54 protein-coding genes and 1 riboswitch (2 of these 55 only partly in view) are annotated in these 54872 nt (G+C 72.9%); of the genes, 21 read left to right on the top strand and 33 right to left on the bottom strand.

The annotated features are described in order from the left end of the window. On the bottom strand, positions 1–299 hold the 5' portion of the coding sequence (locus ACQP00_RS16445) for a hypothetical protein (RefSeq protein WP_433219882.1). 790 nt of this gene lie to the left of the window's left edge; 299 of the gene's 1089 nt are visible here — the first part of the coding sequence; its start codon is at positions 297–299; its stop codon lies beyond the left edge, outside the window. Positions 300–397: 98 nt separating this feature from the next. On the opposite strand from ACQP00_RS16445, the gene ACQP00_RS16440 reads away from it, so the two are divergent. Continuing rightward, positions 398–1225, top strand: coding sequence for a universal stress protein (locus ACQP00_RS16440; RefSeq protein WP_433219880.1), 828 nt, complete (start codon positions 398–400; stop codon positions 1223–1225). 57 nt (positions 1226–1282) lie between these two features. Here ACQP00_RS16440 and ACQP00_RS16435 read toward each other — a convergent pair whose 3' ends face one another. From ACQP00_RS16435 to ACQP00_RS16420, 4 genes are all read right to left on the bottom strand, one after another. Then, positions 1283–2245, bottom strand: coding sequence for an Acg family FMN-binding oxidoreductase (locus ACQP00_RS16435; protein ID WP_433219878.1), 963 nt, complete (start codon positions 2243–2245; stop codon positions 1283–1285). Beyond that, positions 2242–4611, bottom strand: a complete 2370-nt coding sequence (locus tag ACQP00_RS16430) for a phosphoketolase family protein (protein WP_433219876.1) — start codon at positions 4609–4611, stop codon at positions 2242–2244. Before ACQP00_RS16430 ends, ACQP00_RS16435 begins: the two co-directional genes overlap by 4 nt. Positions 4612–4741: 130 nt before the next feature. After that, positions 4742–7672: an AfsR/SARP family transcriptional regulator gene (locus ACQP00_RS16425; protein WP_433219874.1), complete on the bottom strand. Its 2931-nt coding sequence runs from the start codon at positions 7670–7672 to the stop codon at positions 4742–4744. Between the two features lie 148 nt (positions 7673–7820). After that, positions 7821–8339: a MauE/DoxX family redox-associated membrane protein gene (locus ACQP00_RS16420; RefSeq protein ID WP_433219872.1), complete on the bottom strand. Its 519-nt coding sequence runs from the start codon at positions 8337–8339 to the stop codon at positions 7821–7823. 55 nt (positions 8340–8394) lie between these two features. Here ACQP00_RS16420 and ACQP00_RS16415 point away from each other — a divergent pair, with 55 nt between their 5' ends. From ACQP00_RS16415 to ACQP00_RS16405, 3 genes are all read left to right on the top strand, one after another. Next, complete coding sequence (locus tag ACQP00_RS16415; protein ID WP_433219871.1) at positions 8395–9195, top strand: alpha/beta fold hydrolase; 801 nt, start codon at positions 8395–8397, stop codon at positions 9193–9195. A 160-nt stretch (positions 9196–9355) separates the two neighbouring features. Further along, the gene (locus ACQP00_RS16410; protein ID WP_433219869.1) at positions 9356–9865 is read left to right on the top strand and encodes a SigE family RNA polymerase sigma factor; all 510 of its coding nucleotides are present in this window, start codon (positions 9356–9358) and stop codon (positions 9863–9865) included. Position 9866: 1 nt separating this feature from the next. After that, positions 9867–10997, top strand: a complete 1131-nt coding sequence (locus ACQP00_RS16405) for a hypothetical protein (RefSeq protein ID WP_433219867.1) — start codon at positions 9867–9869, stop codon at positions 10995–10997. 13 nt (positions 10998–11010) lie between these two features. Here the strand turns inward: ACQP00_RS16405 and ACQP00_RS16400 are convergent, their stop codons facing one another. From ACQP00_RS16400 to ACQP00_RS16380, 5 genes are all read right to left on the bottom strand, one after another. After that, the gene (locus ACQP00_RS16400; RefSeq protein ID WP_433219865.1) at positions 11011–11409 is read right to left on the bottom strand and encodes an ester cyclase; all 399 of its coding nucleotides are present in this window, start codon (positions 11407–11409) and stop codon (positions 11011–11013) included. 43 nt (positions 11410–11452) lie between these two features. Continuing rightward, the gene (locus ACQP00_RS16395) at positions 11453–12472 is read right to left on the bottom strand and encodes a medium chain dehydrogenase/reductase family protein (RefSeq protein ID WP_433219863.1); all 1020 of its coding nucleotides are present in this window, start codon (positions 12470–12472) and stop codon (positions 11453–11455) included. Positions 12473–12541: 69 nt separating this feature from the next. Then, positions 12542–12994, bottom strand: coding sequence for a TetR/AcrR family transcriptional regulator (locus ACQP00_RS16390; protein WP_433219861.1), 453 nt, complete (start codon positions 12992–12994; stop codon positions 12542–12544). 119 nt (positions 12995–13113) lie between these two features. Then, entirely contained in the window at positions 13114–13569 is a 456-nt protein-coding gene (locus ACQP00_RS16385) for a pyridoxamine 5'-phosphate oxidase family protein (RefSeq protein ID WP_433219859.1), read from the bottom strand. After that, positions 13569–14387, bottom strand: coding sequence for a helix-turn-helix transcriptional regulator (locus ACQP00_RS16380; protein ID WP_433219857.1), 819 nt, complete (start codon positions 14385–14387; stop codon positions 13569–13571). Before ACQP00_RS16380 ends, ACQP00_RS16385 begins: the two co-directional genes overlap by 1 nt. A gap of 88 nt (positions 14388–14475) precedes the next feature. On the opposite strand from ACQP00_RS16380, the gene ACQP00_RS16375 reads away from it, so the two are divergent. Then, a complete protein-coding gene (locus tag ACQP00_RS16375; protein WP_433219855.1) occupies positions 14476–15252 on the top strand; it encodes an SDR family NAD(P)-dependent oxidoreductase in 777 nt (258 codons plus the stop codon). Between the two features lie 6 nt (positions 15253–15258). Here the strand turns inward: ACQP00_RS16375 and ACQP00_RS16370 are convergent, their stop codons facing one another. The 3 genes from ACQP00_RS16370 to ACQP00_RS16360 are packed head-to-tail and all read right to left on the bottom strand — an operon-like array spanning position 15259 to position 17953. After that, entirely contained in the window at positions 15259–16110 is an 852-nt protein-coding gene (locus ACQP00_RS16370; protein WP_433219853.1) for a hypothetical protein, read from the bottom strand. Continuing rightward, entirely contained in the window at positions 16107–17603 is a 1497-nt protein-coding gene (locus ACQP00_RS16365; protein WP_433223877.1) for an MFS transporter, read from the bottom strand. The genes ACQP00_RS16370 and ACQP00_RS16365 overlap by 4 nt, the downstream gene beginning before the upstream one ends. Then, entirely contained in the window at positions 17492–17953 is a 462-nt protein-coding gene (locus ACQP00_RS16360; protein WP_433219851.1) for a PPOX class F420-dependent oxidoreductase, read from the bottom strand. The genes ACQP00_RS16365 and ACQP00_RS16360 overlap by 112 nt, the downstream gene beginning before the upstream one ends. 172 nt (positions 17954–18125) lie before the next feature. Here ACQP00_RS16360 and ACQP00_RS16355 point away from each other — a divergent pair, with 172 nt between their 5' ends. Together ACQP00_RS16355 and ACQP00_RS16350 are read left to right on the top strand one after the other, a co-directional pair. Beyond that, entirely contained in the window at positions 18126–19094 is a 969-nt protein-coding gene (locus ACQP00_RS16355; RefSeq protein WP_433219849.1) for a sensor histidine kinase, read from the top strand. After that, the gene (locus tag ACQP00_RS16350; protein WP_433219847.1) at positions 19091–19741 is read left to right on the top strand and encodes a response regulator; all 651 of its coding nucleotides are present in this window, start codon (positions 19091–19093) and stop codon (positions 19739–19741) included. The genes ACQP00_RS16355 and ACQP00_RS16350 overlap by 4 nt, the downstream gene beginning before the upstream one ends. Here ACQP00_RS16350 and ACQP00_RS16345 read toward each other — a convergent pair. Next, positions 19738–20256 carry an RICIN domain-containing protein gene (locus tag ACQP00_RS16345; protein WP_433219845.1) on the bottom strand — a complete coding sequence of 173 codons (519 nt, stop codon included), beginning with the start codon at positions 20254–20256 and terminating at the stop codon, positions 19738–19740. The two genes, ACQP00_RS16350 and ACQP00_RS16345, sit on opposite strands and share 4 nt — an antisense overlap. A gap of 101 nt (positions 20257–20357) precedes the next feature. On the opposite strand from ACQP00_RS16345, the gene ACQP00_RS16340 reads away from it, so the two are divergent. Continuing rightward, a complete protein-coding gene (locus tag ACQP00_RS16340; RefSeq protein WP_433219843.1) occupies positions 20358–21527 on the top strand; it encodes a hypothetical protein in 1170 nt (389 codons plus the stop codon). A gap of 46 nt (positions 21528–21573) precedes the next feature. Here ACQP00_RS16340 and ACQP00_RS16335 read toward each other — a convergent pair whose 3' ends face one another. After that, positions 21574–22461 (bottom strand): ADP-ribosylglycohydrolase family protein, encoded by an 888-nt coding sequence (locus ACQP00_RS16335; RefSeq protein WP_433219841.1) that lies wholly within the window; start codon positions 22459–22461, stop codon positions 21574–21576. A gap of 38 nt (positions 22462–22499) precedes the next feature. Between ACQP00_RS16335 and ACQP00_RS16330 the strand changes: the two genes are divergently transcribed. Together ACQP00_RS16330 and ACQP00_RS16325 are read left to right on the top strand one after the other, a co-directional pair. Next, positions 22500–23810 carry an SWIM zinc finger family protein gene (locus ACQP00_RS16330; RefSeq protein WP_433219839.1) on the top strand — a complete coding sequence of 437 codons (1311 nt, stop codon included), beginning with the start codon at positions 22500–22502 and terminating at the stop codon, positions 23808–23810. Next, the gene (locus tag ACQP00_RS16325; protein ID WP_433219837.1) at positions 23807–26494 is read left to right on the top strand and encodes a hypothetical protein; all 2688 of its coding nucleotides are present in this window, start codon (positions 23807–23809) and stop codon (positions 26492–26494) included. The genes ACQP00_RS16330 and ACQP00_RS16325 overlap by 4 nt, the downstream gene beginning before the upstream one ends. Here the strand turns inward: ACQP00_RS16325 and ACQP00_RS16320 are convergent. From ACQP00_RS16320 to ACQP00_RS16300, 5 genes are all read right to left on the bottom strand, one after another. Then, positions 26449–27426: a ribonucleotide-diphosphate reductase subunit beta gene (locus ACQP00_RS16320; protein WP_433223875.1), complete on the bottom strand. Its 978-nt coding sequence runs from the start codon at positions 27424–27426 to the stop codon at positions 26449–26451. The genes ACQP00_RS16325 and ACQP00_RS16320 overlap by 46 nt on opposite strands. A 17-nt stretch (positions 27427–27443) precedes the next feature. Next, the gene (locus tag ACQP00_RS16315) at positions 27444–29822 is read right to left on the bottom strand and encodes a ribonucleoside-diphosphate reductase subunit alpha (RefSeq protein WP_433219835.1); all 2379 of its coding nucleotides are present in this window, start codon (positions 29820–29822) and stop codon (positions 27444–27446) included. A 144-nt stretch (positions 29823–29966) separates the two neighbouring features. Continuing rightward, positions 29967–30174: riboswitch (cobalamin riboswitch) on the bottom strand. Positions 30175–30240: 66 nt separating this feature from the next. Further along, positions 30241–31125, bottom strand: a complete 885-nt coding sequence (locus ACQP00_RS16310) for an ABC transporter substrate-binding protein (RefSeq protein ID WP_433219833.1) — start codon at positions 31123–31125, stop codon at positions 30241–30243. Positions 31126–31134: 9 nt separating this feature from the next. Further along, positions 31135–31779, bottom strand: a complete 645-nt coding sequence (locus ACQP00_RS16305) for a maleylpyruvate isomerase family mycothiol-dependent enzyme (RefSeq protein WP_433219832.1) — start codon at positions 31777–31779, stop codon at positions 31135–31137. After that, complete coding sequence (locus tag ACQP00_RS16300; RefSeq protein ID WP_433219830.1) at positions 31776–32336, bottom strand: TetR/AcrR family transcriptional regulator; 561 nt, start codon at positions 32334–32336, stop codon at positions 31776–31778. The genes ACQP00_RS16305 and ACQP00_RS16300 overlap by 4 nt, the downstream gene beginning before the upstream one ends. A gap of 72 nt (positions 32337–32408) precedes the next feature. On the opposite strand from ACQP00_RS16300, the gene ACQP00_RS16295 reads away from it, so the two are divergent. Beyond that, complete coding sequence (locus ACQP00_RS16295; RefSeq protein WP_433219828.1) at positions 32409–34358, top strand: Hsp70 family protein; 1950 nt, start codon at positions 32409–32411, stop codon at positions 34356–34358. Positions 34359–34421: 63 nt separating this feature from the next. On the opposite strand, the gene ACQP00_RS16290 is transcribed toward ACQP00_RS16295, so the two are convergent. Continuing rightward, the gene (locus ACQP00_RS16290; protein WP_433219826.1) at positions 34422–34850 is read right to left on the bottom strand and encodes a hypothetical protein; all 429 of its coding nucleotides are present in this window, start codon (positions 34848–34850) and stop codon (positions 34422–34424) included. Positions 34851–34986: 136 nt separating this feature from the next. Between ACQP00_RS16290 and ACQP00_RS16285 the strand changes: the two genes are divergently transcribed. The 3 genes from ACQP00_RS16285 to ACQP00_RS16275 are packed head-to-tail and all read left to right on the top strand — an operon-like array spanning position 34987 to position 37821. Next, positions 34987–35547, top strand: a complete 561-nt coding sequence (locus ACQP00_RS16285) for an RNA polymerase sigma factor (RefSeq protein WP_433219824.1) — start codon at positions 34987–34989, stop codon at positions 35545–35547. After that, a complete protein-coding gene (locus ACQP00_RS16280; protein ID WP_433219822.1) occupies positions 35547–36527 on the top strand; it encodes a CU044_5270 family protein in 981 nt (326 codons plus the stop codon). Before ACQP00_RS16285 ends, ACQP00_RS16280 begins: the two co-directional genes overlap by 1 nt. Before the next feature lie 49 nt (positions 36528–36576). Further along, positions 36577–37821: a serine hydrolase domain-containing protein gene (locus tag ACQP00_RS16275; protein ID WP_433219820.1), complete on the top strand. Its 1245-nt coding sequence runs from the start codon at positions 36577–36579 to the stop codon at positions 37819–37821. A 3-nt stretch (positions 37822–37824) separates the two neighbouring features. Here the strand turns inward: ACQP00_RS16275 and ACQP00_RS16270 are convergent, their stop codons facing one another. Genes ACQP00_RS16270 through ACQP00_RS16260 form a run of 3 tightly spaced genes read right to left on the bottom strand, consistent with a single transcriptional unit; the run spans position 37825 to position 39811 of the window. Further along, positions 37825–38883 carry a hypothetical protein gene (locus ACQP00_RS16270; RefSeq protein WP_433219818.1) on the bottom strand — a complete coding sequence of 353 codons (1059 nt, stop codon included), beginning with the start codon at positions 38881–38883 and terminating at the stop codon, positions 37825–37827. Continuing rightward, positions 38880–39218 carry a PadR family transcriptional regulator gene (locus ACQP00_RS16265; protein WP_433219816.1) on the bottom strand — a complete coding sequence of 113 codons (339 nt, stop codon included), beginning with the start codon at positions 39216–39218 and terminating at the stop codon, positions 38880–38882. The genes ACQP00_RS16270 and ACQP00_RS16265 overlap by 4 nt, the downstream gene beginning before the upstream one ends. A 32-nt stretch (positions 39219–39250) precedes the next feature. Then, the gene (locus tag ACQP00_RS16260; RefSeq protein WP_433219814.1) at positions 39251–39811 is read right to left on the bottom strand and encodes a dihydrofolate reductase family protein; all 561 of its coding nucleotides are present in this window, start codon (positions 39809–39811) and stop codon (positions 39251–39253) included. Positions 39812–39866: 55 nt separating this feature from the next. Here ACQP00_RS16260 and ACQP00_RS16255 point away from each other — a divergent pair, with 55 nt between their 5' ends. Continuing rightward, positions 39867–40346 (top strand): hypothetical protein, encoded by a 480-nt coding sequence (locus tag ACQP00_RS16255; RefSeq protein WP_433219812.1) that lies wholly within the window; start codon positions 39867–39869, stop codon positions 40344–40346. 1 nt (position 40347) lies between these two features. On the opposite strand, the gene ACQP00_RS16250 is transcribed toward ACQP00_RS16255, so the two are convergent. Continuing rightward, the gene (locus ACQP00_RS16250; protein WP_433219810.1) at positions 40348–40986 is read right to left on the bottom strand and encodes an SRPBCC family protein; all 639 of its coding nucleotides are present in this window, start codon (positions 40984–40986) and stop codon (positions 40348–40350) included. Next, complete coding sequence (locus tag ACQP00_RS16245) at positions 40983–41318, bottom strand: ArsR/SmtB family transcription factor (RefSeq protein WP_433219808.1); 336 nt, start codon at positions 41316–41318, stop codon at positions 40983–40985. The genes ACQP00_RS16250 and ACQP00_RS16245 overlap by 4 nt, the downstream gene beginning before the upstream one ends. A gap of 70 nt (positions 41319–41388) precedes the next feature. Here ACQP00_RS16245 and ACQP00_RS16240 point away from each other — a divergent pair, with 70 nt between their 5' ends. Further along, positions 41389–41697 carry a ribosomal protein L7/L12 gene (locus tag ACQP00_RS16240; protein WP_433219806.1) on the top strand — a complete coding sequence of 103 codons (309 nt, stop codon included), beginning with the start codon at positions 41389–41391 and terminating at the stop codon, positions 41695–41697. Positions 41698–41701: 4 nt separating this feature from the next. Then, positions 41702–42430 (top strand): hypothetical protein, encoded by a 729-nt coding sequence (locus tag ACQP00_RS16235; RefSeq protein ID WP_433219804.1) that lies wholly within the window; start codon positions 41702–41704, stop codon positions 42428–42430. Here the strand turns inward: ACQP00_RS16235 and ACQP00_RS16230 are convergent. Genes ACQP00_RS16230 through ACQP00_RS16220 form a run of 3 tightly spaced genes read right to left on the bottom strand, consistent with a single transcriptional unit; the run spans position 42393 to position 45231 of the window. After that, complete coding sequence (locus ACQP00_RS16230; RefSeq protein WP_433219802.1) at positions 42393–43025, bottom strand: hypothetical protein; 633 nt, start codon at positions 43023–43025, stop codon at positions 42393–42395. The genes ACQP00_RS16235 and ACQP00_RS16230 overlap by 38 nt on opposite strands. Next, a complete protein-coding gene (locus ACQP00_RS16225; protein WP_433219801.1) occupies positions 43016–43228 on the bottom strand; it encodes a hypothetical protein in 213 nt (70 codons plus the stop codon). Before ACQP00_RS16225 ends, ACQP00_RS16230 begins: the two co-directional genes overlap by 10 nt. Continuing rightward, positions 43225–45231, bottom strand: coding sequence for an MMPL family transporter (locus ACQP00_RS16220; protein WP_433219799.1), 2007 nt, complete (start codon positions 45229–45231; stop codon positions 43225–43227). The genes ACQP00_RS16225 and ACQP00_RS16220 overlap by 4 nt, the downstream gene beginning before the upstream one ends. An 84-nt stretch (positions 45232–45315) precedes the next feature. On the opposite strand from ACQP00_RS16220, the gene ACQP00_RS16215 reads away from it, so the two are divergent. The 3 genes from ACQP00_RS16215 (at position 45316) to ACQP00_RS16205 (ending at position 48674) form a co-directional block, all read left to right on the top strand. After that, positions 45316–46734: a hypothetical protein gene (locus ACQP00_RS16215; protein WP_433219797.1), complete on the top strand. Its 1419-nt coding sequence runs from the start codon at positions 45316–45318 to the stop codon at positions 46732–46734. A 78-nt stretch (positions 46735–46812) separates the two neighbouring features. Further along, a complete protein-coding gene (locus ACQP00_RS16210) occupies positions 46813–47025 on the top strand; it encodes a DUF3311 domain-containing protein (RefSeq protein WP_433061251.1) in 213 nt (70 codons plus the stop codon). A gap of 35 nt (positions 47026–47060) precedes the next feature. Continuing rightward, a complete protein-coding gene (locus ACQP00_RS16205; protein WP_433223873.1) occupies positions 47061–48674 on the top strand; it encodes a sodium:solute symporter family protein in 1614 nt (537 codons plus the stop codon). Here ACQP00_RS16205 and ACQP00_RS16200 read toward each other — a convergent pair. From ACQP00_RS16200 to ACQP00_RS16185, 4 genes are all read right to left on the bottom strand, one after another. Then, positions 48653–50575, bottom strand: coding sequence for a family 43 glycosylhydrolase (locus tag ACQP00_RS16200; RefSeq protein ID WP_433219796.1), 1923 nt, complete (start codon positions 50573–50575; stop codon positions 48653–48655). The genes ACQP00_RS16205 and ACQP00_RS16200 overlap by 22 nt on opposite strands. A 187-nt stretch (positions 50576–50762) precedes the next feature. Continuing rightward, positions 50763–51344: a hypothetical protein gene (locus tag ACQP00_RS16195; RefSeq protein ID WP_433219794.1), complete on the bottom strand. Its 582-nt coding sequence runs from the start codon at positions 51342–51344 to the stop codon at positions 50763–50765. A 42-nt stretch (positions 51345–51386) separates the two neighbouring features. Further along, positions 51387–53180, bottom strand: a complete 1794-nt coding sequence (locus ACQP00_RS16190) for an extracellular solute-binding protein (protein WP_433219792.1) — start codon at positions 53178–53180, stop codon at positions 51387–51389. Next, positions 53177–54493 carry an MFS transporter gene (locus ACQP00_RS16185; RefSeq protein ID WP_433219790.1) on the bottom strand — a complete coding sequence of 439 codons (1317 nt, stop codon included), beginning with the start codon at positions 54491–54493 and terminating at the stop codon, positions 53177–53179. Before ACQP00_RS16185 ends, ACQP00_RS16190 begins: the two co-directional genes overlap by 4 nt. A 120-nt stretch (positions 54494–54613) precedes the next feature. On the opposite strand from ACQP00_RS16185, the gene ACQP00_RS16180 reads away from it, so the two are divergent. Continuing rightward, positions 54614–54872 carry the 5' end (the start) of a TetR/AcrR family transcriptional regulator gene (locus ACQP00_RS16180; protein WP_433219788.1) on the top strand. The gene runs 350 nt beyond the window's last position, so only the first 259 of its 609 coding nucleotides appear in the window; it begins with the start codon at positions 54614–54616; its stop codon lies off the right edge, out of view.

Here is a 54872-nt window from a genome sequence, read left to right as displayed (position 1 = left end):
TCGCGGACGGTGTCGCCGGTGCGCAGCAGCACCCGCTGGGCCGTGCCGTCCGGGGTCGGGGCGACGCCGATCGAGGTGGTCGCGTCGAGGTACAGGCCGGGCTGGTACTTCGTCCCGTCGGCCAGCCGCGCCGGCGCGTCGGCGATCGTGGCGGCCGGGAAGGCCAGGCGCAGCGGGCGCTGGGCCGGCGCGGAGACGGCCGGGGTCGACGGGCCGGACGGATCGGTGCCCACCAGCACCCCGCCGATCAGCAGAGCGACGCCGAGGGCGATCGGGCGGATGAGCCGCGCGGAGGCCACCCCGGCACCCTACCCGCCCGGCTGGGCCGTTCGGCCCTGCCCGCGAGCGCCCGGCCGCGTCACGCTGGCAGGAGGGGAACCAGCGTGAGGAGGACCCGATGAGCACACACGCGGACCCGTACGGGATCGTGGTCGGCTACGACGGCTCGCCGGAGGCCCGGCGCGCGGTCGAGTGGGCCGCGGCCGAGGCCGGTCGGTCCGGCAGCCGGCTGCAGATCGTCACCACCTACGAGATCACCTGGCCCGGCGCCTACTACGCGGCCGTGGCCGAGCAGGTCGACGCGGCCCGGGAGGCGGCCGAGGCGATCCTGGCCGACATCACGGCCGAGGTGCGCGGGCGCTCGGCCGTGGACGTGTACGGGGTCTGCGCGGCCTCCTCGGCGGCGGCGACGCTGCTCGACCTCGGCGACGCCGGCGCGCACATGCTGGTCGTGGGCAACCGCGGTGCCGGCGGGCTGGCCAACCTGCTGCTGGGCTCGGTCAGCCAGCAGGTCGCCACGCACGCCAAGGTCCCGGTGGCGGTCGTGCGCGGCCGGCCCGACCCGTCCTTCGGCCCCGTCGTGGTCGGCGTGGACGGCTCCGCGTCCGGCGACTCCGCGCTGGGGCTCGCGTTCGAGGCGGCCCGGGAGCGCGGCCGGGCCCTGGTCGCGGTGCGGGCGTACCCGGCGGACCACACCGACGAGGCGGCCGAGCGGGCGGCCCTCGACGACGCCCTGGCCAACTGGTCCGGCAAGTTCCCCGACGTGCCGGTGGCCCAGCTGGTCGCCGCCGGTCGCCCCGCCGCCGTCCTGGTCGACGCCTCGCGGACCGCCACCCTCGTGGTCGTCGGCAGCCGCGGCCACGGCGGCTTCACCGGCCTCCTGCTGGGTTCCGTGGGCCTGCAGCTGATGCACCACGCGGACTGCCCCGTACTGATCGTTCACTAGGACCAGCCCGGGAGCCGGGCGCCGAGGACCGCGGTGCCCTCGGGGCCCGGCAACGTCCTAGCCGCGGACCTCGATGACGTCGGCGGCGGTCAGGCGTGGGGTGTGCGGCGGACCGGCGTGTTCCGGGTCGGCCACGCCGAGGCGCAGCACCAGGTACGGCCAGCCCACGTCGCCCAGCATCCGGCGCAGCGCGACCCGGGTGAAGTCCAGCTCGATCGGGCTGCTGAGCGGGAGGACCGCCGTGCCCCGGCCGGTTGCCGTGAGCCAGAGCTCGCCCAGTGCCTCGCCGGCCGCGAGCCAGTCGGGGCGTTCGTCGCCCTCGCCGTACAAGATGGCGTAGTGGGCGGCGTTGTCGTGGCCGTCGCCGGCGGGCAGGGTGCCGGGCACGCCGAAGTCGCGCTCGGCCACCGTGGTGCGCGGGTTCTGCGCCGGCAGGGCGCTGTCCGGGATGCCGCTGCCGGCCGCCCGGTCGCCGCCGACCCAGGCCTTCGTCTCGTCGCGCATCCGCTCGTCGTGGCGCTCGGCCTCGCCGGCGTGCTCGATCATCACGGCGAGCTGGAGGACCTGGTCGCGGTTGAGCACGTGCAGGCGGGCCCCGCCGCGGCGGGCGCCGGCGGCGAGGGCGTCCAGGGCCTCGGGGGCGACCCGTTCGTCGGTGACGGCCCGCCGGTCCGTGCGCCGGACCTGCAGCAGTTGCAGCCGGTGCATGTCATGGGGGTCGGGCGCGCTGTGCGAGACCGCGCGGACGATGGCGAGGGGCTCCCCGGCCGGGCGGTCCACCTCGATCTTCCAGCCCGCGGCGGCCAGGGCGACGAGCGCGTGGTGCAGGGCGGCGCCACAGCTCAGTACCATCAAACGCCCTTGTGGGTCTTGCTCTTGCAGTTGCCGGGCGGGCACGGCGAAGAGCTCCAGCCGGTCGCCGTCGACCACCCAGCGCCACGGCTGGGTGTTGTGCACGGAGGGGGCCAGCCGGGCGGCGTCCGCCGCCGCGGCCAGTGCCCCGGTCGCTGTCGTGGTCATGACAGGCTCCAGTCCCGTACGTCGGGCATGTCCTCGAGGTGCTCCACGACGTACGTCTCGTGCTCGGCCAGCTTCCGCTCGCACCACGCCTTGAGCTCGGTGGCGCCGGGCGGGAGCCGCTTGGCGTTGTTGATCGCGTCCATGACCAGGTGGTACCGCGACACGCGGTTGCGCACGGTCATGTCGAACGGGGTCGTGGTGGTGCCCTCCTCCACGAACCCGCGCACCCGGAACCGGTCGGCGTCGGGCCGGCCGTGCACCAGCTGGTGGATGGCGCCCGGGTACCCGTGGAAGGCGAAGACCACGTCCACCTTGTCGGTGAACAGCTCGGTGAACTGGGTCGCGCTCATCCCGTGCGGGTGGTCCTTACTGCGCGGCAGGGTCATCAGGTCGACCACGTTGACCACGCGGACCCGCAGCTTCGGCAGCCGCTCACGCAGGATCTGGGCGGCCGCGACGGTCTCCATGGTGACCACGTCGCCCGCGCAGGCCAGCACGATGTCGGGGTCGGCGGTGCCGTCGTCGGTGCCGGCCCACTCCCAGACGCCGGCGCCGCGCGTGCAGTGCTCGATCGCGTCCTCCATCGACAGCCACTGCAGCTGCGGCTGCTTGTCGATGACGATGAGGTTGATGTAGGAGCGCGACCGCAGGCAGTGGTCGGCCACGGAGAGCAGGCAGTTCGCGTCCGGCGGCAGGTAGACCCGGGCGATGTCGCCGCGCTGGGTCAGCACCACCTGGATCAGGCCGGGGCCCTGGTGGCTGAAGCCGTTGTGGTCGTTGCGCCAGGCGGTCGACGTCAGCAGCACGTTCAGGCTGGGCACCTTGGCCCGCCACGGCAGCCGCTTGGCCTCCTGGAGCCATTTTCCATGTTGTACCGTCTGCGACGCCGACACCATCGCGAACGCCTCGTAGGTCGCGAACATGCCGTGCCGCCCGGTCAGGTTGTAGCCCTCCAGCCAGCCGTGGCAGTTGTGCTCGGAGAGCACCTCCATGACCCGCCCGTCCCGGCCGATCGCCGTGTCGGCGTCGCTGACCCGCTCCATGAAGGCCCGGTCGGACACCTCGAACACGGCGCCGAGCCGGTTGCTGTTGGTCTCGTCGGGGCAGAAGAGCCGGAACCGGTCGCCGTTGGCGCTGTAGACGTCGCGCAGCAGCTCGCCGAGGCGCCGGGTGCTCTCCGCGTGGTCCCGGCCGGGCAGGTTCACGTCGATCGCGTACTTGCGGAAGTCGGGAAGGTCGAGGTCCCTGGTGAGCAGGCCGCCGTTGGCGTGCGGGCTCGCGCTCATGCGCAGGTCCCCGTCGGGCGCGAGGGCCCGGACCGCCTCGACCGGCGCGCCGCTTGCGTCGAAGAGCTCCTCCGGCTTGTACGACCTGAGCCACTCCTCCAGCAGCCGCAGGTGCTCCGGGTTCTCCTTGACGCCCGCGAGCGGGACCTGGTGCGCCCGCCAGGTGCCGGTGACCTGGACGCCGTCGACCTGCTCGGGCCCGGTCCAGCCCTTCGGCGAGCGGAACACGATCAGCGGCCAGCGGGGCCGGGAGCCGTCCCAGTCGCCGCCGCGCGCGGACTCCTGGATCGACGTGATCTTGTCGTACGCCTCGGCCAGCACGGCGGCGAAGCGGTGGTGCATGCCGGGCAGGTCGGCGCCCTCGATCTCCAGCACGTCGTAGCCGTGGCCTTCGAGCAGGGACCGTACCTCGGCGGGGTCCTTGCGCCCGAGCACCGTCGGGCCGGCGATCTTCGCCCCGTTGAGGTGCAGGATCGGCAGCACCGCCCCGTCGCGGGCCGGGTTGATGAAGGAGATGCCCTTCCAGGAGCCTTCCAGGGGGCCGGTCTCGGCCTCGCCGTCGCCGACGACGGCCACGGTGAGCAGGTCGGGGTTGTCCATGACGGAGCCGAAGGCGTGCACGAGCACGTAGCCGAGCTCGCCACCCTCGTGGATGGAGCCGGGGGTGGTGACGGAGACGTGGCTGGGGATGCCGCCCGGCGCGGAGAACTGCCGGAACAGCTTGAGCAGGCCGGGCTCGTCCAGGGTCACCTTCGGGTAGATCTCGGTGTAGGTGCCCTCGAGGTAGCCGGCGGCGACGAGCGCGGGCCCGCCGTGGCCGGGGCCGGCCAGGTAGATGGCCTGCTGCCCGGTCTGCTTGATGAGCCGGGACAGGTGGGCGTAGATGAATGACAGGCCGGGGCTGGTGCCCCAGTGCCCGAGCAGCCGCGGCTTGATGTCGTCCGCCTCCAGCGGGCGCCGCAGCAGCGGGTTGGCTTGCAGGTAGATCTGCCCGATGGTGAGGTAGTTGTTGGCTCGCCACCACGCATCCAGCTGTGCGACCTCGACATCGTCGAGCTCGGCCCGCAGGCGCTGTGTCATGATCTCTCCCGGTTCCTCGGCCTCCACGTCCAGACTGACCGTAACGGCGCACCGCCGTCAGGGCCGGAGGTCCCGACAAACCCGGGACCAAGGCGGGCCGAACACCCGGTGACGGCGAACGGGACGGCCGTCACGCCCGGCCGAGGCCGGCCAGGGCCAGCGCCGCGTGCTCGCACCAGTGCGTGTGGCCGAGCTCGGCGAAGCGGTCGTGGGCGGCCCGCAGCAGGGTCCGGGCCTCCTCGACGCGGCCCTCGGTCGCGCACAGCCGGCCCAGCTCCAGCCGGGCCCGGGCCGCGCCGGTCTCGTCGCCGTGCCGGGTGAACAGGGTGAGCGCCTCGGTGAAGTGCTCGGCGGCGGCCGGGCCTCGCCCGCCGGCGGCGTCGAGCCGGCCGAGGTCCAGGCTCAGGTACGCCACCCCGGTCTCGTCCCGCAGCTCCTGGGCGTCGCGCAGGCTGCCGCTGAAGCAGGCCAGGGCCTCGTCGTGGCGGGCGTGGGCCTCGTACCACATGCCGAGGCGCCGCTCCATCATCGCGGCCTGGCGGATCGCGCCCATGCCGCGCAGCCGGTCCCGGCAGTCGCGGTAGGCGTCGGCCACGGCCGGGGCGTCGGGATCGTCCTCGTGGTCCCAGCGCACCAACTTGGCCTCGGCGTTGACCGCCATGTACTCGTCGCCGGCCTCCCGGGCGGCCGCGATCGCGCGCCGGAAGTAGTGCCGCACGTCCTCGCCGTCGTGCCGCCACTCGGCGATCTCGGCCATCGCGAACAGCGCCACCGAGCGGCCGACGGCGTGCCCCTCGGCGTCGAAGATCTTGTACGCGGCGACGGCGTCCCGGTCGTCGACGCAGCCGCCCTCCGAGGCCACCCGCTGGGCCAGGGAGACGAGCATGCAGGCCTCGCCGACCCGGTCGCCGCTGCGCCGGGCCGCCTCGAGCCCGGCCCGGGTCGTCTCGTCCCACAGCTGCCAGCGGCCGCGGGCCTCCAGGTAGTTGCGCAGCACCCAGGCCAGCCGCCAGCACAGCTCGTCGAGGCCGAGCTCGTGGGCCTGGTGCACGGCCGCCGCGACCGAGTCGACCTCGGCGTCGAGCCAGGCCAGCGGGTCGGCCGAGACCGACCAGTCGGAGATCTCGGCGAACTCGGTGACCCCCCAGGCCTGGGCCGGCCGGTCGCCGCTGAAGCGCTCGACGGCGGCGAGGGCGGCGGCGAGCCAGCCGCCGAGGATCCGCTCGGCCGCGGCGCGTACCGACGCCGGGTCCTCCTCCTCCGCGCAGCGCTCCGCGGCGAAGATCCGCACCAGGTCGTGCAGGTGGTAGCGGGCCGCACCGACGCTCTGCACCAGCTGGGCGTCGGCGAGCTCGTCGACGACCAGGTCGGCGTCGAGCGGCTCGTCGGCGGCCTCGGGACCGTTCGGACCCGGGCTGACTCCCGGAGTGATCGGACCCGGAGTGAGCGGGCCGGGGCCGAGGGCGCAGGCGACGGTCCAGGCCGGGAACGGGCGGGTCGCGAGGGCGCCGAGGCGGCGCAGGGCGGTGCGGGCCGGCGCGCCGAGGCCGCGGTACGACACGAGCAGGCTGGCACCCACCCCGCCGTCCGATGTGGACAGCGCGGCGAGCCGGCGCCGTTCGTCGGCGAGCCGCTGCGAGTAGGCGGCCACCGGCAGCTCGTGCCGGCCGGCCAGCCGCGCACCGGCGACGCACAGGGCGAGGGGGAGGCCGCCGCAGTACCGGATGACGTCCCCGGTCGCCGCCGGCTCCGCCCCGGTGCGCCCGGCCCCGACGATCTGGTCGAGCAGGGCGCGGCTGGGTCCCGGGCCGAGCAGCCCCAGCTCCAGGTGCTCGGCCTCGGTCAGCCCGAGCAGCCGCGGCCGGCTCGTCACCAGCACGACGCCGCCGGTCCCGGGGCTCAGCGCGCGCACCGTGGCCGCGTCCGGGGCGTCGTCGAGCACGAGCAGCACGCGGCGGCCGCCGAGGCGGGCGCGGTACAACGCCTCGCGCTCCAGCGGGCCGGCCGGGATCGCCGCCGGGGGCACGCCCAGCGCGATGAGGACCGAGGCGTGCGCCTCCCACGCCCCGCCGGGCGCGCCGAGCCGCACGTGCAGCTGCCCGCCCGGAAACTGCGCCCGGACCCGGTGCGCGACCGCCATCACCAGGGCGCTCTTGCCGATCCCGGCCGCGCCGCACACGGCCAGGATGCGGGTCGTTTCGGCCTCGGCGTCCAAGCGGTCGGTGTCGAGGCGGTGCATGAGCCAGGCGACCGCGTCCTCGCGCCCGACCAGCAGCCGCGGGGGCGGCGGCAGCAGGCACGGCGCCTCCCGCTCGGGCTGCGCCTCGGCGACGGCGGGCGGCGCCTCGGCGTCGAGCAGGATGCTCTGCTGCAGCTCGCGCAGCTGCGGGCCGGGCTCGATGCCGAGGTCCTCGACCAGGCGGCGGTGCCCCTCGCGGTACACGGCCAGCGCCTCGGCCCGCCGCCCGGCCCGGTGCAGCGCGGTCATGAGCTGGCCGCGCAGCCGCTCGGCGTACGGGTGCTCGGCGACCAGCGCGGTCAGCTCGGGCAGCGGGTCGCCGCCCACGGCCAGCTCGGCGTCGAACCGCTCGGCCAGCACGGCCAGCCGCAGCTCGGCCAGGCGGGCGCCCTCCACGGCGAGCGGCGGGGTGTCCAGGTCGGCCAGGGCCGGACCGCGCCACAGCTCGGCGGCCTGGCGGTACAGCCCGACGGCGTCGTCGATCCGGCCCGCGGCGGCGGCCCGGCGGGCGTCCGCGGCGAGCTCGGTGAACACGGCCACGTCGACCTCGGCCGGGTCGGCGGCGAAGAGGTACCCGGACGCCACCGTGCGCACCGTGTCGTCGCCGAGCACGGCCCGCAGCCGGTGGACCGTGCTGTGCACCTGCTGGCGGGCGGTGGCCGGGGCGGCGTCCCAGGTGGCGTCGATGAGCTCGCCCAGCCCGACCGGCCGGTTGGGGCGCAGCAGCAGCACGGTGAGCATGGCGCGCTCGCGCCGGCCGCGGGGCCGCCAGACGTGGTCCCCGGCGCCGACCTCGAGCGGGCCCAGCAAGCGGTACCGCACGCTACCTCCCCCGTGTGCACTCGGTATCCAGTTCGTAGCCCGACGATAGCCGTGGATGCCATCGTCGCGGGGCGGGCGGCTTCCCCCCTTGGCCGCCCGGCCTTCATGGCGCGGTGGCCTTCACGGGGGAGGTCACCCGCGCCGGGCCCTACCGGAACAGCGCGGCGATGTCGTCGTAGGCGGTGACGATGATCCCCGCGACCAGTCCGGCCCCGCCCGCGACGACCGCTCCGGGCACCGCGACGGCCCCGGTCCCGGCCGCGGCGACCAGCCCGGCCAGCGAGACCAGGATCAGCCCGCCGTTGCGCACGATGTGCCCCTTGCCCAGCGGCGTCGTCGAGGCGCCGAAGCACCGGCACGGCGCCCGGTTGCCGGCCCGCAGGCTGATCGCGATCGCCGCCGCGAACACCGCGAGCAGCCCGGCCGCGATCACGAACCCGGCCACCGCGGCCCAGCGCAGCGGCACCGCCAGCAGCACGACCACGGCCACCTCGGCCGCCACGGACGCGGCGGCGGCCGGCCGGGCCAGCCGCACGGGCACGACGTCCATCCGCAGCAGCGAGTCGACGAACGCGGCGTACGCCTTCGCGCCGCTCACCTTTCCGGCCAGGGCCACCACGAACACCGTCGCCACCAGCAGCCGAGCCGCCACTTCCAGGTAACCCACCGCACACCCTCCCCGTGATCGACCTCAGACTATCTCGGGGCACTAGGCTCGGGCGATGGCCGAGCGCTTTGTGGACGTTCCGGGCGGTTACCTGTACAGCCGCACCACCGGCGAGGGGCCCGACGTGCTGCTCCTGCACGCCGGGGCGGCGGATCTGCGCATGTGGGACCCGACGGTCGAGTGGCTGCGGCAGGTGGCCCGGGTCACCGCGTTCGATTTCCGCGACATGGGCCTGTCTTCAAGGGCGCGGCATCGGTACCGCGAGGTCGACGACATCGCCGCCGTGCTCGACGCGGCCGGGGCGGACCGGGCGGTGCTGGTCGGGGTCTCGGACGGTGCCCGCCGCGCGCTCGCCTTCGCCTGCGCGTTCCCGGACCGGGTGCGGCGGGTGATCGCGGCCGGGGCGGTGCTCGGCGACTTCCCCGACCCGACGCCGGAGGAGGCCGCGGCCCGCGCCGAGATGCGCGCGCACGTCGCCCGGACCCTGCCGCTGCTGGAGGCCGAGGGGATCGCCGCCTACGCCGCCGCCGACATCGCGGCGTGGGGACCGGCGCTCGGCCCGGCGCAGCGGCGCAAGATGGAGGCGCTGCAGATCGCCAACCGGCACTGGATCGAGCTGCCGGAGTCGCTCGGGGCCGAGCTCGACCCGCCGGTCCGGGACCGCTTCGCCGAGCTGACCGTGCCGGTCGACGTGGTCGTCGGCGAGCACGACTTCGCCGGCACCCGGCTGTGGGCCCGACGGCTGGCCGCGCAGGCCCCGGAGGCGACACTCGTCGAGCTGCCCGGCGCCGACCACTTCCCGATGCTCTCGGCCCCGGACGCCTTCGAGCGTGTGGTGCGGGCGGCCCTGCGCTGATCGTGGCCGGGCTCCGGGCCGGGCACAGGTGGACCGCCGCAGCGCCCGGGCTCACGCGGACGGCTCGATGGCCGCGATCCGCAATCCCGCCGGAAAAGCCGCTCAACCTTTTGTGCGCCCGGTCCCGTCGGTGGGGTGACAGCTACCGAGAGGACCATGGATGCGGGCGGAAACCCAGGCCGCGTACGTCGACTACGTGTCGGCCCGGCTGCCGGCGCTGCACCGGGCCGCGTACCTGCTGTGCGCCGGCGACGCCCACCGCGCCGACGACCTTGTGCAGATCACCATCACGCGGCTCTACCAGCATTGGAAGCGCGCTGCGCGCAGCGACAACCTCGACGCGTACGTGCACCGCATGCTCGTGCACACGCTGATCGACGAGAAGCGGCTCGCGTGGGCCCGGGTGCACCTGACCGAACGGCCCGCCGACCTCCCGGCCCCGGCCGGCGGAGAGGTGCACGGCCAGGTCGAGGACCGCAGCCGGCTCGTGCAGGTGCTGCGCACCCTCCCGCCGAGACAGCGGGCCGTGCTCGTCATGCGGTTCCTGCTGGACCGGCCCGTCGAGGAGGTCGCCGAGACCCTGCGCTGCTCCGTCGGCACCGTCAAGAGCCAAAGTTCGCGCGGCCTGGAAACGCTGCGGGGGATGCTTTCGAGGATTGAGGAGCACTGAGGTGTACGACGAGGGGAACGCCGGGGCGGAACTGCGCCGGCTCATGCTCACCGCCGACGTGCCGGCCGCCCGCGCCGACCTGGACCGCGCCATCGCCGACGGTCAGCGGGCCGGGCGCCGCCGCCTGGCCGTCCTCACCGCCGCCGCGGCCGGGATCGCGGTGCTCGCCGCGGCCGGCGGGTTCGCCGTGCTCGGCCCCGACCGCGCCGCGCCCGCACCGCAGCCGGCCGTGCCGTCGCCCGGTGTCTCCGTCTCCACCGCGTACGCCGGCTGCAAGGTCACCCGCCTGCCCGGGCCGGACGGCGGCGCCGAGGTCAGCGCCATGGACCCGAGCGGCACCATCCTGGGCGGCGACGCGCACGGCCGGCCGGTGCTCTGGCGGAACGGCCGGGTCGAGCTGCTGGAGGGCGTGCACGGCGGCGTCTACGACATCGCGGCCGACGGGGCCGTGCTCGGCAACGACGAGGCGACCGGCGGCTGGGTCTGGCGCGACGGGCACGTCACGGCGCTGGCGAAGCTGAACGGGTACAAGATGATGTTCCCCTCCGCGATCAACGCGAAGGGCCAGGTCGCCGGGTTCGCCATCGGCCAGAACGCGGACGACACGGTCCCGGTGACCTGGTCGCCCGACGGCAAGGTGCACAAGCTCACCGTGCCGGCCGGCGTCGGCGCCGCCAACGTCCACTACGCGATGGCCCGCGACCTCAACGACGACGGTCTGGTGGTCGGCGACGTCCGCGGGGCACCGGTCTACTGGACCCCCGACGGGGTGGCCCACGAGCTGCCCAAGCCCGGCCGCGCCGACACGATCGTCTGGGCCATCGCCGGCGACAACATCTACGGCGCGGCGGTCGGCGACTTCGCGGTCCGCTGGTCGCTCACCACGAAGGCGGTCTTCCCGCTGCAGAAGGGCGGCGACGCCGGGGCCAAGGCGGGCTCGGCCAACGGGTTCGCGGTGCTGCCGGGCAACCTGCCCGAGACGAGCCACCGGGTCGGCTCAGGCCGCGACGACGAGCTGCGCGGCCCCGACGGCGAACCGGCGACGGCCCTGGCGATCAGCGGTGACGGCAGGACGGTCGCGGGGTTGGTCGCGACCGCCGAGCCGTACTCCGTGATCTGGACGTGCGGCTGAGACATGCGGGTGATCAGTGGGCGCCGAGCTGGGCGAGCAGGACGTGCATGTCGGAGTTCAGCCAGTACTCCGCGAAGCGCCCGTCCGGACCGGTGCGCAGGGTGTCGGTGCCGGTGAAGGCGATCCGGGTCCCGGGGGCGGCCGCCGCCCCCGGGAAGCCGCCGGCGTAGGTCCCGGTGGCGGTCCAGCGGACGGCGCTCAGCGCACCCTCGGTGATCGGGCCGACATGGACGGCGAAGGTCAGGTCGGGGAACGCGGCGCGCAGCTGGCCGATCCAGCCGGCCAGGGCCTGCGGGCCGCGCAGTTCGGCACTGCCGTCGAGCATGGCCGCGTGGACGAGGAAGTCTTCGGTGACGGTCTGCTCGGCGAGGGACAGCTCGCCGTTCCAGAGCCGGAGCCAGTGATCGAACATGGTCGTTCTCCTTACATCAAGAGGGTCCAGGGGATAAGAGGTTTCAGGGGATCAGGACGACCTTGCCGGCGACGGTGCCGGATTCGGCGAGGCGGACGGCCTCGGCGGCGTCGGTCAGCGGGATGCGGGCGGCCACCTGCGCGCGCAGTGCGCCGCCGGCCAGCAGGGCGAACACCTTCGTGAGGTCCGCGCGGAGCTTGGCCTGGTGGGCGGGCTTGTCGCGGCGGCCGGCCCACAGGTTGTAGAAGGTGGCGCGGCGGCCGTTCGGGGTGAGGTTCCACCACTGCAGGCGGGCGAAGAGCAGCAGGACCGGCAGGCGGGAGCTGCCGCGGTCGTCGCGGGTGGCGGCGGTGCCGTACGAGACCAGGGCGCCACCCCGCCGCACGAGGCGCCAGGACTCGGCGAGGCCGGGGCCGCCGACGTGGTCGAAGACGGCGTCGTAGCCCTGCGGCGACATCTCGCGCAACCGGCGGTACAACAGCGGATCCTTGTAGTCGACCGGGTCGGCGCCGAGCGACCGGACGGCGTCGTGGTGGCGCGGGGACGCCGTGCCGACGACGTGGATGCCGGCGTGGCGGGCCAGCTGGACCAGGGTCGAGCCGACGCCGCCGTTCGCGCCGAGCACGAGGATGGTGCCGCCCGGGCGGACGCGGGCGATGCGGTGCAGCATCTGCCAGGCGGTGACGCCGTTGACGACGACCGTCTCGGCCTCGGCGGGGTCGACGCCGTCCGGGACCGGGACGAGGTCGCCGGCGTCGACGAGCGCGGCCGTGGTCCAGCCGCCGATCTTCGTGACCGCGGCGACCCGCCGGCCGATCAGGGCCGGGTCGACGCCGGGGCCCGTCTGCTCGACCCGGCCGACCAGGTCGTAGCCGGGGACGAAGGGGAACGGGGGCTGGTCGTAGTACTTGCCGCGGCGCATCTGCTGCTCGGCGAACGAGACGCCGCTGGCCTCGACGCGGACCAGGGCCTGGCCGCTCGCCGGCGCCGGGATTTCGCGGGCGCGCAGCTGCAGGCCGTCGGGCTCGACGAGGCCGGGGAGCACGATCTCGGTGATGTTCATCGCGGGTGTACCTCCAGTGCTGGTTAGTATGTGTGCACACACTTACAATTGCGGGCACGAAAACGGGGCCTACGGGTGGCGCATGCCGAAGGTGAGGGCGGTGGCCCAGGACTCGTCGACCTCGTCGAGGCCGGTGGTGACGATCAGGTGGCACAGCTGGCCGTAGGCGATGAACTGCTGGATCTGCCGGTCGTCGGCGCCGGCCGTGCGCAGGAACGCGACCAGGCGCTTGTAGCCGTGCTGGACCGCGGCCTTGATCTCGGGGACGTCGCTGACGCTCTGCGCGTGCACCTGCAGCAGCAGCAGGTTCTTGTCGGCGATGAGCTCGGCGTAGGCGCCGCCGAGGCGATACAGCAGCTTCTCCGGGTCCTTGTCGGGGGCCTGCTCGGCGGCGGCCTCCAGGGTGGCGAGGATCCGCTCGTAGCACGCCTCGACGGCGGCCAGGAACAGCCCGAGCTTGCCGGAGAAGAGCCGCAGCGCGTACGCCTCCGAGATCCCGGCCGCCGCCGCCACCGCCGTCACGGGCGTGGCGTGAAAGCCGTTCCGCGCGAAGACGGCGACGGCGCGATCGAGGAGGACGGCCCGGCGGGCCTCGGCGGTGCTGCGTATGTAAGTGAGTACACACAAACAAACTCAGCTTGTCAAGGGGACACGGCCGTCCGGGCGTCGCGGGGCAGGGTCGGGTCGAGCACCCAGTGCTCGGTGATGGTGGCGCTGTACAGGCGGAACGGGCGGCCCTCCCCCACCTTCTCCGGGCCGAAGGCGGACGCGCCCTTGGCCAGGCCGCCGCGGTTGTAGGCGTCCAGGCGGCCGTCGTCGATCGTGACGGTGCCGCTCATGTAGACCGCCTTGGCCCCACCGATCGGCACGGTCGAGTCGAACACCACGAGGCTGACCCGCGGCTGCACGGCGATGTTGCGCGAGTGGCGGGTCCCGGGGTCGGACAGCCAGAGCAGCGTGGAGTAGCCGTCCAGCGCGTAGAAGACCGGCGACACCCACGGCACCCCGTCGCCGTCGGCCGTGCCGAGCACCACGTACTTGTTCTCGTCCAGCATGTCCCGCGCGTATGCGGTCAGGTCGATCTGATCTTCGCCCATCAACCGAGGGTAGCGGCGATCGGGCCGAGCAGCGCGAGCTTGTCGGCGGCGTCGGTGGCGTAATCCGGGTGGTACACCACCAGCACGATCCCGTCGGTGCCGGTGACGAGGAGCTTCTCGCGGTTCAGGGGCAGGTCGCCGACGAGCGGGTGGCGGAACGGGACCATCGCGGCGGTGCGCGGGCGCACGTCGTGGCGGGCCCACAGGCGGCGGAACAGCGGGCTGGCCACCGACAGCTCGCCGACGAGCTCGATCAGGCGCGGATCGGCGGTGTCGGCGCCCGCGGCCTCGCGCAGGTGGGCCACCAGCATCGCCGCGCCCGCCTCCCAGTCCGGGAACATCGCCTGTTCGGCCGGGTCCAGCAGCAGGTCCCGCAGCCGGTTGCGGCCGGCGGCCAGGCGCGGCGAGAGGGCCCGCGCGAGGGGGTTGGCGGCCAGCACGTCCAGCCGGCGGCCCTCCACGAAGGCGGGCAGCGGGAGCAGGGCGACCAGCTTGGCGGTGCCGGCCGGGACCCGTTCGGGGCGGGGGCGGCGCGGCCGCCGGGGCTTGTCGGCGGCCAGGCCCAGCAGGTACGCGCGGGAGTCGTCGTCCAGCTGCAGTACCCGGGCCAGGGACTCCAGCACCTGCACCGACGGGTGGCGGTCGCGGCCGCGTTCCAGGCGCAGGTAGTAGTCCGCGCTGATGCCGGCGAGCATGGCCACCTCCTCGCGGCGCAGGCCCGGCACCCGGCGCACACCCAGCACCGGTACGCCCGCCTCGTCCGGCGTGACGAGCTCGCGCCGGGCCCGCAGGAACGCGCCGAGCTGGTTCTCCTCCATGGGCCAACCGTAGTTCGCCGGGCCCCCGGAAGAGGGGGTCCTGGCGGGACCCTGGCTCGCCCGGCGGCCGCGCGTGATGGTGTGAGGCATGACCGAACTCGCACTCATCACCGGCGCCTCCTCCGGGATCGGCCGGGCCTTCGCCGAGCGGCTCGCCGCCGACGGATACGACCTGATCGTCGTCGCGCGGCGGCGGGAGCGCCTCGACGCGCTCGCCGCGCAGCTGCCCACCAACGTGGAGGTGGCCACCGCCGACCTGGCCACCGACGAGGGCATCGACGCCGCGGCCGGGCTGTGCGCCGCGCGGCCGCTCACGATGCTCGTCAACAACGCCGGGGTCGCGCACTACATGCCCCTCGCCCAGCTGCCGGCGGCCAAGGCCCGCGAGCTGGTCAGCGTCAAGGTGCTCGCGCCCACGCTGCTGACCCGGGCGGCGCTGCCGGGCATGCTGGAGCGCGGCCACGGCACCGTCCTCAACGTCGCCGGCATGATCGCGTTCGGCGGACCGGCGGCGGCGATGCCGGGCTCGGGGCGCGCGGTGTACACGAACACGCTCGCCGGTGCCGTCGCCATGACCCAGACGCTCAACACCGAGCTGGCCGGCACCGGGGTCGGCGCGCACGTGGTCTGCCCGGGCATCGTGGCCACGGAGTTCCACGAGGTGCAGGGCATGGACCTGTCCGCGCTGCCGCGGATGGCGCCCGCCGACGTCGTCACCGCGGCCCTGGCCGGCATCCGCCTGGGCGAGGTGGTCAGCGCCCCGGGGGTCGAGGACTACGGGCTGCTGGAGCGCGTGTTCGCCGCCGACATCGCGGCGTTCGGCGGGCAGGGTCCGGCGCTGGCTTCGCGGTACAAGACGGCCTGAGTTCTTTCAGAATTTCGGAATGACGGCGGCGAGCGCGCTGACGACGAAGGGGCTCACGATCACCAGCCCGCTGCGCAGCTCGCCGAACGTCGTCTGGTCGATGCCGAGCAACTTCTCCAGCTTGCTGCGCTCGTCGGCCTTGCCGACCAGCTCCTCGACCGGCACCTTGGACAGCGGGAAGTGCCGGTCGACGAAGAGCGCGCAGCGGCGGCGCAGGGTGGTCGAGGCGGGCACGTACATGACGCCGACCACGAACGACGCCACCGCCCCGGAGAACAGGACCACCGACTTGGGCAGGTCGGCGCCCCAGTCGGTGGCCGCCCCGTTGACCAGCGTCACCAGCAGCACCAGGAAGCCGAGCTGGTTCAGCAGCCGGGACACCAGCCGGCGCAGGCTCAGCAGGGTGTTGAGCTGCTCGCCGGGGGTGCCGACGAGCGGGCGGCGGGCGACCCGGTGCACGGCGCCGAGGGTGGCCGCCGACGGCAGCGCGCCGCAGATGGCGATGGCCGACAGGGCCACCCCGCGGCTGGTCAGGCCCTGCTGGCCGAGCACGAACGGGGTCGCCGCGACCAGCCCGACGGCGACCGCGACCGAGGCGAGGACCAGGTGCAGCACCTGGTACAGCCGGACCCGGTGCACCAGGCCGATGTCCCGCCAGCGGGCCGCGCCGAAGCCGAACGCCTCACCGCTGGCCGCGCCGAGCACGGCGGCCAGGATCGCGAACAGCACCCACCGCGGCTCGTGCTGGTGCCCGGGGCTGGTCCAGGCGATGAACGTGCCGAGCACCGCGCCGGCCAGCATCGCGAGCAGGCGCAGCTCGCCGGTGATGGTCTCCTCGGCGTCGGAGAGCTCCGTCATAGGACCTTCGGGGGCGTGTTGCCGGCGGCCTCGATCGCGCGCCGGACCGGTACCAGCAGGAGCATGACCAGACCGGCGACGAAGAAGACCAGCGTCGAGGCGATCGCGATCCGGTAGGTGCCGGTGAGCTGGAACGCCAGGCCGAACAGCAGCGGGCCGAGCCAGCTGGTGCCGTCGGAGGAGATCTCGTACAGGCCGAAGTACTCCGCCTCCGAGCCGCGCGGGATCATCTGGCTGAACAGCGAGCGGCTCAGCGCCTGCGAGCCGCCCAGCACGATCCCGATCAGGGCGCCGAGCAGCATGAACAGCACCGGCTGCCGCTCGGGCAGCGGGTAGGCCAGGCCGACCGCGACGCACCAGACGACGAGGCTGGCGGCGATGGTGCGCCAGGCGCCGAACCGCTCGGCGATCCGGCCCAGCATCCAGGCGCCGCCGAAGGCCACGAACTGCACGAGCAGGATGGTGGCGATCTGGATCGACTGGTCCAGGTGCAGCTGCTGGTCGGCGTAGATGGTGGCGACGGTGATGACGGTCTGGATGCCGTCGTTGTAGATCAGGTAGGCGGCGAGGAAGAACAGGGTCAGCGGGTACGCCCGCGCGCTCCTGAGCGTGTGACCGAGCTGCCGGAAGCCGTCGATCAGCGGGTGGCCGCGGTCGTGCTCGCCGGCCACCGCCGGCAGGTCGCGCAGCCGGGCGATGGCGACGGTGGTGAACACGGCCCACCACACGCCGGCCGAGACGATCGACCAGCGGGCGACCGTGCCGGAGTACCGCTCGTCGAGGCTGAGCAGGGCGCCCAGGTTGATGACGAGCAGGATGCCGCCGCCGATGTAGCCGATGGCCCAGCTGAAGCTCGACACCCGGTCCCGGTCGTCGGGGCCGGCCAGCTGCGGCAGGTAGGAGTTGAAGACCACCTTGGCCGCGCCGTACGCGATGTTGGCGATCAGCAGCAGCCCGGCCCCGAGCAGGTAGCGGTCGCCGGTCAGGAAGACCATCGCGATGACGCTGCCGGCGCCGATGTACGCGAACAGCGCGAGCAGCCGCTTCTTGTGCGAGCTGCGGTCGGCCAGGGCGCCGACGAGCGGCAGGAGCGGGACGGTGAGCAGGACCGAGGCGGAGACGGTGTAGGTGAACAGCGAGCCCGTGGCGACCGGGACGCCCAGAACGGGCACGAGCCCGTCGGGACCGGCCGCGCGCTCGGCGATCGTCGTCAGGTAGGGGCCGAGGAAGACGGTGATGACGGTGGCACGGAACGCGGAGATGGCCCAGTCGTAGGAGTACCAGCCGATCCGCTCCGAGCGCGTGGCAACGAGGGCCGGCGCGGTCATGGCCGACATGCTGCCACGCGCCCCGGCGGTTAGGCCAGACGCGCCGGTCGTTTCTAGGCCAGACGTGCCGGGAAGCCTCCGGTGGCGATCGGGCCCCAGCGGTCGATCGTGATGCGGATCAGTGACTTGCCCTGATCGCGCATGGCCTGGCGGTACTCGTCCCAGTCGGGGTGTTCGCCGGAGATACAGCGGAAGTACTCCACCAGCGGCTCCAGCGCCTCCGGCAGGTCGAGCACCTCGGCGGTGCCGTCGACCTGGACCCAGGCGTCGTTCCACTCGTCGGACAGGACCAGGACCGAGACCCGCGGGTCGCGGCGCAGGTTGGTCACCTTGGCCCGCTCCGGGTAGGTGGAGACGACGATCCGCCCCTCCGGGTCGACGCCGCACGTGACCGGCGAGGCCTGCGGGCGGCCGTCGGCGCGGTTGGTGATGACGATCCCGTGGTGCCGCTTGCCGAGGAACTCCACCAGGGCGGCCCGGTCGACATGGTCGTTCGTCGCGATTTTGCGTGCCATGACCCCAACCTATCCGGATCTGGCTCTCACGAGGGAGGCTCCGGCAGTACACCCGAGGGCAGAATGACCGGCATGCGTGAACGCCTGATCGACCTGCTCATCGCCGCGGCGGTGACGGCCGCGACGACGTTTCCGGCGATCTGGTACCCCCCCGTCGCACCCTGGCGCGGTCGTGCTCGGGCTGTTCGCGTCCGTGCCGCTGATCTGGCGGCGCCGGGCCCCGGTCCTCGTCGCCCTGGTCACCGGCATCGCCACGACCTGGCTCTCGCTGATCCAGATGCTGCCGGACATGCCGTACGGGCAGCTGGTGGCCACCTACACCTGGGCCGAACTGGCCGCGCCCGCCTGGCGCGTCGCGGCCGTCGTCATCACCACCGGCGGCGTCGTGTTCTCGCTGGTGATGCCCCAGGAAAACCCGCCGTCCTTCGGGTACGTCGGGCTGATGTTCGTCACCGCCTACGCCCTCGGCGCCGGGGTGCGGGCCCGGCGCGACCGGATCGCGTTCCTGGAGGAGCGCACCCTGCGGCTGGTCGAGGAGCAGGCGGCCGCGGCCGGCAACGAGCGGGCCCGGATCGCGCGGGACATGCACGACGTGCTCGCCCACTCGGTCGGGCTGATGGTGGTGCAGGCCGAGGGCGGGGCGTCGGTCGTGCGGGCCGACGCCGGGCGGGCCGAGGCCGCGTTCGACGCGATCGCCGAGACCGGGCGGGAGGCGCTCGTCCAGCTGCGGCACACCCTGGGCGTGCTGCGGGAGCAGGCGCCGGAGCCGGCCGGGGTGGACGCGATACCGTCGCTGGTCGAGCGGGCCCGGCGGACGGGCCTGGACGTCGCTCTCGTTCGGGATTCGCTGCCGACGGTGGATCCGGTGGTCGGGGCCACGGCGTTCCGGGTCGTGCAGGAGGCGCTGACCAACGTGGTGAAGCACGCCGGGGCGCGGAAGGTTTCCGTCACGTTGGCGTTCGCGGATGGTCTCGACGTCTGTGTGCGGGACGACGGCCGCGGCGGGGAGGCGGTCTTCGGGCACGGGCTGCGCGGGATGCTGGAGCGGGTGCAGGCGGTGGGCGGGACGCTGCGGACCGGGCCGCGGGCCGACGGGCCGGGGTTCGAGGTCGTGGCGACGCTGCCGGTGGGTGCTCGATGACGCTGCGCGTGGTGGTGGCCGACGACCAGGACCTGGTGCGGGGCGGGCTGTGCATGATTCTGGAGTCGCAGCCGGACATCAGCGTCGTCGGGGAGGCGTCGGACGGCGCGCAGGCGGTGGCCCGGGCCCGGCAGACCGCGCCGGACGTGGTGCTCATGGACGTGCGGATGCCGGTGATGGACGGGATCGCGGCCACTCGCGAGATCTGCGCGGCGACCTCGGCCCGGGTGCTGGTGCTCACGACGTTCGACCTGGACGAGTACGTGTACGACGCCCTCCAGGCCAGCGCCAGCGGCTTCCTGCTCAAGGACATGCACCGGACCGAGCTGGTGGCGGCGGTGCGGACGGTCGCGGCCGGATCCTCGTTGCTGGCCCCGACGGTGACCCAGCGGCTGATCGCGGATGTGCTGCGGCACCGGGCGTTTCGCACCGACGAGCGGCTCGGCACGCTGACCCCGCGCGAGCTCGACATCCTGCGGGAGGTCGCGCGGGGCCAGTCCAATGCCGAGATCGCGGCGGCGCTGTTCGTCACCGAGCACACGGTGAAGACGCACGTCTCCAACCTGCTGACGAAACTCGGCCTCCGGGACCGGGTGCAGGCGGTAGTGCTCGCCTACGAGTCGGGCCTGGTGCGGCCGGCCGGCTAGTGGCTGTCCCAGGTCCAGCGGTCGTCCCAGGTCGCCTGGTTGCAGGCGCCGGTGAACAGCTGGTTGCCCGAGCTGGACGTGTTGACCCGCAGGCAGAGGCCGCCCTGCCGGTTCTGCAGCCAGTAGTAGTCGATGTCGCCGTTCTGCTTGATCGTCGGCTTCCACTGGTCGTTGAGGGCGGACGTGCTGCAGCCGTACTGGATGACTCTGGTCCCGGTCGTGACGTTGCCCGCCGCGTTGAGGCACTTGCCGGTCTGGCGGTTGAAGATGCGGTAGTAGCCGCCGGTGGTGTCCTGCCAGTACCACTGCTGGTAGAAGTTGCTCGCGATCCCGCAGTTGCGGATGACCACCGGCGCGCTCTGGTTGGCGTTGTCCACCTTGGCGCACCAGAAGATCCCGCCCCACGGGTGGATCTCGTACGGTCCCTGCGTGGCCGCGAGCGCCGGCGTCTGCGTGAACACGAGCGTCCCGGCCATCGCGGCCAGGGCGACGAGCAGCATGCGAATGAGTCGCATCGATCCCCCGTTCGTTCGGATTCGAAGCGTCCGAATCTATCGATCCATGGCCGCCGCCCGCAAGACTTGCCGCGGGCGTTCGCGGTGCCGATCCTGGGCGCATGTTCATCGAGGTGCCGTTCGCCGGGGCGGGCTCCGGGCGGGCCGAGCTGACCTGGGGTCAGCGGGCGATGGTGCAGGCCATGGCCCGGGAGGACTCGTGGCTGCCGATGGGCGGGTGCCGGCCGCTGGCGCCGGGGACGACACTCGCGGATGTGGCGGCGCAGGTGCGGTACACGATCGAGCGGTGGCAGTCCTTCCGCACGTTGTTCCGTGACGGGATGCAGGAGGTGGTCGCTTCGGGGGTCGCGCGGTTCGAGGTCCTGGACGGGGTCTCGGCCGCCGCCGTCGAGGCCCGCTATCGCGCGGCGGCCCCGGACCTGGCCGCCGACTGGCCGATGCGGATGGCCGTCGTCCGCCGGGACGGCGTGCCCGCCGAGATGGTCGCGGTGATGCCGCACCTGGTGACCGACGGGCTGGGCGCGGCCATCATGGTCGACGAGTCGACGCGCCGGGTCGCCACGCCGCCGGCCGGGCTGCAGCCGCTGGACATCGCGGCGTGGCAGCAGGGCCCGCAGGGAGCCCGGCAGCACGCGGGGGCGCGGCGTCATTTCTCGCGGCACGCGGACGGTCTCGAGGAGTTCGCGAGCGTCGTTGCGTCTCCACGGTACCGCAAGTGCCTCCTCGAATCCCCCTTGCTCGCCACGCGATTGCCGATGGCCGCGGCGCGCTTCGGCACCGATGAGTCCACGGTGCTGCTGGCGGCCTATTTCGTGGCCCTGTCGAGGATCTCGGGCCGTTCCGTGCTCGGGGTGCGACAAGTGGTGAGCAACCGGTTCCGCACTGGACTGTCCGATGTGGTCAGTCCGCTCACCCAGCTGGGGCTGTGCGTGGTGGACGTGCCGCCGACGTTCCCGGAGGCGGTGGCGGCGGTGGCGCGGGCGGCGCTGCCCGCGCGCAAGTACGCCTACTACGACCCGCTGGACATCCCTTCCCTGGCGACGCCGTGCTTCAACGACCGGCGGGCGGTGTCGACGACCTCGTTCGGGGCGGAACGTTCACCGTCGCCGGGAGTGCTGACCTTCTCGGCGCAGGCGGGTCCTACTGAGCCGCTGTTTTTGCACGTGGATGCGGTACAAGATGGGATGCGGTTGATCTTTGATTTTGACAGTGGTTGTTTCTCTGAGTCTTCTGTCGGGGCTCTCGCGCGCTGTCTTGAGGGGGTTGTTTGACCGATATGTCGGGCGTTGGCGCGCCACGACATATCGGAAATATACATTATGCCGGATTTTGGGGGAGTGGCTCGCGCTGGACCAGCCAAAACTTCGGGATTGCGGCGCGGCCCGTGTAGGCGGCCACGATGCCGCCGACCATGGCCGCCGTCGTGTCGACGTCGCCGCCGGCCTCGACGCAGGCTCTGATCGCGGCCGGGTAGTCGTCCAGGCGGGTCGCGGCCACCCACAGGGCGAACGGGACCGTGTCCTGGGCGAGGACCTGGGAGCCGTTGCCGAGTTCGTACGCGGCCTCGGCTACGCTCGCGTTGAGCAGCCGTCTGGCCCGCCGCACGCCGTCGAGGACGCCGCCGTCGACGAGGTAGCCGGTCACGGCGTCGAGCAGCTCGGCCGGCGTGGGGCGGTTGCGGATCAGGCGCGCCCAGCCGGCCTCGGCGGCCGCGACGGCCACGGCGACCGCGCCCAGGATGCCCTCGGGGTGCGCGTGGGTGACCTCGGCCTGGCGCATCGCCTCGAGGGCGGCCGTGCGCGAGTCGCCGGCGTGGAAGGCCCCGAGCGGCGCGACCCGCATCGCCGCGCCGTTGCCCATCGACCCGGCGCCGCCGAACGCGTCCTTGGCCACGTCCCGCCACGGCTCGCCGTCGCGGATGCGGTGCAGAATGACAACAGCGCCGCCACCGTACCCGCGGTAGGGTTCGAACCGCCGCGCGAACGCCTCGGCGAGCCGGTCCTGATCGATGGATGCGCTTCGGTGGAGCTCGTCCACCAGCGTGCAGGCCATCTCGGTGTCGTCGGTCCACGGCCACGCGCCCGCGGGGGCCGTGGTGTCGAGCAGGTCGGGCCACGTCGTGCCCGGTACGAAGAACTGCGCCCCAAGGGCGTCTCCCACACTCAGCCCATCCAGGCTGTCCGTACAGCGTCCGAAGTCGGTCATCGGGAAAATTGTCGTACCCCGGGTCTACCGTCTGCCACGTGAATGTTCAGGAGTTCCGGTATCTGGCCCCGTCGACGGCGGGCGCGGGCGGGGTCGACCTGCAGACCAGCGGCGGCCCCGAGGCCAATCCGCGCTTCTTCGCCGGGTTCCTGACCACGCCGCCGGCCGCCGCGGCCGGACTGCTCGCGGTGGCGGATGTGGCGCGCACGCGGTACTTCCAGCCCCGCGACCCGGCCAGCCTCGACCCCGTCGTCACCGGCAGCGAGGACCGGCTGCGCTTCGAGTCGTTCTCCGGCTGCGGCGGCGTCTACGCCCGCCTCGACATCCTCCCGCCCGGCCTCGACGGCGAGGTGCTCGGCCACGGCACCACCAACGTCGACGTCAACCCGCCGCTGCGCGAGGCTCTGGCCCGCATCGCCGGCCTGGACCCGCTGCACCTGTCGGTCGGCCCCGACGCGCTGACCGCATCGACGCTGGACGGCACGGTCGTGGAGAAGAAGGTGCCGCTCCCGCCCCGCTGGCTGCGCGGCTTCGCCGAGGTCCACGTGCTGTCGTCCGGCTTCGACCTGCGCGCCGAGCTCCCGGCCGCCGAGGCCAACGCGTTCCTGCGCCGCCTGCCCGCCGCCGGCGACCGCTCGACCCTGTGGGCGGTGCCGGCCGGCCGTTCCCTGCGCCTGACCTCCCGTCCGGTGCCGGGTGCGGTGTGCCTCGCCGGGGCCGGACGGCTGGCCGCGTTGAAACCGCTGCTCCGGTACGTCACGGGCCTGCGCGTCTACGGCCCGCCCGTCAAGCCGGGGTCGCCGCCGGTCCCCAGCGCCTGGGAGGTGCACACGCCTTCACTCCGGCTGACGCTGACCCTGTCGCCGGAGGTGCACCGCGGCTTCTCGGGCGAGGGGGCGGCGCTGCTGTCGCTGGCCGCGGACGAGGCCACCGACGACGCGGAGCTGGTCGGGGCGCTGCTCTCCTGGGACCCGACCATCGATGTGGCCGCTCTGGCCGACGCCGCGGGGGCTTCCGCCGCGCGGGTGCGGGCGGCGCTGGCGCAGCTCGGGACGGCGGGGCGGGTGGGCTACGACGTGGCGGAGGCGGCCTATTTCCACCGGGTCATGCCGTACGACGCGGCCCGCGTGGAGCGGGACAATCCCCGGCTGGCAGGGGCGCGGGCTCTCGTCGAGGCGGGCGCGGTCACGCTCGACGGACCGTTGGCGGCCACCGTGCGCAGCGGGGCGGAGACGTATCGGGTGCGGCGGCTGGCCGATGGGACGCTGACGTGCACGTGTCCTTGGTGGGGAAAGCATCGCGGAAACCGGGGACCGTGCAAGCATGCGCTGGCGGTGAGCATCGCATGAGCATTGTTGACGTTCTTCGGGCCGGGCAGGCGCCGGAAGTGATGGCCGCGGTGGCGGGGCTGACCGAGGCCGAGCGGAGGGTCGAGTTCAAGGCCCTGGAGGCGTACGTCAAGCAGGAATCCGAGCCCTGGTACGGACCCGCGAGCATCGCCCTGGCCGTGGCCACGGTCGGCACCGCCCCCTCCTCCGCGGCGGCCGCGCGCATCCTGCGACGCCGCCTGTTCCCCCTCGCGGCGGACGCGATCGCGGCCACCGGCCGGGCCCGCGGGGTGCCGTGGCTGGCCGACCTGGGCGCGCGGCTCGACACCGTGTGGCCGGTGGCCGCCGCCCTGGTCGAAACCCCACCGGACGGCGACTGGTTCGTGACCGGCTGGCTCGACGACCTGAACTTCCCCGCCGCGCAGGAGCTGCGGTCGGTGCCGATCGTCGACCGGCTGCGCACCGACCGCTTCCTCGACGCCCTGCTCCCCCGCGTGTTCACATCCGCGGAGGCGGGCAACCACCTGCTCATCTTCGACCCGAACAACCAGCGCGGCGGCGACCTGGCCATCGTGGAAGCCCTGGCCGCCCTGGCGGCGGAGGGTCGCCTGGCCCGCGCCGACCTGCTGACCGCGGCGCTGTCCCGGCTGCTGCGCGGCGGGGATCGACGCCAGGGGACCCGGGCGTTCCTGGCGCTGCTGACGGCCCTCTCCCCCACCCCGGCCGAGGCTTCGGCGCACGCCGGCGACTACCTGCGGCTGCTGTCCGACGGGCCGGTCACGGTGGCCACGGCCGCGCAGAAAGTCCTGCGCGGTGCGCGGGAGCTCGACCTGGACGCGGTGCTGGAGGCTTCGCGGGCCGTGTTGCTCCGGCCGGACAAGGGCCTCGTCAAGGCGCAGCGGACGTGGTTGGGCGCGCTGGCCCGCGCGTACCCGGCTCGGCGGGCCGAGATCGAGGCGCTGCTGGAGGCTCCGGCACCGGCACTGCTGCCCGTCACCGTCCCGCTCCCCGCTCCCCCGGCGGTCGCCCCGGCACCGGCGCCGATCGCCGACCCGGACGAGCTGGCCGAGGAGGTGGCGGCGTTCTACAGCGACCGTCCGTTCTCCGCGCTGCTGCCCCTCGAACGCATCCTCGACGGCGTCGTACGCCTCGCCGCCGGCGACCGGACCGCCCTGGCCCGCGCGCTGCAGCCGGTCGTGGAGCGGCACCGCGCCGGGATGGGCGAGCATCGGTGGGACCCGAACTGTGTGTGCGGCACGTTCACCCGGTTGCTGCAGACCGCGATCGACCCCGGTCTGGCCCCGGCGGCGACCTCGGGATGGGCCTCGCTGCTGGCCGCGGCCCGCCGGTTCCTGTCGCTGGGCGAGTCGCCGCCGGACCGCCGCATCCCGCCGCCGCAGCGACTGTTGCGGGCGCGGCTGGCCGAGATCGGGCTGCACCTGGGATCGGACTCGCTGCCGGCCGGCGGGTTGTTGAGCGCACCGACCTGGAGCAACGGGGTCCTCGACACCGACGTGCTGCTCGCCCGGCTGGCCGCCTTCCGTCCCGGCGACCCATGGCCGTGGGATCTGGCCCAGGCGATGCTGCGCCTCCCACCCGGGCCGGACCTGGACTCGGCGGCGCGGGCCGAGGCGCTGAAAACGCCGGCGGGGTCGAGGCTGGGCACGTGGCTGCGCGGCTACGGTCTTCCCAAGCCGGCGTGGCAGGTGGAGGTCAGGCCGCGCCGGCCGAAGAAGCACGGAGGCGACTGGGATTTCGACACTTTGCCGACCCTGCGCGTCGAGGTCACCACCGCGCCACCGGAGACGCCGAAGAAAGCGGGTGCGGCGGGTGCGGCAGGGACGATGGGCACGGCGGGTGCGGCAGGGACGACGGGCACGACGGGTTCGGCGGGGACGACGGATGCGGCGGCCACGACGGGTGCGGCGGAGGCGTTCGGGCTGCTCGGTACGGCGGCGCCGCCGGTCGGGGTCGGGAGCAACGGCTGGCATGTGCTGTGGCCGGGCATGCTGCCGTGGCATCGCGGGCTGGTCGCCGCCTTCGCGCTGTCCGACGTGGCCGCGACCGCCGACATGGATCAGCGCGGGGGTGGGGCGATCCTGCCGCTGCTGGCCGAAACCCATGGTGAGGGCGGACCGGCGCTGGCGATCGCCGTTGCCTATGGGCTCACCGCGCGCCACGAAGCCGACCGCCTGGCCGCCGTGGACGCGCTGCTGTTGCTGGCCGCCACCGATTCGTTCGACGCGGAGACGGCCGGGCACTATCTGGGGCTGCTTGCCGTCGGTGGGGCGATCAAGGTGAACCGGGCCGTGGAACCGTTGCGCGATGCGGCCGCCGCCGGGGCGCCGCATGTCGTGTTCCGGGTGCTGGCTGCCGCGCTCCCGGCGATGCTCGCCGCGCCGACGACGCCGCGCGGGACGCCCGATCTGCTTGCGATCGCCGCGGAAACGGCCGCCGCTGGACGAGGGGTAACCCACCCCACGAGCGACACGACTGCGACCGCCGTTGGGTGCGGTGAGTTGCGCGGCGGTTCTCGGGATGGCGGCGGGGATTCGTCGGCGTTGATTGCGGGGCTTGCGGAGGTGGCGGCGCGGAAAGGGGCGTCGCGCCTCGTCGTTGAGGCGCGACGCCTGGTTGGTGCGCTTGACGGGCCGGAGCGTCAGAAGTCGTCGTCGAAGGAGACGGTGCCGGTGACACCTACCTGATAGGCCGAGACTCGGCGTTCGAAGAAGTTCGAGAGTTCCTGGACGTCCTGGAGTTCCATGAAGGCGAACGGGTTGCGGCTGCCGTACAGGGGCTCGATGCCCAGCAGTGCGAGGCGGCGGTCGGCGACGTGCTGGAGGTATTCGCGCATGTCGGACAGGGACAGGCCCGAGATGCCTTGTTCGAGCAGGTCGGCGGCGAACTGGACCTCGCATTCGACGGCCTCGGTGAGCATGTTGCGGACCTCGGCGGCCATTTTGTCGTCGAACAGGTCCGGCTCCTCGGAACGGACCGTCTCGACCACGTCGAAGGCGAACGCCATGTGCATCGACTCGTCGCGGAAGACCCAGTTGGTGCCGGAAGCCAGGCCGTGCAGGAGGCCGCGGGAACGGAGGTAGTAGACGTAGGCGAAGGCGCCGTAGAAGAACAGGCCCTCGATGCAGGCGGCGAAGCAGATCAGGTTGAGCAGGAACGCGCGGCGGTCGTCGCGGGTTCGGAGCTCGTGCAGGTCGCCCAGGGAGTCGATCCAGCGGAAGCAGAAGTCGGCCTTGCGGCGGATCGACGGGATGTTCTCCACGGCGGCGAAGGCCGCGAACCGTTCTGTTTCGTCGGGGACGTACGTGTCGAGGAGGTTCAGATAGAACTGGACGTGCACGGCCTCCTCGAAGAGCTGGCGGGAGAGGTAGAGCCGGCCCTCCGGGGAGTTGACGTGCTGGTAGAGGTTGAGCACGAGGTTGTTGGCGACGATCGTGTCGCCGGTGGCGAAGAACGCGACCAGCCTCGAGACCAGGTGCCGCTCGGCGGGGGTGAGCCTGGCCAGGTCGGGCAGGTCGCTGTGCAGGTCGACCTCCTCGACGGTCCAGGTGTTCTTGATGGCGTCCTTGAAGCGGTCGAAGAAGTGCGGGTAGCGCATGGGCCGCAGGGTGAGATCCATGCCGGGATCGAGCAGGCTCACTGGCACGCCTCGCAGGACTCGGGGTTTTCCAAAGAGCAGGCGACCGCGTCAGCCGGGGCGATCAAACCAACAGCCGCCGGAGAGGAAACGGCCGGCGCCGGAGAACCAGCCGACGCCGCAGAAACGGACGAGGTAGCCGCCACGGAGACCGTTGCCTGCTGGATTCTGGTCGCGGGGCGGGAGCGCAGGTAGTACGTGGTCTTCAGGCCGGACTTCCACGCGTGCAGGTACATCGAGGAGAGTTTCCCGATCGTGGGAGCGCTCATGAACAGGTTCAGCGACTGCGACTGGTCGACGTACGGCGAGCGCGCCGCGGCCAGGTCGATCAAGGCGCGCTGCGGCAGCTCCCAGGCGGTGCGGTACAGGTCGCGCACGTCGGCCGGTAGCTCCGTGATGCCCTGGATCGAACCCTCGGCCCGCTTGATCTGCTCGCGGATCGTGGACGTCCACAGGCCGCGGGACTTGAGCTCCCGTACCAGATAGGTGTTGATCTGGAGGAACTCGCCGGACATGGTCTCGCGTTTGAACAGGTTGGAGACCTGCGGCTCGATGCACTCGTAGCAGCCCGCGATCGACGCGATCGTCGCCGTCGGGGCGAGCGCGATCAGCAGGGAGTTGCGCAGGCCGTTCGCCGCGATCCGGGTGCGCAGCGCCGACCAGCGCTCGGCCGCGGCCGGGACGGCGTCCCACAGGTCGGGGTGCAGCACGCCACCGGCGGCGCGGGTCTCGGCGAACGCCGGGTGGGCGCCGAACCGCTCGGCCAGCTCCGCCGACGTCTCCAGGGCGGTCAGGAAGATCTCCTCCTGGACCCGCGTCGAGAGCTCCTGCGCGCCGGGCGAGTCGAACGGCAGGCCCAGCGTGAAGAACGCGTCCTGCAGGCCCATCAGCCCGAGGCCGACCGGGCGCCAGCGCGGGTTCGACGCCGCCGCCTGCTGCGACGGGTAGTAGTTGATGTCGATGACCCGGTCCAGGAAGACGACCGCGGTGCGGACCGTGGCGCGCAGCTTGTCCCAGTCGACGCCGCCGGCGGTCACGTGCGCGCCGAGGTTGATCGAGCCGAGGTTGCACACCGCGGTCTCGCCGTCGCTGTTGACCTCGACGATCTCGGTGCACAGGTTGGACAGGTGAATCGTGTTGCCCGGCGCGCCGGTCTGGTTGGACAGCGCGTTGGAGCGGTCCTTGAACGTCATCCAGCCGTTGCCGGTCTGCGCGAGGGTGCGCATCATCTTGCCGTACAAGTCGCGGGCCTTGATCGTGCGCACCGCTTGCTTCTCCGCGACGCGATAGGCGGCGTCGAATGCCTCGCCGAACAGGTCGGGCAGTTCGGGGGCGTCGGACGGGTCGATGAGCGACCATTCCTCGTCGGCCTCGACGCGGCGCATGAACTCGTCCGGAATCCAGTTCGCGAGGTTCAGGTTGTGCGTGCGGCGGGCGTCCTCGCCGGTGTTGTCGCGCAGTTCGAGGAATTCCTCGATGTCCGGGTGCCACGGTTCCAGATAGACGCACGCCGCTCCCTTGCGCCGCCCGCCCTGATTCACCGCGGCGACCCCGGCGTCCAGGGTCTTCAGAAAGGGCACGATGCCGTTCGATTTCCCGTTGGTACCGCGAATCAGCGCGCCCCGCCCCCGCACGCGCGACCACGAGATGCCGATGCCGCCGGAGAACTTCGACAGCTTGGCGACCTGGTGGTACCGCTCGTAAATGGAGTCCAGCTCGTCGCGCGGCGAGTCGACGAGGAAACACGAAGACATCTGGGTGTGCCGGGTGCCGGAGTTGAACAGTGTCGGCGAACTCGGCAGGTACGCCAGCGACGACATGAGTCGATAGAACCCGATCGCCTCGGCCGGCGTCTCGGACAGGCCGCAGGCGACGCGCAGCAGCCAGTACTGCGGCGTCTCCACCACCAGCCGCGACTCAGGATGGCGCAGCAGGTAGCGGTCGGCGACCGTGCGCAGCCCGAAGTACTCGAAGCGCAGGTCCCCCCGCAGGTCGATGGCGTCGTCCAGCTTACGCGCGTTGCGGCCCACGAAGGCGGCCGTCTCGTCGCCGATGAGTCCCTGCTGGTGCGCGTACGCGATCGACTGACTGAAGCTCGCGACCCCCTGCCCGCGCACCTCCTTGTCGACGTACGCGGCGAGCAGCCGGGCCGCGAGCCGCGAGTACTGCGGCTCCTCCCCGATCAGCTCGGCCGCCGTCTGGATCGACAGCTTGTCCAGCTCGGCGGTGGTCGCGCCGTCGTACAGCCCGCTGATGGTGCGCGTCGCCACGCGCATCGGGTCGACCTCGTCGAGGTCCCCGGCCCAGCGCTCGACCGCGCGCACGATCTTGTTGACGTCCACCGCTTCGGTGTCGCCGTTGCGTTTCCGGACCTGCATCCGCGTTCCTCTCCTCGTGCCCTCGACGGTTTGAGGTCGAAAGGACACGCGGAGACGCCACCGGTGCCCCGCGGCGGCATGCGGCCAGGGCCCGGCACTCGGCGTCGGCCGTCCCGCGCGGCCTTCGACCGCCGCCCACCCTCATCGGTGCGCGGCGCGCTGGCAGGTCTTCGGACTCGTGGGCGTCGAGCGCATGCCTACTGGCCGTCGCTTCCCAGGCTTGATCGAGCCCAGTGCACATGACGGCTGTCGTTCCCACTGACCGCTGCGGGGCAGTCCCGGATTCGCACCGGGTTCCCTCTTGCCTCGGCCACCCTGGACGAGTGGCCGAACCAGCTACGGTCAACACCATATATGGGTACCGCCACGAATGCACGCCACTACACCTTGTGCGGCGTGTCGCGTCGCGCCGCGTGCTTCAGCGCACGCGGCGGATGGAGCCCGAGGGTGCCGGGGCGGCGGCGTCCGGGTGCAGGATCGCCGCGAGGGCCTCGACTCCGTCGACGAGCCGGGGGCCGGGCCGCACCACGATGCCGTCGGCGTCGATGGCCCAGACCTGCGCGTCCGGGAACCGCGGGGCGACGAGCGCGGCCTGTTCGGCGGCCCCGTCCAGGTGGAAGCCGCACGGCGTGACGACCACGACGTCGGGACGCGCGCCGGTCAGCTCGGACCAGTCGACCTGCACCGACCGCGCGCCCGGGCGGGCCGCCACGGGTTTGCCGCCGGCGGCGGTCACGAGGTCGGGAACCCAATGTCCGGCGGTGAACGGCGGGTCGACCCACTCGACGACCGCCACCCGCGGCCGGGCGCGCCCCGCCACCCGTTCCGCGACGGCGTCGAGCCGGGATCGGAGGTGGGCGATGAGGGTCGAGGCCCGCTCCGGCACCCCGGCCCGCTCCCCCACCGTCGCGATGGTTTCCAGCACCTCGTCGAGGGTGTGCGGGTCGAGGGACAGCACGTCGGCGCGGCAGCCGAGGTGGTCCAGGGCGTCCTCGACGTGGCCGGACGGCAGGGCGCAGACGCGGCACAGGTCCTGGGTGAGGATCAGGTCGGGGGCGAGTGCGGCCAGGGCGCCGGCGTGCAGGGTGTAGAGGTCCTCGCCGGCCGCGAACTGGTCGCGCACGTACGCGTCGATCTCGCCCGGCGTCATCCCCTTGGTGTCGCGGCCGCCCACCACCACGGTCTTCTCGGCCCGGGCGGCGGGCGGCTCGTCGCACTCGAACGTGACCCCGACGAGCCGCTCCCCGAGACCGAGGGCGTAGACGATCTCGGTGGCCGACGGCAGCAACGACACCAGGCGCATACCCCGACCCTATGCCGCGACCGCCCGCAGTGATTCCAGTCCCGGGCCGCGCAGGTGGTCCAGCGCGGCGAGGCGGCCGCAGACCAGCAGGAGCAGCGCGCTCATCGGGCCCTCGACCGCCGGCCCGTTGCCGAACTGCCAGGCGGTGTCGTCGGCCAGCAGGGAGTACCGGAGCAGGGTCTTTTTGATTGGGAAGGGTCGCGGCCAGTGCATCGTCATCATGCGCGTCGCGGCGGCCGCGGCGGCGTCGGGCGGCATCGGCAGGTCGCGGCCCAGGGGGATGGCGATGTCCTGGGTGTGGACGAGCATATCGGTCAATGTTTCGTAGGGGGTGACGCCGGTCTGCGCGCGGCGGGAGCCGATCGAGGCGCGGATCAGGGCGACCAGGCCGGCGTCGTCGACCTCGGCGGCCCGGGCGACGGCCATGTCGTGGATGCCGCGTTCGAGGTTGCCGCGGGCGCCGACCAGGATGGGCGTGCGGGCCAGCAGGTCGCGTACGGTCATCTGCTGCAGCGTCAGGTGGGCGGCCACCTCGCGGACAGTCCACTGTGTACAGAGCGAGGGACTTGACCACTCGTCGGGCGTGAGCGAGGCCAGCAGGTCGGCGACGGCGGTGCGTTGAGCATCGATCGCGGGCCACCAAGGGAACTTCATCGGGGTACCTCCAGGGTGCGGACCAGCGCGCGCAGGCCGGGCGTCGGGTCGAAGGCAGGATCGGGCATGGCGAGCTGGTGGAGCACCAGGCCGGTCCAGTAGTTCATGATCAGTGGGGCGTCGCGGTCGGGGTCGGGCGAGCCGCTCGCGCGGATCCAGTGGGTGGCCCAGGCGTTGACCCTGGCCCCGGTCTCCAGCAGCTGGGCGCGCAGTTCGGGACGGATGGCGGCCTCCAGCAGGATCGCGTACCGGGCCAGGGTGAGCGACCGCTGCGGGCCCGTGCTCAGCTTGGCGAACCGGCCGAGGACCTCGGCCAGCTCCTCCGGGCTCTGCGGCACCACCTCGGTGGCGATCCGCTCCCAGTTGGCCTGCTCGCGCTCGGCGAAGCGCTGCACGACCGCGTCGATGAGCGCCTCGCGGGTGCGGAACAGGTTGGACGCCGAGCCGACCGGCAGTCCGGCCCCGGCGTCGACGGCCCGGTGGGTGAGCGCCCGGATGCCGCCCGCGCCGATGACCTCGATCGCCGCGTCCAGCAACTGCTCCCGCCGAGTTCGCACCGCTTGAGACTACATCTGTAGTGAGCAAAACTACAGATGTAGTCAGGTGGCCGACTGTTATCCTGGCCGACCATGACGGTTGCGCGCCTGCGCCTCGGGATCGACTTCGGCACCTCCACCACGATCGCGATGCTGCAGCGCCCCGACGCGCGAGTGCAGCCGCTGCTGTTCGACGGGTCGCCGCTGCTGTCCTCCGCCGTCCTGCTCGGCCCCGACGGGCAGCTGCACACCGGGCGCGACGCCGCCCACCTGGCCCGCAGCGCCCCCGAACGGATGGAACCCAACCCGAAGCGGCGCATCGACGACACCGCGGTGCTGCTGGGCGACGCCGAGGTCGGGGTGCGCGACCTGATCGTCGCGGTCCTCGGCCGGGTCGCCCGGGAGGCCGCGCGGGTCGCCGGGCCGGTCCAGGACGTGGTGCTCACCCACCCGGCGAGCTGGGGCCAGAACCGGCGCGCGCTGCTCACCGACGCCGCCCGGCACGCCGGGTTCGTGAACATCGAGCTGGTGGGCGAGCCGACCGCCGCCGCCACGTACTTCGCGCACACCCGCGGCGCCGGTCTCCCGCTCGGGGCGTGCGTGCTCGTGTACGACCTCGGCGCCGGCACCTGCGACGTCACCCTGCTGCGGCGCACCCACACCGGCTTCGAGCAGGTCGCCTCGGACGGCCTCAACGACGTCGGCGGCCTGGACGTGGACGCCGCGGTCATCGGGTTCCTGCAGGCCACGTACGGGCAGCTGTGGACGGACCCGGCCACCCGCCGCCAGCTCTGGGACGATGTGCGCTCGGCCAAGGAGATGCTCTCCCGGGCCAGCGGCACCGTGGTCGGCATCCCCGCGCTCGGCCGCGAGGTGCCGCTGGGCCGCGAGCAGCTGGAGGGCCTCACCCGCCCGGTCCTGCGCTCGACCGTCGCGATGACCCGCGCCCTGGTCAACGAGTCCGGCGTGGGCACCGCCGCGATCGCCGGCCTGTTCCTGGTCGGCGGCTCCAGCCGCATCCCGCTCGTGGCCACCATGCTGCACGAGGCCCTGGGCATCGCCCCGATCGTCGCCGAGCAGCCGGAACTCGTGGTGGCGGAAGGCTCCCTCTACGTCAACCGCACGCCCAACGCCGCCCCGATCTCGGCGGTCCCGGCCTCCGGCGGCGCGCCCTACCCGACGACCGGCGAGTTCACGGCGGCGGCCACCCCGGTGTCGTCGCCCGTGTTCGCGGCCGCCCCCGTCTCCCCGGCCGCCGTCACCGGCCAGCCCCTGACCCCGCAACGCCCCTTCACCCCGGTGATGCCCCCGCGGCCACCGGCGGCGCAGCGGCGCGGTCCGTCGCCGGCGGTCCTCATCACGATGGTGCTTTTAGGTGTACTCCTCGTGGCCGGCACCGCCACCGCCGGTATCTACGCCTTCGCCAAGGACCGGACCGGCGACCCGGGCCCGACCAGCCCGACCACACCGGCCAACACCGCGGGCGCCCAGAACGCGGGCGGCCCCGGGAAGTACGCGCTCGAGAAGGTGCCCAAGGACGAGTGCGCCGCCTCGGACGCCACGCCGTTCTTCGACCTCTACGAGGGCGAGCTGAGCAAGCCGACCGGGAGCCGCAACCCCGACGCGACGGTGAACACGACCAGCTGCGCGTACACCCGCTCGCACGCCGTGGGCGACCCACAGCAGCAGCGTACGGCGACCGTCTCGTTCATCGTCTACGCGTACAACGACGTCTCCCTGGCCTCGCGCATGCAGACCCAGGCCGCCGCGTCGGCGGAACTGGCCGGACCGAACTCCCAGGTGCCCGGACTCGGCGAGGAGGCCGTCATCTACGAGAGCCCGGGCGTCGGCGACCAGGCCGCCGCGCAACTGCGACTGACCCTGAGCCTGCGCGACAGCAATGTGTGCATGCGAGTGGACTTCTTCGCTTCCCGCGCCGACGGCAAGACGTGGACGCAGGCCGAGAAGGACGACCTGCGCGACCGGACCATCGCCGCCACGAAAGCCACGTTCACCAAGACGGTGGCGGGTATGCAGCGGTAGGCATGGCGAAGGCCGGCCACCGTGACGGTGACCGGCCTCGAGCCAGGGGTAGCCCTTGTCGTGCTAGTTGGCGGCGACGCCGTACTGGCCGCCCTCGCCGTGGAACTGGGTACCCTCCGCGAACGCGGCGTCGAAGCGCTGCGAGAGCGCGTCGAGCTCGGAGAACTGGGCCGAGTGCGAGGACTCGGAGCCCTCGGCGGCGAAGACGTGGTCGTCCTCGGACGCGTCGTGGCTGTAGTTGGTGTAGTTGTCGGCCGAGTAGTGCACCGCGGCCGGCTGGTCGTACTCGACGTGCGAGCCGGTGGAGAAGTCGGTCGACTCCTGCGCGTGGTGGTCGTTCTCGTAGATGCCGAACTGCGACTGCGCGTCGTGCTCGGAGCCCTGGGCCTGGTGCAGCTGGTCGAGGGCGTCGTGCTCCTGGCCGGCCGAGTACTGGCCGTAGTCCACGTCGTGACCGGTGTCGCCGCTGTCGTAGGTGTCGATGTCGCTCATCTTCGGTTTCCCCCTGGGAAGTGGTTGTCGCTGCTGACATCACTAAAGTTACGGCGATCCGGGAACGGTCGAATCCCGGAAACGTGCCACCACCGGAGGGCGCGAACACTTTGCCGCCGATCGGCGAACAGGTGGTGTGAGGGAGACGGATTTGGTACCGCCGGAGAGCGACACCGCGCTGCTCCAGGACCGGTTCGCGGAGGTTTTCGACCGCCACTACGAGCACATCTACGCCTACGCCGCGCGGCGCCTGGGGCCGGATCTGGCCGAGGACGTGGCGTCGGAGACGTTCCTGGTCGCCTACGACCGGCGGGCCGGCTTCGATGCGGCGCGCGGGGAGGTGCGCCCGTGGCTGTACGGCATCGCCTCGAACCTGATCATGCGCCACTCGCGAGCCGAGGCACGGCGCCTCAGAGCGTTCGCCCGCAGTGCCGAGCCCGACACCGGCCCGGACGACACCGAGCTGGTGCCGGGACGGGTCGACGCCGGCGGGGCCCGCGGCCGGCTCGCCGCCGCCCTCAACCGCCTGTCGCTGGCCGACCGTGACGTGCTGCTGCTCGTCGCCTGGGCCGGCCTGAACCAGCAGGAGGCGGCCGCGGCCCTGGGCATCCCGCCCGGCACCGCGCGCTCCCGCCTGCACCGCGCCCGCCAGGAGATGCGCAAGGCCCTGGCCCTCGACCCGAAGGTGGCTGAGTGATGGATGAGATGACGGCACTGCGCGAGGCGTTCGGCCCGGATCCGGCGCCCCCGCCGGACACGCGCGACCGGGCCCGCGCGGCCCTGATGCGGCGCATGGAGGACGGGCCGGCGGTGGCCGCGCCTCGGAAAGTACACAAGCGATGGCCTTTCCGGGTTGCGCTCACGGCGGCTGCGGCGGCCGCGGCGGTCATCGGGGTCGTGGCGGTGGAGAACTTCGGCACGGTCGACGACAGCGGCCAGGGCTACTCGACCGTCGGCCTGCCGTTCCCCAAGCCCGCCAGCGCCGCCGAGGTGCTGACCAACGCGGCCTGGGCGGCCACCCACAAGCCGTGGGCCGACCCGCGACCGGACCAGTTCATGTACAACGAGGCGCAGGAGCTGCGCAACGACGCCGCGTTCGAGCGCGAGCACCCCAACGACCCGATCCGGCCCGGCAGCACCCGGGTCATCACCAGTCAGAACTGGAAGCGCATCGACGCCAAGGTGATGGCCACGAACGAGAGCGGCAAGCTGGAGGTGTACGAGCAGGGCGGCGCCGTCACCTGGGGCCAGCTCGACTACAACCAGCTCAAGGCCCTGGACACGCCGGACAAGGTGCTCGCCTGGGACAAGGCCCCGAAAAACTTCGGCATCGAGCTGGACCGGCTGCTCGGCCAGTACGTGCTACCGCCCAAGGTGGAGGCGGCGTTCTACGGCGCGCTCGCGAAGGGCGACGGGGTGCGGCTCAACCCGGACGCGGTGAACCTCGACGGGCGCCCGGCGATCGGTCTCGGCCGGGTCGAGGAGGGGTTCCTCGCCCAGGAGCTGCTGTTCGACCCGACCACCTACCGGCTGATCGGCGAGCGCGAGGTCGCCATCGCCGAGCGGCACGTCACCGACGAGCACGGCAACGACGACTTGACCCGGGTCGGTGACCTGTTCCGCCAGGTGATCTACACCAAGGCGGTCATCGTGGACAAGGTCGGCGACACAGAGTAGATGCACGGCTGGTGCCGAATTGCCGGCCGACGGCGTATCGTCGGCCGGCATGGTGCTCAAGGTGGACGTGCCGCACGAGCTCATCAGCGGCGGCGTCGATGAGGGGTACGGCCCGGTCGCCGACGCGTTCCGCCGGAACTTCGCCGAGCGGGGCGAGATCGGGGCGGCCTGCGCGGTGTACCGCGACGGGCAGAAGGTCGTCGACCTGTGGGGCGGCTACCGCGACGGCCGCCGCCGCGAGCCGTGGCGCGAGGACACGCTCGTCACCGTGTTCTCGACCACCAAGGGCGTGTCCGGCCTGGCGATCGCCGTCGCGCACGCCCGCGGCTGGATCGCGCACGACGAGCCGGTCGCGACCTACTGGCCCGAGTTCGCCGCCGGCGGCAAGGAAGCGGTGACGGTACGCCAACTGCTCGCCCACCAGGCCGGCCTGCCCGCCATCGACCGGCCGCTCAGCGTGGCCGACCTCGCCGACCTGGACGTGGTCGCGGCGGCCCTCGCGGCGCAACGCCCGGCCTGGGCGCCGGGGACCCGGCACGGCTATCACGCCATCTCGCTCGGCTGGTACGAGGGCGAGCTGATCCGCCGGGTCGATCCGCACCACCGTACCCTCGGACGCTTCTTCGCCGAGGAGATCGCCGGACCGCTCGGCGTCGAGTTCCACATCGGCGTCCCCGAATCCGTCGACCCGGAGCGGATCGCGACCATTCACGGTTACAAGCCGGCCGAACTGCTGCTGCACATGGGCACCATGCCGCGCGGGTTCGTGCTCGGCTTCCTCAACCCGCGCAGCGTCACCGCCCGCTCGTTCGCCAACCCGAAGGTGCTCAGCCAGACCGGCAACTACAACCTGCCGGAGGTGCGGCGCCTCGAACTGCCCGCGGCGAACGGCACCGGCGAGGTCCGCGCGATCGCCCGGCTCTACGGCGATGCCGCGACCGGCGGGTCGGCGCTGGGGCTCACCGCGGAAACCCTCGACGCGCTGATCCGGCCGGCCCAGGCCCCCACCGGCGGTCTCGATGATGTCGTACTGCACGTGCCCACCCAGTTCTCGCTGGGCTACGTGAAGCCGTTCCCCGCCCTGCGCTTCGGCGCCGCCGGGGATCGCGCGTTCGGCACGCCGGGCGCCGGTGGCTCGTTCGGCTTCGCGGACCCGGAGACCGGCGTCGGCTTCGCGTACGCGATGAACCGCGCCGGTTTCCACCTCTGGGACGACCCCCGCGAGCTCGCGCTGCGCGAGGCGCTGTTCCGCACCGTGCTGGGCGAGCGGAGCCAGCGCCCCGACGCGCGCTGACGGTCAGGACTCGCGCTCGACCCGGGCGCCGATCGCGGCGAGGCGCGAGGTCTCGTCGCGGCGGCGGACCCACCACACGCCGAGGAGGAAGACCAGCAGCGGCAGCAGGACCAGCGCCGCCCACTGCCCGAGCACGAGCGGAATCACGTGGCCGCGCTGCAGGTTGGACACCGCCCAGCCGTCGAAGCCGTAGTTGACGAGTTCGAGCATGGCGACCACCGGCGCCGCGGCCACGAGCAGGCGGCGGCGGATCGGGCCGGGGAGCCGTACCAGCGCGACGAGGAACGCGACGGCGGACCCGGCGATGGCGGCGAGCACGAGCCACAGCACCGCGGGGCCGGTCGCCTCCAGGGCGAACGAGCCGCCGGCCGGGCCGATGAGGTCGTACAGGTAGAACGCGCTGTAGCTGCCCCCGTCGTACCCGCGCATGAGGATGCCCGAGCCGCTGACCACCGCGAGCACACCCATCAGCAGCGGCGCGCCCACGAGCACGGCGAGGCGGTAGCGACCGGCGACCTCCCACGGGCCGCGGGGGCCGGCGGCGCTGAGGGCGAGGGCGGCGACGAGCGCGGCCACGAACCACCACAGGGCGTACACCACCGGCACCGGGTCGTGGGTGAACTGCCGCACCATCGGCACGACCTGGGTGAGGAACGCGATCCAGCCGAGCCAGCCGGCGACCCGGCGCAGCCCGGCGAACGCGGCCACGGTGACCAGAGCCCAGGCGGCGATCTGGATGAGCAGCGCGGGGCCGGGGGACATCGTGAGCCGCAGCGCCTTGGTGGCACTCAGGGCCAGGATGGCGAACGCGGCCAGGGGCCCGATGAGCGCGCAGGCGTCGGCCCAGCCGGGTCCGAGCAGGCCGCCGGTCGGGCGCTTGAACAGCCGCAGCCGCAGGGCGTGGAAGGCGATGTCGGCCGCGTCGCCGGGTCGCGGCCAGCGGCGCCGCTCCCCCGCGTCGGCGAGCATCGTGGTGAGCATGTCCTCGCCGTGCGCGCGGCGGAACCCGGCCGGGTACAGCCGCAGCAGCCGCTCGTAGCGCACCTCCAGCGGTGTCGTCACGCCGCACCTCCGCCCGCGAGCAGCCCGCTGTTGCGCAGCCGGCGCCCGGCCGTGTTGGCCGCGGCGCGGCGGCGCTCGACCTCGTCGGCGAGGCGCTGCGCCCCGGACGCCGTGAGCCGGTAGGTGCGCCGCAGCCGCGACTGCACCACCTCCTCGGCGGCGATCTCGATGAGGCCGTCCTCAACCAATTCGGCGAGCACGGCGTAAAGGGTCCCGGGGCGCAGGCGCACGGCGCCGCCCGACTGCTGCTCGACGTCCTTCATGATCCCGTACCCGTGCGTGGGCTCGGCCGCGAGCGCGGACAGGATGTGGAAGGCCGACTCCTTGAGTGGCATGGCCGGAGCATATATCTAATTTAGGTATATGCCTAACCTTGCCGGTAGTGGGTCACCACGATCCGCCCGTCGACCACCCGCGAGCCCTCGGTGCGCAGGTTGAGCCGCTTGCCCGGCGCCTGGAACAGCGGGCGTCCGCCGCCGAGCACCACCGGGTGTACCGCGACGTGGTACTCGTCGATGAGCCCGTGCTCGGTCAGCGCGGCGGCGAGCCCGGACCCGCCGGTGAGCAGGATGTCGGCGCCGGCCTCGGCCTTGAGCGCCCGGATCTCGCCGGCCAGGTCGTCGCGGATCACGCGGTCGGTCCACTCGTCACCGGCGAAGGTGCGCGAGCAGACCACCTTGGGCGTGGCCCGCCAGAACGGCGCGAACGCCTTGGTGTGCGAGTCCTGGTCGAACTCCTCGGCGCGGGGCCAGAAGCCGACCATCATGTCCCAGACCGGCCGCCCGTACAGCAGCGTGCCGACCCGCTCGTCCAGCGACTCGGAGTATGCGGACAGCTCCGGCCCCATGACCGGCCAGTCGAACTCGCCCTGCGGCCCGTCGATGAAGCCGTCGACCGAGGCGTGCACCCAGTAGATGAGGTTGCTCATGCCCTATTGTCGGAGCCGATCGCGGCCCCTCGACACGATCGCGCAGAATTTCTCCATGCCGCCGCCGCTGCTGTTCCTCGACGTCGACGGGCCCCTCGTCCCGCTCGCCCACCGCGGGGCCGCGCCGCACCCGGCGGCCGAGGCCGCGGCCCGCCGCCACGGCAACCCGCTGCTGCTGCGCGTCGATCCCGCCGACGGCCCGCGCCTGCTCGGCCTCGGCTGCGACCTGGTGTGGGCGACCACCTGGGCCGAGGACGCCAACGAGGTCATCGGCCCGCTGCTCGGCCTGCCGGAGCTGCCGCTCGTGGCGTTCTCCGACCACGACTTCGACGGCCCCGAGCACTGGAAGACCCGCGACCTGGTGGCGTGGGCGGCCGGGCGGCCGTTCGCCTGGGTCGACGACGAGCTCACCGCGGCCGACCGCGCCTGGGTCGCCCGGCACCACCCGGCCCCGGCGCTGCTGCACCGCGTCGACGGCCGCGCGGGCCTCGCGCCCGCCGACTTCGCGGCGATCCGGGACTGGGCGGCCGGCTGAACTACTCCGGGGCGAAGTGCGCCTTCGCGAAGGCGAGCGCCCCGGCCAGGTCCTCGTCGCTCGTGCCCCACGCCGACTGCACGACCGCGCCCCAGGCGTCGCAGCAGCCGGACGCGAACGCCTTGGCCTGCGGGGTGTCCTGCCACGTGGCCGGGTCGTAGTCCGCGCCCGACAGGTGCATGAACAGCCCGGCCAGGGCCAGGTCCCAGCCGCCGCCGATGCCGAGGGTGCCGCCCGGGCCGTACTGGGCGACCATCGCGTCCACGATCTCGGCCGGCGACGAGTGTTCCAGCTCCAGGTCGGTCCGGTCGCCCGACGGCGACAGGCGCAGCTCCACCTCGGTGTCCATCCCCTCGCCGAACGACCAGGTGACGCGCAGCAGCGACGGCGGTGAGCAGTGCAGGATCTGGCCGCCCGCGTTGCCCTGCAGCTGGTACTTGCCGCCCGGCCGCAGGTCGCCCTCGACCGGGGCCAGCCAGCGGGCCAGCCGGTCGGGGTCGGTGCAGGCGTCCCAGACATCGTCGACGGTCGCGTCGTACGTGCGGCGCAGCAGCAGCGACCGGCCCGGCCCGCCGGTCGACAGCGGGGCGGTGCCGAGCTCGCGGTGGGTGGCGTTGATCTGGTTGACCAGGTCGATCACGAGTCCTCCTTGCGTTGGCGCCGGCCCCGGGCCAGCTCGGTGGCCAGGGCGTCCAGGCGCTGGGTCCAGAAGCCGCGGAAACGTTCCAGCCAGGCGTCGACCTCCCGCAGCGGGGCGGCGTCCACGGCGTACAGGCGGCGGGTGCCCTCCGCCCGCACCGTGGTGAAGCCCGCCTCGCGCAGCACCTTGAGATGCTGGGAGACGGCCGGCTGGGAGATGCCGAACTCGGCCCGCACGGCCTCGCTGATCGCCCCGGCGGGCTGCTCACCGTCGGCGAGCAGCTCGAGGATCCGGCGGCGGACGGGGTCGCCGAGCACGTCGAACGCGTGCACGGACCGAGAATGTCACCGACCGCTTATATAAGTCAAGACTGAAATAGCACCGGTACGGTTCAATGGCGGGATGGACTGGCTCGCCGCACTCGTCTTCACCGTCATCGCGATCACCGGCGTGTCGCTGCTGTTCGGCCGGCGCGGCGAGGACCCGCAGACCGCCCGCCGGCTGGCCACGATCGAGCGCAAGCTGGACCTGATCATGGACCAGCTCGGCATCGTGGAGCCGGAGCCGGAGGTGGACGCGATGGTGCTCGAGGAGCTGCGGCAGGGGCGGAAGATCCAGGCGATCAAGCGGTACCGTGAAATCACCGGCCTCGGCCTGAAGGACGCCAAGGACGAGGTCGAGGCGCTCGGGCGCCGCTACGGCCTGCTGTGAGCCGGTGATGTGGCCGGCCGCGCGCTGCCCGGTGCGCGAAGAGGAACGGGCGTGGATCGAGCACTCGCTGGGCTGGCTCAGCGCCCAGTTCGGCCGCACCACGCTGTTCGGGCCGGTCCTCACCCCGAGCGACGCCGACTTCCCCGGCGTCTGGACCGGCAGCACCGACGAGATCGAGGCGCTGGTCGCCCGGCTCTGCGCGCACGTGGGCGCCGACCGGTCCGGGATCGCCCTGGAGTTCGAGCACGCCGGCGCCGAGCCGGGCCTGGCCGGGCACATCCCGCTGAACACGGTCGGCACCGGCGCGGCCGGGCACTACCACGAGCGCGACGGCTGCCCGGTGGTCACGATCCGCGAGGACCTGGTCGAGCGCCCGACGGCCCTGGTCGCCACGCTCGCCCACGAGCTGGGCCACGTGCGGCTGCTGGGCGAGCGGCGGGCCGAACCGGACGCGGCCGACTGCGAGCCGCTCACCGATCTGGCCACCGTCTTCTTCGGCCTGGGCCTGTTCGCCGCGAACGCCGCGCTGGACTACGCCCGGCTCACCCGCGGCGACTACGCCTACTCGCGCACGAGCCGGCTGGGCTACCTGACCGAGCCGATGTACGGGTACGCCCTCGCCCGCTACGCCTGGCTGCGGGGCGAGCCGAGCCCGGAGTGGGCGCGCTTCCTGGACACCAACCCGCGCACGTACCTCAGGCAGGGTCTTCGGTATCTCGCCCGGTCGCAATAGCCGCCAGGGCCGCGAACACCACCGCAGCCGGGACGGCGGGCAGCAGTCCCCGGGACCAGTCGGGCGGCGCGACGACGGGCGGCAGCAGCCGCGGCGGCTCGGTGCTGACCGCGATGGCGACGATCGCCCCGTCCTGGACCCCGGCCTGCGCCCGCGCGCGGGCGATCAGCGCCAGCCGCTCCTGCGCGCTGAGCACCGGCTGCAGCGAGGACGGGTCCGGCGGCTGGGTCCACTCGTACAGCGCCGGCGCGGTCAGCACCGCCAGCAGCGCGACGACGGCGAACCCGCGCCCGAGCGCCGCGACGAGCAGCAGCCCCACGCCGAGCACGAGCAGCGTGCCCTCGACCGCGTGCCGGGCCGGGGCGGCCGGGTAGATCAGGCAGTTCGGGAAGCCGTGGCCGCCGGTGCGCGCGTCGATCGAGGCGGCCAGCACCGCGAGACACGCGAACCCGGCCAGGCGCGGGCGGGGGGCGGGGAGGCTCAGGGCGTACAAGAGGAGGGCTGTCATGGTTGTCGTGCCGGTCCACGGCAGGACGTGGCCGGCGAGGATCCCGGCCACATGGGTGGCGGCGAGGCCGGTGACGATCAGCCGCACAGCCCGCCGCCGAAGAGGTGGTAGACGTCGGGCGCGGGCACGCACGCCGGGCGGACCGGGGCCCCGAGCGCCCGGGGTGGCGTCGCCGGCAGGCCGGCCAGCAGCGACACCGCCGCGACCACAGTGAGCCGCAGGGCCGGCCGGCGCTTCCACCGGGCCGGGCCACGCGCGGGCGGCCCGGCCCGGTGGTCGAGGTCGATCACCCGGCCAATGCTACGCGCTCCGGCTCCTCCACAGTGGAGCGAACGACCGGCGGCCGCGACGGCCACCAGTTGGCCCGGCCGAGCAGGGTCATCGTGGCCGGTACGAGCAGCATCCGCACCACGGTCGCGTCCAGCACGATCGCCACCACGAGCCCGACGCCGATCTCCTTGATGGGCGCGAACCCGCCGAGCAGGAACCCGGCGAACACCACGACGAGCAGCAGCGCGGCGGACGTGACGATCCGGCCGGTCTGCTGCAGGCCGTGCCGTACGGCGGCGCGGGCGTCGCCGGTCTCGAGGTACCGCTCCCGGATCCGCGCCAGCAGGAAGACCTCGTAGTCGACGGAGAGCCCGAACGCGATCGCCGCGACGAGCACCGGCACGGTCAGGTCGACCGCGTCCAACCGTTCGGCCCCGAACCAGCTCGCGAGGTGGCCGTCCTGGAACACCCACACGATCGCCCCGAACGCCGCCGCGATGCTGAGCAGGCTGGTCAGCACCGCCTTCACCGGCAGCAGGACCGAGCGGGTGAACACCGCGAGCAGCGCGAACGTGGCGACGAGCACGATGAGCGCGGCCCACGGGCCGTACCGCAGCAGCATGGCCCGGTAATCGACGAGGCGGGCCACGTCGCCGGCCACGAGCACCTCGAACGGGGCCGGCAGCGCGCGCACCGCTTCGAGGGTCGCCCGCCCCTCGGCCGTCCACGGCTGGTGCACCGGCGTCGCGCGCACCACGCTCACCGCGTCCGACACCGGCACGATCTCCACTGTGGACACTCCGGGCACCGTCCGCACCCGCGCGGCGAAGTCGGCCGTGGCCGGGGCGTCCGCGGCCGAGCGCACGACGGCGGCGATGGCGTCGGGCCCGACGAGCTGCGGGAAGTGCGCGGCGAGCGCGTCATACTGCCTGCGGGTCTCGGTCGTCGCCGGAAGGGCGCGCGCATCGCTGTTGGTCAACCGCAACTGCAGCGACGGTACCGCCAGCAGCAACACCCCCGCCGCCGTGACCACGGTGACCAGCAGCGGCCGGCGCTGCAACGCGTGCGCGAGCCGGGCGAACAGACCGGTCCCGGACGCGGGCCCGGCGGGCTTGATGCGCCGCCCGACCAGCCGCAGCACGGCCGGCAGCAGGGTCAGCACGGCCAGCATGTCGACGACCACGACGGCCGCCCCGGCCAGCCCCATCGAGCGCAGGAACGCGTCCGGGAACACGGTGAGGCCGAGCAGGCTCGCCGCCACCGTCAGCCCGGTGACCGCGATCGTGCGGCCGGCCTTGGACACCGCGCGCCGCAGGGCCTTGTCGCGGTCGGCGGTGGCGGCGAGCTCGGTGCGGTACCGGCTGATGAGCAACAGTCCATAGTCGACGGCCAGCCCCAGGCTCAGCATGGTGGCGACCTGGATCGCGTAGACGCTGATGTCGGTGACGAGGCTGCCGAGGTACAGGATGCCGAGCGTGGCGGCAGTCCCCGCGAGCGCGACGATCAGCGGCATCAACCCCGCGACGAGGCCGCCGAACACCACGATGAGCAGGATCAGCACGATCGGCAGGGTGACCAGTTCGGCCCGCTGGACGTCGGTCTGCGCCTGTGTGCCGAACTCCAGGTCGGTGAGCGGCCCGCCGGCCACGGTGACGTGCTCCGATCGCAGCGCCTTGGCGACCGCCCCGGCCTGCGCCTCGGTGGCGTCGGGCGTGAGCGTGACGTCGGTCAGCCAGGCCTGCCCGTCGGCGCTCGGCACCGGCGGCGCGACCGCGGCCACGCCCGGCATGCTCCGCACGGCTCCGGTGTCCACCGTGGACCCGACGGCGACGGCGGTCAGGTGCTGGCCCTGCGGCCCGGCCGCGTCGGCCCGCAGGTCGAGCGCGCGCTCGTTCTCGCTGCCGGGCACGACCGCGACCTGCGCGGTGAGGTTCTCGAACACCCCGCCGCCGAAGCCGGCCCCGAGCCCCACCACGGCGACCCAGATGGCAATGGTCAGTATTCTCAAGGTCGGTATTCGCAAGGTCGGTATTGTCTTGGACATGCGTCGATGCTCTCGCCGCGGCCCGGCCGGCCGCATCGCCGACAAGAGCCGGACGGATCCCTCGTGAGAGTGAGCTGGGCGGTCCGCGCAGCGTTCCGGTCCGGGCAGCCGTTCGAAGCCCAGGGCGCCACGGTACCGGCCCAGCTCATCGCCGAACTCCTGCTCGACGGCCCGCGCGCCCGAGCGGGCCGCACCGCCCGCGTCGACCTCTCCGGCGCGCGGATCACCGGCCGCCTGGACCTCACCGGCGCCCGCGTCGACGCCCCGATCCGCCTGCGGGGCTGCACGTTCACCCAGCCGCTCCTGCTCGACCACGCCGAGCTGGGCTCGGCCAACCTCGACGAGTGCACGCTCCCGTCGCTCGACGCCGAGTCCCTGCGCGTCCGCCGCTGGTTGGGCCTGCGCCGCGCCACGGTCACGGGCGAGGCCTGGCTCCACCACCTCCGCGTCGACGGCGGCCTGGACCTCACCGGCACCGCCTTCTCCGGCGCGGTGAACCTCCAGCGGGCCGTCATCGAGGGCGACGCCAAAATCGGCCACGGCGCCGTGTACTCCTCAGGCGTCCGCCTGGACGGCGCCCGCATCGCCGGCGACCTCAACATCGCCCAGTGCACCGTCCGCTCCCCCCGCCCCGGCGCCCCGGCCATCGCGGCGAACGGCGCGGTGATCGGCGGCGGCGTGTGGGCCCACGCCATGACCGCCGAGGGCATGGTCATGTTCATCGGCCTGCGCGCGGCGGGCGCGATCGTCCTGCAGGGCTCACTCCTGCGGACCCCGTCGGACTCGGCCCTGCTGCTCATCGAGGCCGAGACCGCCATGCTGACCCTCCGGCCGGCCCCGTCCTCGTCGGGCGCCATCAGCCTGCGCGACGCACACGTGGGGCGGCTCGTCGACGACCCGACCGGCTGGCCTGAGGCGTGCACCATCGAGCTGGCGGGGCTGACGTACGACCGGATCAGCCGCCGCTCGGACGACACCCGCGCGTGGACCGCGCGCGAGCGGCTGGCTTGGATGGCGCGCTGCGATCCTACGTTCGCGCCGGGGCCGTACGACCAGTTGGCGGCGGCTCTGCGCCGCGACGGCCGAGAGCAGGAGGCCCGGCAGGTCCTGCGTGTGCGCGAGCGGCTGCGCCACCGCGCGATGGGGCGGCTCGGCGCGGTTTGGGGGGCGGTGCAGGACGCCACGATCGGCTTCGGCTACCGCCCGGCGCGCGCTCTGTTGTGGCTGCTGGCCGTGTTCGGCGCGGGGGCTTCGTGGTTCGCCTGGAGCGGGCCGCTCGACCCGGTGAAGCCTGGCGAGTCCCCGACGTGGGATCCGCTGCTGTACACGTTGGATCTTCTGGTGCCGCTGGTCGATCTCGGGCACGAGCACGCCTGGAATCCGACCGGCGCCGACAAGGCCGTCGCTGTGCTGATCATGGCCGTGGGCTGGGTCCTCGCCACCACGGTGATCGCGGGCGCCGGGCGGGCCCTGCGGCGCTGAAAACACGGGGTGTCGCGGGAAGTTACTTGCCAGTACCATCGCGCCACACCCCTGGTTCCATCACCGCAAGGAGGCTCGATGGCACCGCCCGCCCGACGCCGCCGCTCCGGCTACTGGTTATTGGCCGTTCCGACGATCGCGCCGCTGCTCACACCCCTGTACGACCGGGCCGACCCGAAACTGTGGGGGCTGCCGTTCTTCTACTGGTACCAGATGGCCTGCGTGCTGCTGGCCATGGCGATCATCGCCTTCGTCTTCCTGCGCAACCGGCGGCCGGAGTTCGAGCGGTGAGCGGCGGGGTCGAGACCCTCGTCTTCGCCGGGCTGATGGGCGCGATGCTCCTGCTCGGCATGAGCGCGGCCCGCTGGCGGCGGCCGCGGGACATTCACAACCTCGAGGAGTGGGGCGTCGGCGGCCGGGCGTTCGGGAACTGGACGACGTGGTTCCTGCTCGGCGGCAGCATGTACAGCGCCTACACCTTCGTCGCCGTGCCCGCGCTCACCTACGGGGTCGGGGCGATGGGCTTTTTCGCGGTACCGTTCGCGACGATCACCACCCCGCTCTCGTTCATTTTCACCACGCGGGCCTGGTCCGTCGCCCACCGGCACGGGTTCGTGACGCCGGCCGAATTCACCGCCGCCCGCTTCGGCTCGCGCGGGCTCGGGGCGGCCGTGGCGCTGACCGGGATCGCGGCCACCATGCCGTACATCGCGGTGCAGCTCAGTGCCCTGCAAGCGGTACTGCAGACGGTCGGGATGGCCGGCGAGTGGCCGCTGCTCGCCGCGGTCACCGTGGTGGCGCTGTGCACGTTCCGCTCGGGGCTGCGCGCGCCCGCGCTGCTGTCCATCGCCAAGGACGTGCTGCTGGGCTGGGTCGTCGTGGCGGCGCTGCTCATCGTGGCGATGAACGGCGGCTGGGGCGAGGCGTTCCGCAAGGCCGGGCAGCATTTCGCCGCGACTCCCGCGCCGGGCGACGGGCTGCTGCTCGGCGGCTCGGCCGGGCAGAGCGCCTACCTGACATTGATCATCGGCTCCGCGTTGTCGATTTTCGTGTACCCCCACGCGCTCACGACGATGCTCGCCGCCAAGGACCGCTCGACCGTCCAGCGCAACGCCGCCGCGCTGCCGATCTACTGCCTGGTGCTCGGGTTGATGGCGCTGCTCGGCTTCTTCGCGCTGTCGCAGGGCGTCCGGCCGGTCGGGCGCGACCTGAACACCGTCATCCCGCAGCTGTTCCACAACCTGTTCCCGGCCTGGTCGTCCGGCATCGCCCTGGCCGCGTTCGGCATCGCCGCGCTCATCCCGGCCGCGGTCATGTCCATCGCGGCGGCGAACGCGTTCACCCGCTCGATCTACCGCGCGTACCTGCGCCCGGCCGCCAGTCCGGCCGAGGAGGCGCGGGTCAGCCGCTGGTCGTCGCTGGTGGTGAAGGTCGGCGCGGTGTTCTGCATCCTGCTGCTCAACCCGCAGTTCTCCGTCGACCTGCAGCTGATCGGCGGGGTCATCATCCTGCAGACCATCCCGGCCGGCTTCCTCGGGCTGCTGACCGGCTGGTTCCACCGGCTGGCCCTGCTGGCCGGGCTGGCCGGCGGCCTCGGGGTCGGGCTGGTGCTGCTGTACCGGATCCCGCAGGCCGGCCCGAACGGCACGATCGCCAAGGCGCACTTCGGCGGCTCGATCACCACGATCGCGGGCTGGCCGGTGTACGTCGGCATCGTCGCCCTGGTCGTCAACCTCGCGATCGTGGTGCTGGGCACGCTGCTGTTGCGGGCGGCCCGGGTGCCGGCCGGGCACGACTCGACCCGGCCGGACGACTACGACGCGGACGCCGACGACCCGATGGTCAAGCGCCTCGAGAACCTCCTCGACGGCCTGCCCAGCAGTCCCGCCGGCGTCCACGCCGCACCCCGCTACATCCGTCAGAACACGCGCAGCTCGTAGATCCGCGCCGCGCCGCCGGTACCCTGCTCCGGGGTGCCGGCGGTCAGCCGGACGTACCTGCCGGACACGCCGCTGACCGGGTGCGTGGTGCTCGCCGCGGTGTTGTTCGTGACGCTCACCGCCTGGGTCCAGGTGGTGCCGTCGTTGGACACCGCGATGGTGAAGGCCTTGGTGTTGTACGCCGCGGACTCCCCGCCGGCCTGCGCGTGCGCGACCTCGAAGCGGCTGATGCTCTTCGTCGCGCCGAGGTCGACCTGCAGCCAGGGCCCGGCCACCGACGAGCAGAACTTGTCGGTGTTGCCCCCGGACACGCTGCCGTTGACCGCCTTCTCCGGCCCCTCGGACGCCGCGCACGGGGTCGATCCGGTGGCCGGCCGGCCCTGCGCGAGGTTGGTGCCCTGGCCGGTGGGCGCGCCGACGGCCACGTTGTCGAACGCCGCCGCGGCGTTGAACACCCGCACCCCGTCGGCTCCGGACCCGAACGTGGCATCGGTGACACTGATCTTCGGCGTGGTCAGGTCGTCGACGTACACCTTGATGGATGAGCCGACCGCGGTCACTCGCAGGTGGTAGGTCGTGCCCACCGCCACGCTGAGGTTCGCCGTGCCGAGCTGGGTCCAGTTGTTGGCCGCCCGGCCCAGCACCACGCGGCCGGCCGGGCTGATCCCGGCGTAGTACCCGCTGTAGGCGTCGGTGCCGCTGCCCAGCCCGGTCGCCCGGAACACCAGCCCGGCGTCGCCCGTGCCGGAGGTGACGCTGACGTCGGCGTCGTAGCTGAAGTCGCCGAAGTTGGTGTCCAGCATCGCCTTGCCGCCCAGCGAGTTGCCCGCCTGGTAGCGGCCGCCGGTCACGCTCCAGCTGCCGCTGTAGGTGCGCCAGCCGTAGGCGTTGGCGTCGGCGAAGTTGTCCTTGACCCGCATGGTCACGCGCTGGATGGTGCCGTCGGCGTTGAAGTTCATCCGGTCGTACGCGAGCGCGCGGTGGTTGCCGTCGGTCTCGCTCAGCGGGCGGCGGTGGTAGAAGATGTACCAGGTGTCGGTGCCCGGCACGTTGACGACCGAGTTGTGCCCGGAGCCCTTGGCCACCGCCGCGTCCTGGGCGAGGACCCGGTCCAGCTTGGTGAACGGGCCGGTGGGCGAGCTCGCGATGGCGTACGACACCGAATAGTCCGGGCCGGTCCAGCCGCCCTCGGACCACATCAGGTAGTACTTCCCGTTGCGCTTGAACATCTGCGGGCCCTCGGTGTATCCGGACGGCGTGATCTCCTTGTAGGTGCTGCCGTCCGGGAACGTGCCGATGCTCGTCATGTCGGCGTTGAGCCGCGCCACGTTGGCGTGCCCGTGCCCGCCGTAGTAGATGTAGGCCTGCCCGTCGTCGTCGATGAAGACGTCCTGGTCGATCGGCTGGGCGCCGTTGTAGTACTGCCCGATGAGCGGCCGGCCGATCGCGTCGCGGTACGGGCCGGCGGGGTTGTCGGCGACGGCGACGCCGATGCCGCCCAGGGTCGAGTTGTTCTGGATGTCGTTGGCCGCGAAGTACAGGTAGTACTTGCCGTTGCGCTGGATCGGCGCCGGGGCCCACATCGCCTGGGTCGCCCACGACACGTTGGCCTTCGTCAGCACGTTGGCGTGCCGGGTCCAGGTGACGAGGTCGGTCGAGGAGAACGCGTCGAGGTACGTCTGCTCGCCGTAGCTCTTCGAGGTGGTCGGGTAGACCCAGTAGGTGTTGTCGTAGATGGCGATGTCGGGGTCGGCGTACCAGCCGTCGGCGAACGGGTTGCCCGCCTCGGCCGTGCTGTAGTCCGGGAGGGCGGCCGCGGCGGGGGCCGCGGGCGCGAGGGCGGCGAGCAACCCGGCGGCGGTGAGGGCGGCGGTGAGGCCGGCAAGCAGGCGTCTGTTCATCGGTGGCGGCTCCGATGCTGGAGGGAAAACGCTCAGGTTCCGTCAAAGATGCACACAACCCAACGCCTTCTGTCAATGCTTGACAAATAGGCGTCCGCCCGGGTCGGTGGCGGCCAACCCGGGCGGACAGTGTGTGAGAGCGCTCTCACATGGTTCTACGTCGATGTCTTCCGGTTGTCAACGGTCCTCACCAATCCCAGAAGAAGATGGCACCCACGAAGGCGGCGAGCGCCGTGAGGATCCACAGCCCCTCGACCACCCGCAAAGCGACCGTCCAGCTGTGCGAGGTGTGCGCGCAGGGCTCCAGGTTCGGGCGGTGCCGGCCGTCCGGATCGCTGCGCACCCGGGTCTGGTCGCCGGGCGCGAGGACGTTCTCGTTGCAGCCGATCCAGCCGAGGTCCTGCTCGGTACGCCGGTCGCTCACGCGGTACACCCAGGCGCACCCGCTGTCGGTGGACCGGCACTCCTTGCCCGTGACGATGGCCGCCTGCCACTGGCCGGTCCGGACCTCGAGGTCGATGGCGGTCAGCCAGATCGTGGCCACGACGAGGGCCGCCGCGGGGATCAGCAGGATCGAGCCGGCCTCCTCGCCGGCCTCCAGCGCGATCAACGGCACGAGGAAGGTCGCGACGATCCAGGCCACCACGCCGAGGAACAGGACGACCAGCCACCGCCACCACCCCGTTGAGCCGATGTGCCCGGCCCAGATGGCGATCCCGCCCGCCGCGAGCGCCGTCGCCGCGCCCCCGAGCCCCCGCAAGAACCGCATGCCCGCCCCCTCCCCCGCGCAGCGTATACACCTCCGGCAATGTCAGAAGTTGCTCAGCACCGAGATGAACACGTCCTCGATCGCGGCCGGGTTGCGCGCGTCGTACGCCGCGGCCCGCGACGAGCGCGCGATCGCGGACAGCGTCTTGAGGTCGGACTTGTCGCCGAACGCGATCGCGAAGACCCGCACCGAGCGCTCGAGGGTGTCGGCGTTGACGTCGCTGAGCAGCGCGGTGAGGTCGTTGTCGCGCGGGTACTCGTTCTTGCCGTCGGTCAGCACCACGATCGCGTTGATCCGGCCGGGGTCGTAGCGCTCGACCATGCCGCGCTGGGCCGCCCGCACGGTTGTGTACAACGCCGTCCCACCCTCCGGATGCAGGCCCTGGATCGCCGTGGTGAGCCGCCCCTGGACGTCGCGCATGGGTCCGAAGGGGACGAGCTCCACGTACGGCTGCGGTCCTCCGGCGTCCTCGGTCGAGAACTGCCACAGCGACACCTCGTCGTCCGGGTGCAGCCGCCGCAGCCCGGCGATCGCGGCGTCCTTGGCCGCGTCCAACCGGCTCCGCCCGCCGCCGGCCGACTCCCGCATCGAGCCCGACACGTCCATGACGAGCAGGACCCGCGCCTTCTTGCGCAGGTCGTCCCAGCCCGCCAGCATCCGGGACAGCACGTTGGGGGCCGGCGGGTCGATCAGCGACAGCGCCGGCTGGTCGGCCGACAGCCCGATCGCCGTGGCCAGGGCGCTTCCGGCCCGGCCCTGGTAGTCGCGGAACCCGAGGTCGGCGAAGCGCTGCTGCTGCTCGGGCCGGCGCAGGAAGTCCAGGAAGTCGGCGGCGGCGGCCCGCTGCTCGGCCGAGGCCGCGGCGAGGACCACATACGGGTGGTCCATCATGAGCGTGCCGTCCTTCGGGTGTACCGCCACCAGCGGCACCGAAGGACGCCGCCCCTTGCCGATCTGGCCGGGATCGCCGTCCGGGGCGCCGGAGTTGTAGAGGTACAACAGCTGCTCTTGCATGGCGATGGCGCTGACATAGGACGTGGCGCGACCCTGGGCGTCGGCCTCGGCCATGTTGCCGAGGAACTTCACCGCGTCGTCGGCGTAGTGCACCACGCTCGCCTCGACCCCGCGGACGAAGTCGCGCACCTGCGGGCGGGCGAGGTCGGCCGGGGTGAGGTCGCTGGACTTGCCGCTGGCCGCGTAGAACGCCGCCGCCGTGGCCGCCAGCCCGGACGTGGACAGGTGCGGGTTGTCCTTGCCGAGCGTGAACCGGCCCCACTCCGGGTGCCCGTAGGCGCCCCAGCCGCGCGGATCGTTGGCCAAGGCCAGCACGTCGGACCAGCCGAGCGGCTTGCCGGGCCAGCCCAGCGCCTCCGCCATCGGCCGGGGCATGCCGATCGTCAGCGGGCTCTGCGCGATCGAGGGCACGTCGGCGTCGGGCGTGTCGTCCAGCGGCGCCGCGCGATCCTGGGCCGTGGCCCGCTCCCGCGCCAGGCCCAGCCACAGCGACGACGACGGCGCCCACACCTGCGGGGCCGGCGCGCCGTCCGCGTCCGGGTTCCAGCCGTCCACAAGGGACTCCATCGCGGCGCCGGACGTTCGCTTGTGGACGGACACCCCGGCGCAGCGGCCGTCGAACACCCGGCCCGCCGTGTTGTACCGCTTGGCCAGCTCGGCGAGCAGGTCGCCCTTCTCGGTCGACGCACTCAGCTCAATTTGGACGCAGTCGTCACGGCCCCGGTTGCCCTCGGCCTTCTCGGGGCGCAGCCACAGATAGGTGCCGGCGACGGCGGCCAGGCCGAGCACGACCGCCGCCGCCAGCGGTGCCTTGCGCGTCACGGCTGCACGACCTCGGCGACCCGTGGCGCTTCGGGCACGCCCGCGCGGCGCTCCTCCTTCGCGAACGCCAGCCCGACGCCGGTCAGGGCGAGGGCGACGAGCACATAGATGGAGACGCTGAGCGCCGAGCCGGTGGCCGCGACGAGCTTCACCGCGATGATGGGCGCCAGGGCCCCGCCGAAAATGCCCGCGATCTGGTACCCCATGCTGGCCCCCGAGTACCGCAGGCGGGTCGAGAACTGCTCGGCCACGAAGGCGGCCTGGGGCCCGTACATGGCCGCGTGCGCGACGAGCGCGACGACGACCGCGAGCACGATCGCGGCCCGATTGCCGGTGTCCAGCAAGGGGAAGAAGGCGAACGCCCACAGCGCGGCCCCGATCGCCCCGGCCGCGTACACCGGCCGGCGCCCCACCCGATCCGACAGTGCCCCGAACAGCGGGATGAGCACCAGCTGCAGCGCCGATCCGATGAGTACGGCCGACAGCGCATAGTCCCGGGGCAGCTTCACGGTGCCGGTCACGTACGTCAGCACGTACAACGTGAACACGTAGAACGCGACATCGGTGCCGACGCGGGCGGCCATCGCGACCAGCAGCGCCCGCGGATGCCGGGTGAGCACCTCGAGCAGCGGCATCTGCGCGGTCCGGTCCACCGCGACGAACTGTGGCGATTCCGCGACCGTGAACCGGATCCAGAGCCCCACGAGGATCAGCACCCCGGAGAGCAGGAACGGCACCCGCCAACCCCAGGACAGAAAAACCGCATCCGTTTGTACCGTGTTGAGCAACCACAACACGCCCGCCGCGAGCAGGTTGCCGGCCGGGACGCCGACCTGCGGCCACGACGCGTTCAGCCCGCGCCGCTCGTCGCCGCCGTGCTCCATCGTCATGACCACGGCGCCGCCCCACTCCCCGCCGAGGCCGAGCCCCTGCAGGAACCGCAGCGCGACGAGCAGGATCGGGGCGGCGGCGCCCCACGTGGCGTACGTCGGCAGCAGCCCGATGGCGAAGGTCGCCCCGCCCATCAGGACCAGCGTCACGACGAGCACGCCCTTGCGCCCGACCCGATCGCCGAAGTGCCCGAACACGATCCCGCCGAGCGGCCGGGCCACGAACCCGACCGCGTAGGTCGCGAACGCGAGCAGCGTGCCGGTGACGCTGGCGAACGAGGGGAAGAAGAGCTTGCCGAAGACGAGCGCGGCGGCGGAACCGTAGAGGAAGAAGTCGTACCACTCCAGTGAGGTACCGACGAGGCTCGCGATGATGACCCGCTTGGGGGCCGACTGGTCGTGCTGGGCTGTCCGCTTTGCCATGGTGGGCTCCTAACGGATCGTGCTCCTTCCTGGAGACGGTAGAGGATTGTTCAACGATCCGGCAATAGGCTCCGGTTTATGTCTTGACGGAGTGAGTACTCACTCCGTACAGTTCCCGGCATGACAGAACCTCAGGCCCCCCGGCGGCGCGCGCCGGGCATGAGCACCGAGCAGCGCCGCGAGATGATCCTGCAGAGCGCGTTGCCCCTGGTCGCGGAGTACGGCAACCGCGTCACCACGGCCCAGATCGCCCGCGCCGCGGGCATCGGCGAGGCCACCATCTTCCGCGTCTTCGCCGACAAGGAGGAACTCCTGCGGGCCTGCATCGCCCGCGCCCTCGACCCGTCCCACCTCATGCGCCAACTGGAGACGATCTCGC

Origin of the sequence: Dactylosporangium sp. CS-047395 (assembly GCF_050942185.1) — a bacterium.
Classification (GTDB): Bacteria; Actinomycetota; Actinomycetes; order Mycobacteriales; family Micromonosporaceae; genus Dactylosporangium.
This window is presented reverse-complemented; position numbering and strand designations above follow the sequence as displayed.

What these genes read in the sequence shown, in the direction of transcription:
- ACQP00_RS16440 (WP_433219880.1), top strand. Translation starts at nt 398, where the DNA reads ATGAGCACACACGCGGACCCGTACGGGATCGTGGTCGGCTACGACGGC.
- ACQP00_RS16435 (WP_433219878.1), bottom strand. Translation starts at nt 2,245, where the DNA reads ATGACCACGACAGCGACCGGGGCACTGGCCGCGGCGGCGGACGCCGCC.
- ACQP00_RS16430 (WP_433219876.1), bottom strand. Translation starts at nt 4,611, where the DNA reads ATGACACAGCGCCTGCGGGCCGAGCTCGACGATGTCGAGGTCGCACAG.
- ACQP00_RS16415 (WP_433219871.1), top strand. Translation starts at nt 8,395, where the DNA reads ATGGCCGAGCGCTTTGTGGACGTTCCGGGCGGTTACCTGTACAGCCGC.
- ACQP00_RS16410 (WP_433219869.1), top strand. Translation starts at nt 9,356, where the DNA reads ATGCGGGCGGAAACCCAGGCCGCGTACGTCGACTACGTGTCGGCCCGG.
- ACQP00_RS16400 (WP_433219865.1), bottom strand. Translation starts at nt 11,409, where the DNA reads ATGTTCGATCACTGGCTCCGGCTCTGGAACGGCGAGCTGTCCCTCGCC.
- ACQP00_RS16395 (WP_433219863.1), bottom strand. Translation starts at nt 12,472, where the DNA reads ATGAACATCACCGAGATCGTGCTCCCCGGCCTCGTCGAGCCCGACGGC.
- ACQP00_RS16385 (WP_433219859.1), bottom strand. Translation starts at nt 13,569, where the DNA reads ATGGGCGAAGATCAGATCGACCTGACCGCATACGCGCGGGACATGCTG.
- ACQP00_RS16380 (WP_433219857.1), bottom strand. Translation starts at nt 14,387, where the DNA reads ATGGAGGAGAACCAGCTCGGCGCGTTCCTGCGGGCCCGGCGCGAGCTC.
- ACQP00_RS16375 (WP_433219855.1), top strand. Translation starts at nt 14,476, where the DNA reads ATGACCGAACTCGCACTCATCACCGGCGCCTCCTCCGGGATCGGCCGG.
- ACQP00_RS16370 (WP_433219853.1), bottom strand. Translation starts at nt 16,110, where the DNA reads ATGACGGAGCTCTCCGACGCCGAGGAGACCATCACCGGCGAGCTGCGC.
- ACQP00_RS16360 (WP_433219851.1), bottom strand. Translation starts at nt 17,953, where the DNA reads ATGGCACGCAAAATCGCGACGAACGACCATGTCGACCGGGCCGCCCTG.
- ACQP00_RS16350 (WP_433219847.1), top strand. Translation starts at nt 19,091, where the DNA reads ATGACGCTGCGCGTGGTGGTGGCCGACGACCAGGACCTGGTGCGGGGC.
- ACQP00_RS16345 (WP_433219845.1), bottom strand. Translation starts at nt 20,256, where the DNA reads ATGCGACTCATTCGCATGCTGCTCGTCGCCCTGGCCGCGATGGCCGGG.
- ACQP00_RS16340 (WP_433219843.1), top strand. Translation starts at nt 20,358, where the DNA reads ATGTTCATCGAGGTGCCGTTCGCCGGGGCGGGCTCCGGGCGGGCCGAG.
- ACQP00_RS16335 (WP_433219841.1), bottom strand. Translation starts at nt 22,461, where the DNA reads ATGACCGACTTCGGACGCTGTACGGACAGCCTGGATGGGCTGAGTGTG.
- ACQP00_RS16325 (WP_433219837.1), top strand. Translation starts at nt 23,807, where the DNA reads ATGAGCATTGTTGACGTTCTTCGGGCCGGGCAGGCGCCGGAAGTGATG.
- ACQP00_RS16320 (WP_433223875.1), bottom strand. Translation starts at nt 27,426, where the DNA reads ATGGATCTCACCCTGCGGCCCATGCGCTACCCGCACTTCTTCGACCGC.
- ACQP00_RS16315 (WP_433219835.1), bottom strand. Translation starts at nt 29,822, where the DNA reads ATGCAGGTCCGGAAACGCAACGGCGACACCGAAGCGGTGGACGTCAAC.
- ACQP00_RS16310 (WP_433219833.1), bottom strand. Translation starts at nt 31,125, where the DNA reads ATGCGCCTGGTGTCGTTGCTGCCGTCGGCCACCGAGATCGTCTACGCC.
- ACQP00_RS16305 (WP_433219832.1), bottom strand. Translation starts at nt 31,779, where the DNA reads ATGAAGTTCCCTTGGTGGCCCGCGATCGATGCTCAACGCACCGCCGTC.
- ACQP00_RS16295 (WP_433219828.1), top strand. Translation starts at nt 32,409, where the DNA reads ATGACGGTTGCGCGCCTGCGCCTCGGGATCGACTTCGGCACCTCCACC.
- ACQP00_RS16290 (WP_433219826.1), bottom strand. Translation starts at nt 34,850, where the DNA reads ATGAGCGACATCGACACCTACGACAGCGGCGACACCGGTCACGACGTG.
- ACQP00_RS16280 (WP_433219822.1), top strand. Translation starts at nt 35,547, where the DNA reads ATGGATGAGATGACGGCACTGCGCGAGGCGTTCGGCCCGGATCCGGCG.
- ACQP00_RS16275 (WP_433219820.1), top strand. Translation starts at nt 36,577, where the DNA reads ATGGTGCTCAAGGTGGACGTGCCGCACGAGCTCATCAGCGGCGGCGTC.
- ACQP00_RS16265 (WP_433219816.1), bottom strand. Translation starts at nt 39,218, where the DNA reads ATGCCACTCAAGGAGTCGGCCTTCCACATCCTGTCCGCGCTCGCGGCC.
- ACQP00_RS16260 (WP_433219814.1), bottom strand. Translation starts at nt 39,811, where the DNA reads ATGAGCAACCTCATCTACTGGGTGCACGCCTCGGTCGACGGCTTCATC.
- ACQP00_RS16255 (WP_433219812.1), top strand. Translation starts at nt 39,867, where the DNA reads ATGCCGCCGCCGCTGCTGTTCCTCGACGTCGACGGGCCCCTCGTCCCG.
- ACQP00_RS16240 (WP_433219806.1), top strand. Translation starts at nt 41,389, where the DNA reads ATGGACTGGCTCGCCGCACTCGTCTTCACCGTCATCGCGATCACCGGC.
- ACQP00_RS16210 (WP_433061251.1), top strand. Translation starts at nt 46,813, where the DNA reads ATGGCACCGCCCGCCCGACGCCGCCGCTCCGGCTACTGGTTATTGGCC.
- ACQP00_RS16205 (WP_433223873.1), top strand. Translation starts at nt 47,061, where the DNA reads ATGGGCGCGATGCTCCTGCTCGGCATGAGCGCGGCCCGCTGGCGGCGG.
- ACQP00_RS16200 (WP_433219796.1), bottom strand. Translation starts at nt 50,575, where the DNA reads ATGAACAGACGCCTGCTTGCCGGCCTCACCGCCGCCCTCACCGCCGCC.
- ACQP00_RS16195 (WP_433219794.1), bottom strand. Translation starts at nt 51,344, where the DNA reads ATGCGGTTCTTGCGGGGGCTCGGGGGCGCGGCGACGGCGCTCGCGGCG.
- ACQP00_RS16185 (WP_433219790.1), bottom strand. Translation starts at nt 54,493, where the DNA reads ATGGCAAAGCGGACAGCCCAGCACGACCAGTCGGCCCCCAAGCGGGTC.